At 71.4% G+C, this 57,671-nt stretch carries 49 protein-coding genes and 1 pseudogene (2 of these 50 running past the window's edge); 22 read left to right on the top strand and 28 right to left on the bottom strand.

What is annotated here, in order from left to right; genetic code table 11:
- Positions 1-737, bottom strand: partial view of an ArsR/SmtB family transcription factor gene (locus Pma05_RS12305; RefSeq protein ID WP_203857475.1) — the 5' portion only. Its footprint begins 331 nt before the window's first position; 737 of the gene's 1,068 nt are visible here — the first part of the coding sequence; its start codon is at positions 735-737; its stop codon lies off the left edge, out of view.
- A gap of 158 nt (positions 738-895) precedes the next feature.
- Between Pma05_RS12305 and Pma05_RS12310 the strand changes: the two genes are divergently transcribed.
- Both Pma05_RS12310 and Pma05_RS12315 read left to right on the top strand, forming a co-directional pair.
- Entirely contained in the window at positions 896-1,876 is a 981-nt protein-coding gene (locus Pma05_RS12310; protein WP_203857476.1) for an aldo/keto reductase, read from the top strand.
- 148 nt (positions 1,877-2,024) lie between these two features.
- Positions 2,025-2,915 carry an oxidoreductase gene (locus Pma05_RS12315; protein ID WP_203857477.1) on the top strand — a complete coding sequence of 297 codons (891 nt, stop codon included), beginning with the start codon at positions 2,025-2,027 and terminating at the stop codon, positions 2,913-2,915.
- Between the two features lie 205 nt (positions 2,916-3,120).
- Here the strand turns inward: Pma05_RS12315 and Pma05_RS12320 are convergent, their stop codons facing one another.
- Entirely contained in the window at positions 3,121-3,867 is a 747-nt protein-coding gene (locus Pma05_RS12320; protein ID WP_203857478.1) for a helix-turn-helix domain-containing protein, read from the bottom strand.
- 48 nt (positions 3,868-3,915) lie between these two features.
- Between Pma05_RS12320 and Pma05_RS12325 the strand changes: the two genes are divergently transcribed.
- The 3 genes from Pma05_RS12325 to Pma05_RS12335 all read left to right on the top strand — a co-directional run bounded on the left by Pma05_RS12325 (position 3,916) and on the right by Pma05_RS12335 (position 8,000).
- Positions 3,916-4,803 (top strand): oxidoreductase, encoded by an 888-nt coding sequence (locus Pma05_RS12325; protein WP_203857479.1) that lies wholly within the window; start codon positions 3,916-3,918, stop codon positions 4,801-4,803.
- 255 nt (positions 4,804-5,058) lie between these two features.
- Positions 5,059-6,993, top strand: coding sequence for a hypothetical protein (locus tag Pma05_RS12330; RefSeq protein ID WP_203857480.1), 1,935 nt, complete (start codon positions 5,059-5,061; stop codon positions 6,991-6,993).
- Between the two features lie 209 nt (positions 6,994-7,202).
- Positions 7,203-8,000 (top strand): TIGR02452 family protein, encoded by a 798-nt coding sequence (locus Pma05_RS12335; RefSeq protein WP_203857481.1) that lies wholly within the window; start codon positions 7,203-7,205, stop codon positions 7,998-8,000.
- A 34-nt stretch (positions 8,001-8,034) separates the two neighbouring features.
- Here Pma05_RS12335 and Pma05_RS12340 read toward each other — a convergent pair whose 3' ends face one another.
- The 7 genes from Pma05_RS12340 to Pma05_RS12370 all read right to left on the bottom strand — a co-directional run bounded on the left by Pma05_RS12340 (position 8,035) and on the right by Pma05_RS12370 (position 15,231).
- Entirely contained in the window at positions 8,035-8,718 is a 684-nt protein-coding gene (locus Pma05_RS12340; RefSeq protein WP_203857482.1) for an NAD-dependent epimerase/dehydratase family protein, read from the bottom strand.
- A 67-nt stretch (positions 8,719-8,785) separates the two neighbouring features.
- Entirely contained in the window at positions 8,786-9,823 is a 1,038-nt protein-coding gene (locus Pma05_RS12345; RefSeq protein WP_203857483.1) for an aldo/keto reductase family protein, read from the bottom strand.
- 73 nt (positions 9,824-9,896) lie between these two features.
- Positions 9,897-10,913, bottom strand: a complete 1,017-nt coding sequence (speB, locus tag Pma05_RS12350; RefSeq protein ID WP_203857484.1) for an agmatinase — start codon at positions 10,911-10,913, stop codon at positions 9,897-9,899.
- Positions 10,914-10,996: 83 nt separating this feature from the next.
- Positions 10,997-11,980, bottom strand: coding sequence for an ABC transporter permease (locus Pma05_RS12355; RefSeq protein WP_239312228.1), 984 nt, complete (start codon positions 11,978-11,980; stop codon positions 10,997-10,999).
- 2 nt (positions 11,981-11,982) lie between these two features.
- Positions 11,983-12,816 (bottom strand): ABC transporter permease, encoded by an 834-nt coding sequence (locus Pma05_RS12360; RefSeq protein WP_239312230.1) that lies wholly within the window; start codon positions 12,814-12,816, stop codon positions 11,983-11,985.
- Between the two features lie 20 nt (positions 12,817-12,836).
- Positions 12,837-14,030 (bottom strand): ABC transporter ATP-binding protein, encoded by a 1,194-nt coding sequence (locus Pma05_RS12365; protein ID WP_203857486.1) that lies wholly within the window; start codon positions 14,028-14,030, stop codon positions 12,837-12,839.
- 4 nt (positions 14,031-14,034) lie between these two features.
- Positions 14,035-15,231 (bottom strand): polyamine ABC transporter substrate-binding protein, encoded by a 1,197-nt coding sequence (locus tag Pma05_RS12370; protein WP_203857487.1) that lies wholly within the window; start codon positions 15,229-15,231, stop codon positions 14,035-14,037.
- Between the two features lie 152 nt (positions 15,232-15,383).
- Between Pma05_RS12370 and Pma05_RS12375 the strand changes: the two genes are divergently transcribed.
- Entirely contained in the window at positions 15,384-16,616 is a 1,233-nt protein-coding gene (locus tag Pma05_RS12375; protein WP_203857488.1) for a discoidin domain-containing protein, read from the top strand.
- Positions 16,617-16,687: 71 nt separating this feature from the next.
- On the opposite strand, the gene Pma05_RS12380 is transcribed toward Pma05_RS12375, so the two are convergent.
- Both Pma05_RS12380 and Pma05_RS12385 read right to left on the bottom strand, forming a co-directional pair.
- Complete coding sequence (locus tag Pma05_RS12380) at positions 16,688-16,876, bottom strand: DUF397 domain-containing protein (protein ID WP_203857489.1); 189 nt, start codon at positions 16,874-16,876, stop codon at positions 16,688-16,690.
- The gene (locus Pma05_RS12385; RefSeq protein WP_203857490.1) at positions 16,867-17,634 is read right to left on the bottom strand and encodes a helix-turn-helix domain-containing protein; all 768 of its coding nucleotides are present in this window, start codon (positions 17,632-17,634) and stop codon (positions 16,867-16,869) included. The genes Pma05_RS12380 and Pma05_RS12385 overlap by 10 nt, the downstream gene beginning before the upstream one ends.
- Positions 17,635-17,910: 276 nt before the next feature.
- On the opposite strand from Pma05_RS12385, the gene Pma05_RS12390 reads away from it, so the two are divergent.
- Positions 17,911-18,558 (top strand): CatB-related O-acetyltransferase, encoded by a 648-nt coding sequence (locus tag Pma05_RS12390; protein ID WP_203857491.1) that lies wholly within the window; start codon positions 17,911-17,913, stop codon positions 18,556-18,558.
- Positions 18,559-18,569: 11 nt separating this feature from the next.
- Here Pma05_RS12390 and Pma05_RS12395 read toward each other — a convergent pair whose 3' ends face one another.
- Together Pma05_RS12395 and Pma05_RS12400 are read right to left on the bottom strand one after the other, a co-directional pair.
- Positions 18,570-18,938: a DUF3499 domain-containing protein gene (locus tag Pma05_RS12395; protein ID WP_203857492.1), complete on the bottom strand. Its 369-nt coding sequence runs from the start codon at positions 18,936-18,938 to the stop codon at positions 18,570-18,572.
- A 75-nt stretch (positions 18,939-19,013) separates the two neighbouring features.
- On the bottom strand, positions 19,014-20,243 hold the full coding sequence (locus Pma05_RS12400; RefSeq protein WP_203857493.1) for an RNA-guided endonuclease InsQ/TnpB family protein: 1,230 nt from the start codon (positions 20,241-20,243) through the stop codon (positions 19,014-19,016).
- 34 nt (positions 20,244-20,277) lie between these two features.
- Between Pma05_RS12400 and Pma05_RS12405 the strand changes: the two genes are divergently transcribed.
- Both Pma05_RS12405 and Pma05_RS12410 read left to right on the top strand, forming a co-directional pair.
- Positions 20,278-20,448 (top strand): type II toxin-antitoxin system prevent-host-death family antitoxin, encoded by a 171-nt coding sequence (locus tag Pma05_RS12405; RefSeq protein WP_203857494.1) that lies wholly within the window; start codon positions 20,278-20,280, stop codon positions 20,446-20,448.
- 209 nt (positions 20,449-20,657) lie between these two features.
- Positions 20,658-21,107, top strand: coding sequence for a metallopeptidase family protein (locus tag Pma05_RS12410; protein ID WP_203857495.1), 450 nt, complete (start codon positions 20,658-20,660; stop codon positions 21,105-21,107).
- 117 nt (positions 21,108-21,224) lie between these two features.
- Here the strand turns inward: Pma05_RS12410 and Pma05_RS12415 are convergent, their stop codons facing one another.
- From Pma05_RS12415 to Pma05_RS12425, 3 genes are all read right to left on the bottom strand, one after another.
- Positions 21,225-21,482: a WhiB family transcriptional regulator gene (locus Pma05_RS12415; protein ID WP_101367926.1), complete on the bottom strand. Its 258-nt coding sequence runs from the start codon at positions 21,480-21,482 to the stop codon at positions 21,225-21,227.
- A 350-nt stretch (positions 21,483-21,832) separates the two neighbouring features.
- Positions 21,833-24,367, bottom strand: coding sequence for a bifunctional FO biosynthesis protein CofGH (locus tag Pma05_RS12420; protein WP_203857496.1), 2,535 nt, complete (start codon positions 24,365-24,367; stop codon positions 21,833-21,835).
- 79 nt (positions 24,368-24,446) lie between these two features.
- The gene (locus Pma05_RS12425) at positions 24,447-25,565 is read right to left on the bottom strand and encodes a hypothetical protein (RefSeq protein ID WP_203857497.1); all 1,119 of its coding nucleotides are present in this window, start codon (positions 25,563-25,565) and stop codon (positions 24,447-24,449) included.
- A 99-nt stretch (positions 25,566-25,664) separates the two neighbouring features.
- On the opposite strand from Pma05_RS12425, the gene cofD reads away from it, so the two are divergent.
- The gene (cofD, locus tag Pma05_RS12430; protein ID WP_203857498.1) at positions 25,665-26,627 is read left to right on the top strand and encodes a 2-phospho-L-lactate transferase; all 963 of its coding nucleotides are present in this window, start codon (positions 25,665-25,667) and stop codon (positions 26,625-26,627) included.
- Positions 26,628-26,646: 19 nt separating this feature from the next.
- Positions 26,647-27,816, top strand: coding sequence for a coenzyme F420-0:L-glutamate ligase (locus Pma05_RS12435; protein ID WP_203857499.1), 1,170 nt, complete (start codon positions 26,647-26,649; stop codon positions 27,814-27,816).
- A gap of 19 nt (positions 27,817-27,835) precedes the next feature.
- Here the strand turns inward: Pma05_RS12435 and Pma05_RS12440 are convergent, their stop codons facing one another.
- Both Pma05_RS12440 and Pma05_RS12445 read right to left on the bottom strand, forming a co-directional pair.
- A complete protein-coding gene (locus Pma05_RS12440; RefSeq protein ID WP_203857500.1) occupies positions 27,836-28,855 on the bottom strand; it encodes an ArsR/SmtB family transcription factor in 1,020 nt (339 codons plus the stop codon).
- Between the two features lie 360 nt (positions 28,856-29,215).
- Positions 29,216-30,274 carry a hypothetical protein gene (locus Pma05_RS12445; RefSeq protein WP_203857501.1) on the bottom strand — a complete coding sequence of 353 codons (1,059 nt, stop codon included), beginning with the start codon at positions 30,272-30,274 and terminating at the stop codon, positions 29,216-29,218.
- A gap of 37 nt (positions 30,275-30,311) precedes the next feature.
- Between Pma05_RS12445 and Pma05_RS12450 the strand changes: the two genes are divergently transcribed.
- Entirely contained in the window at positions 30,312-30,914 is a 603-nt protein-coding gene (locus Pma05_RS12450; RefSeq protein WP_203857502.1) for an NUDIX hydrolase, read from the top strand.
- A gap of 144 nt (positions 30,915-31,058) precedes the next feature.
- Here Pma05_RS12450 and Pma05_RS12455 read toward each other — a convergent pair whose 3' ends face one another.
- Together Pma05_RS12455 and Pma05_RS12460 are read right to left on the bottom strand one after the other, a co-directional pair.
- The gene (locus Pma05_RS12455) at positions 31,059-32,165 is read right to left on the bottom strand and encodes a mannose-1-phosphate guanylyltransferase (protein WP_203857503.1); all 1,107 of its coding nucleotides are present in this window, start codon (positions 32,163-32,165) and stop codon (positions 31,059-31,061) included.
- 61 nt (positions 32,166-32,226) lie between these two features.
- On the bottom strand, positions 32,227-33,402 hold the full coding sequence (locus tag Pma05_RS12460; protein ID WP_203857504.1) for a glycosyltransferase family 4 protein: 1,176 nt from the start codon (positions 33,400-33,402) through the stop codon (positions 32,227-32,229).
- A gap of 241 nt (positions 33,403-33,643) precedes the next feature.
- Here Pma05_RS12460 and Pma05_RS12465 point away from each other — a divergent pair, with 241 nt between their 5' ends.
- Positions 33,644-34,351, top strand: a complete 708-nt coding sequence (locus Pma05_RS12465; RefSeq protein WP_203857505.1) for a TIGR03089 family protein — start codon at positions 33,644-33,646, stop codon at positions 34,349-34,351.
- Between the two features lie 117 nt (positions 34,352-34,468).
- On the opposite strand, the pseudogene Pma05_RS12470 reads toward Pma05_RS12465, so the two are convergent.
- Together Pma05_RS12470 and Pma05_RS12475 are read right to left on the bottom strand one after the other, a co-directional pair.
- A pseudogene (locus Pma05_RS12470) lies at positions 34,469-36,484 on the bottom strand (acetoacetate--CoA ligase); the annotation flags it as partial.
- Positions 36,485-36,661: 177 nt separating this feature from the next.
- On the bottom strand, positions 36,662-37,201 hold the full coding sequence (locus Pma05_RS12475; protein ID WP_203857506.1) for an acyl-CoA thioesterase: 540 nt from the start codon (positions 37,199-37,201) through the stop codon (positions 36,662-36,664).
- Positions 37,202-37,357: 156 nt separating this feature from the next.
- On the opposite strand from Pma05_RS12475, the gene Pma05_RS12480 reads away from it, so the two are divergent.
- The 3 genes from Pma05_RS12480 (at position 37,358) to Pma05_RS12490 (ending at position 40,961) form a co-directional block, all read left to right on the top strand.
- Positions 37,358-38,020 carry a hypothetical protein gene (locus Pma05_RS12480; RefSeq protein ID WP_203857507.1) on the top strand — a complete coding sequence of 221 codons (663 nt, stop codon included), beginning with the start codon at positions 37,358-37,360 and terminating at the stop codon, positions 38,018-38,020.
- A gap of 108 nt (positions 38,021-38,128) precedes the next feature.
- Positions 38,129-39,079 carry a hypothetical protein gene (locus Pma05_RS12485; protein WP_203857508.1) on the top strand — a complete coding sequence of 317 codons (951 nt, stop codon included), beginning with the start codon at positions 38,129-38,131 and terminating at the stop codon, positions 39,077-39,079.
- 484 nt (positions 39,080-39,563) lie between these two features.
- Positions 39,564-40,961, top strand: coding sequence for an RICIN domain-containing protein (locus Pma05_RS12490; protein WP_203857509.1), 1,398 nt, complete (start codon positions 39,564-39,566; stop codon positions 40,959-40,961).
- A gap of 250 nt (positions 40,962-41,211) precedes the next feature.
- On the opposite strand, the gene Pma05_RS12495 is transcribed toward Pma05_RS12490, so the two are convergent.
- A complete protein-coding gene (locus Pma05_RS12495) occupies positions 41,212-41,982 on the bottom strand; it encodes a FadR/GntR family transcriptional regulator (protein WP_203857510.1) in 771 nt (256 codons plus the stop codon).
- 156 nt (positions 41,983-42,138) lie between these two features.
- Between Pma05_RS12495 and Pma05_RS12500 the strand changes: the two genes are divergently transcribed.
- The 4 genes from Pma05_RS12500 to Pma05_RS12515 are packed head-to-tail and all read left to right on the top strand — an operon-like array spanning position 42,139 to position 46,426.
- Positions 42,139-43,407, top strand: a complete 1,269-nt coding sequence (locus Pma05_RS12500; protein WP_203857511.1) for an ABC transporter substrate-binding protein — start codon at positions 42,139-42,141, stop codon at positions 43,405-43,407.
- 4 nt (positions 43,408-43,411) lie between these two features.
- Positions 43,412-44,386, top strand: coding sequence for a carbohydrate ABC transporter permease (locus Pma05_RS12505; protein ID WP_203857512.1), 975 nt, complete (start codon positions 43,412-43,414; stop codon positions 44,384-44,386).
- Entirely contained in the window at positions 44,386-45,213 is an 828-nt protein-coding gene (locus Pma05_RS12510; RefSeq protein WP_203857513.1) for a carbohydrate ABC transporter permease, read from the top strand. The genes Pma05_RS12505 and Pma05_RS12510 overlap by 1 nt, the downstream gene beginning before the upstream one ends.
- 1 nt (position 45,214) lies before the next feature.
- On the top strand, positions 45,215-46,426 hold the full coding sequence (locus Pma05_RS12515) for a mandelate racemase/muconate lactonizing enzyme family protein (protein ID WP_203857514.1): 1,212 nt from the start codon (positions 45,215-45,217) through the stop codon (positions 46,424-46,426).
- Positions 46,427-46,684: 258 nt separating this feature from the next.
- Here Pma05_RS12515 and Pma05_RS12520 read toward each other — a convergent pair whose 3' ends face one another.
- Positions 46,685-50,233 carry a ThuA domain-containing protein gene (locus Pma05_RS12520; protein WP_203857515.1) on the bottom strand — a complete coding sequence of 1,183 codons (3,549 nt, stop codon included), beginning with the start codon at positions 50,231-50,233 and terminating at the stop codon, positions 46,685-46,687.
- 412 nt (positions 50,234-50,645) lie between these two features.
- On the opposite strand from Pma05_RS12520, the gene Pma05_RS12525 reads away from it, so the two are divergent.
- Positions 50,646-50,810 carry a hypothetical protein gene (locus Pma05_RS12525; protein ID WP_203857579.1) on the top strand — a complete coding sequence of 55 codons (165 nt, stop codon included), beginning with the start codon at positions 50,646-50,648 and terminating at the stop codon, positions 50,808-50,810.
- 12 nt (positions 50,811-50,822) lie between these two features.
- Positions 50,823-53,210 (top strand): RICIN domain-containing protein, encoded by a 2,388-nt coding sequence (locus tag Pma05_RS12530; protein ID WP_203857516.1) that lies wholly within the window; start codon positions 50,823-50,825, stop codon positions 53,208-53,210.
- 165 nt (positions 53,211-53,375) lie between these two features.
- Here Pma05_RS12530 and Pma05_RS12535 read toward each other — a convergent pair whose 3' ends face one another.
- The 4 genes from Pma05_RS12535 to Pma05_RS12550 all read right to left on the bottom strand — a co-directional run.
- Positions 53,376-54,539 (bottom strand): acyl-CoA dehydrogenase family protein, encoded by a 1,164-nt coding sequence (locus Pma05_RS12535; RefSeq protein ID WP_203857517.1) that lies wholly within the window; start codon positions 54,537-54,539, stop codon positions 53,376-53,378.
- Positions 54,540-54,719: 180 nt separating this feature from the next.
- Entirely contained in the window at positions 54,720-55,679 is a 960-nt protein-coding gene (locus tag Pma05_RS12540) for a hypothetical protein (RefSeq protein WP_203857518.1), read from the bottom strand.
- Positions 55,676-56,032 carry a PadR family transcriptional regulator gene (locus Pma05_RS12545; protein ID WP_239312233.1) on the bottom strand — a complete coding sequence of 119 codons (357 nt, stop codon included), beginning with the start codon at positions 56,030-56,032 and terminating at the stop codon, positions 55,676-55,678. The genes Pma05_RS12540 and Pma05_RS12545 overlap by 4 nt, the downstream gene beginning before the upstream one ends.
- A 334-nt stretch (positions 56,033-56,366) precedes the next feature.
- A protein-coding gene (locus tag Pma05_RS12550; RefSeq protein ID WP_203857519.1) for a M14 family zinc carboxypeptidase crosses the window boundary here: on the bottom strand, positions 56,367-57,671 show its 3' end. Its footprint extends 1,497 nt past the window's final position; the window shows 1,305 of its 2,802 coding nt (coding positions 1,498-2,802); its start codon lies beyond the right edge, outside the window; it ends in the stop codon at positions 56,367-56,369.

The raw sequence follows: 57,671 nt of genomic DNA on the forward strand, positions 1-57,671 counted from the left end.
CGGGGCACCGGCGTCGCCCAGAGCCGGCCGTACCCCCGGGGCGGATACCAGAGCGCCCGACCGGTCGGCGTGTCGGTGACCGGGTAGACCATCGGGCCGGCGAACCCGGCCGGCAGCAGGGCCAGCGGGTGCCCGTCCAGGCTCCACCGCCGCTCCTTGGCCGAACCGAGCAGCAGCGCCGTACCGTCCCAGTCCAGTTTCGGGTGCAGGCCACGCAGCAGCGCCCGGGGGCCGCGCTCGGCGGCGGTCAGCGCCCGGTGCGCGATCTCACCCTCCGCGGCGGCCCGCAGCCGGGGCCAGACCGGCGCGATCGCCAACGCGAAGTACCGCCGGATCTCCCGGACCAGCTCGGTCAGCCCGCCGGCCGGGTCGGTGCCGAACCGGACGATCTCCGGCGGCGCCGGATGCCCCGCCCAGGCCCGGTGCACCTCCGCGGCGACCACGCCCGGTGGAGTCTCCGCGATCACCCGCAGCTCCTCGTCCAGGGTGGGACGGGCGCCGGCCGGTACCGGGGTGAGGAAGTCCGGCACCTGGCAGGTCGGCGCGGCGGCCAGCGCCCGGAGGGTACGCAGCGGGGCGTCGGCCAGCGCCGGCAGTACGCTGTCCCGCCAGCCGGCGTACATCCAGAATCTGGACGGCCGGTCGAGCACGAAGAGGCTGGTCACCACCTCGACCATCGGCGAGTGCGCGAACCTGAGCCGCACCAGGTCGGCCGGGGCGAACTCGATCCGGAGCATGCTGCCATTTAACCTCGCCCGACCTGGACAGCGCGCCGCCCGCGCCCCGGCCCTCACCTGTCGGCGGCAGAACGCGCAACGGGGAGGTCGACCAAGGTCAGATTCGAGCACGCTCGAACGGCTCCCGAGTACCCGGATCCGCGACCTACCGTCCGGGCATGGAATACACCCACCTCGGCCGGACCGGCCTGACCGTCAGCCGGGTCTGCCTCGGCACCATGAACTTCGGCTGGCAGCTCGACGAGGCGGAGAGCCACCTCGTCCTGGACCGGGCGTACGACGAGGGGATCAACTTCGTCGACACCGCCAACATGTACGGCCGGGAGGACGGCGACGGCCTCAGCGAGCAGTTCATCGGCCGGTGGTTCGGCAGGATCGGCCGGCGGGACCGGATCGTCCTCGCCACCAAGGTCTACGCCCCCATGAGCGACTGGCCCAACGACGGCGGTCTCTCCGCCCGGCACATCGTCGCCGCCTGCGACGCGTCGCTGCGCCGGCTCGGCACCGACTGGATCGACCTCTACCAGATGCACCACGTGCAGCGGGAGACGCCCTGGGAGGAGATCTGGCAGGCGATGGAGACCCTGGTGATCCAGGGCAAGATCCGGTACGTCGGCTCGTCCAACTTCGCCGGCTGGCACCTGGCCCGCGCCCAGGCCGCCGCCGACCGGCGGCACTTCCTCGGCCTCGTCTCCGAGCAGTGCAAGTACAACCTGCTCACCCGGCACGTCGAGCTGGAGGTGGTGCCGGCGGCGATCGACCTCGGCATCGGGATCCTGCCGTACTCCCCGCTGCACTTCGGCGCGCTCTCCGGGGCGATCCGCAAGATCCGGGACGGGGTTCCCGGCCGGACCGTGCTGCACGCCGCCGACCGGGTGGAGCCGCACCGGGCGGCCCTGACCGGGTACGAGAAGCTCTGTGCCGAGCTGGGCGAGGAGCCGACCACCGTCGCGCTGGCCTGGCTGCTGTCCCGCCCCGGCGTCACCGCCCCGATCGTCGGTCCGAGGTCGGCCGACCAGCTCGACCTGGCGCTGCGGGCGGTGGAGAGCACGCTCGACGCCAGCACCCTGGGCCGGCTGGACGAGCTGTTCCCGCCGGTCGGCTCCGGTGGCCCAGGCCCGGAGGCATGGGCCTGGTGAACCCGGCCGAACGGGTCCGGCGGATCAGCCGGACGGGTGGCGCCGGGCCGCTTTCCGGCGCCCGTGGCGGCGGGCGTAGCAGAGTCGAGCCCGGGAGGAGCCGTCGGGCGGCACCCCCGGACGACCCGCGCCGAAGGGAATCGACAGCATGGCCAAGACGTGGCTGATCACCGGCAGTTCCCGGGGCCTGGGCCGGGCGCTCAGCCAGGAGGTGCTGGACCGGGGCGACAACCTGCTCGCCACCGCCCGGCAGCCCGACCAGCTCGCCGACTTCGTCACCCGGTACGGCGACCAGGTGCGCCCGTACGCCCTCGACGTCACCGACCCGGCCGCCGCGCGGGCGGCGGTGCAGGCCGCGGTGGAGACCTTCGGCGGCCTGGACGTGGTGGCCAACAACGCCGGCTACGCCAACAGCGCGCCGATCGAGGAGACGCCGGAGGAGGACTTCCGGGCGCAGGTCGAGACGAACCTCTTCGGCGTCGTCAACGTCACCCGGGCGGCCCTGCCGATCCTGCGGGCCCGCCGCTCCGGGCACTTCCTCCAGTTCTCCTCGATCGGCGGACGGGTCGGCGGTACGCCGGGGCTGGGCGCGTACCAGACCGCGAAGTTCGCCGTCGAGGGCTTCTCCGAGGTGCTCTACAACGAGGTCAAGCCGTTCGGCATCCGGGTCACCATCGTCGAGCCCGGCGCCTTCCGTACCGACTGGGGCGGCTCGTCGATGGGGCTGGCCGAGGTGGGCGAGGACTACCAGCAGACCGTCGGGCGGCTGCACGCGCTGCGCCGGGACATGGACGGTCAGCAGGCCGGCGACCCGGAACGGGCCGCCCGGGTGATCGCCGACCTCGTCGGGCTCGCCGTACCGCCGCTGCGGCTGCTGCTCGGCTCCGACGCGCTGCGCCTCGCCGAGGAGTCGGCGCTGTTCCGTTCCCGGGAGGCCACCGCCTGGGCCGACGTCAGCCGGAGCACCGACTACGACAGCAGCACCGACTTCGCGAAGACGCCGGTCGCGGCGATGCTCGCACCACGCAGCCCGAACTGACGGCGCTCAGACCTGCCGTTTCGGCACCACCGGCCGACTCGGTGACCAGACCTTCCGCTGCGGCACCACCGGCGGGCCGACCCTCCGCTTCGGCGCCGCTGGCGGTCAGAGCTTCCGCTTCGGCCTCGCCAACGGTCTGACCTTCCGTTTCGGCACCACCGGCGGGCCGACCGGCAGTGCCCGGCTCCGGCGTCTGCGCCTCGGGTCAGCGGTTCAGGCCCAGGTTGCCGGCGCGCAGACCGGCCTGGAACCGGGACTCGGAACCCAGCTCACGCAGCAGCTCGGCCACCCGCCGCCGGTATGTCCGCAGCGGCATGCCGAGCCGCCGCGCCGCAGCCTCGTCGGTGAGCCCGGAGGCGAGGGCGCGCAGCACCGTCCGGCCGGTCGGGTCGAGCCGAGGGGCGTCCGCCCGCAACCAGCCGTCGACCTCGTCGGCCCCGTCCCAGGTGGCCTGGAACAGCGCGTACACGCCGTCGATCAGGGTCGGAAGGGTGGTCACGGTGAACTCGCGGTCCGCGCCGCGTACCGCACCGGCCAGGATCATGACCTTCCGGTCGATGACGATCGTCTCGTGCGGCAGCGGGGCCGCGCAGATGCGTACCCGGATTCCCGAGGCGACGGCGTTGGCCAGTTGGGCGCGCTGCTCGTCCACGACGAGCGCGGCGGGGGTGTAGAGCTTCCGCACGGTCAGGCCGGCCGGAACGTTGCGCCCGGCGACGCTGGCCACCCGCATCCGGGCGGTGGTCCGGGACCAGGTCTCCAGGTCGGTCGCGGCACAGACGAACTCGGTCCGGGCGCCCGCGAAGAGGTGCCCGGCCCGTCGGACCAGTTCGTCCTCCCCGCGTACGGTGATCACCCGCTCGTCCGCCACCCGACCAGTCTGGCCCGGACCGAGCAGCGCCGACAACCGGCTGGTGGCGGCGAACTTGCCGGGCGGCGGCGAACTGGCCACTTCCTGCCAGGGGTGGCTGCGGAGGCCGGCGCGGCAGAGGCTCGGGGCATGACGACGGACACACCCACCAGCGCCGACACCTTTCTGCTCGGCGGCGACCTGCGGATCAACCGGCTCGGGTTCGGTGCGATGCGGCTCGCCGCGAACAGCCTGCACGGCCCGCCCCGGGATCCGGCGACCGGCATCGCCGTGCTGCGCCGCGCGGTCGAGCTGGGCGTCGACCACATCGACACGGCCGGCTTCTACGGGCGCGGCACGGTGCACGCCCACGAGCTGATCCGGGAGGCGCTGGCGCCGTACCCGGCGGGCCTGGTGATCGCGACCAAGGTCGGCCCGCTGCGGGACGCCACCGGCATGCCCTCCGGCGAGGCGACCGCCGACCAGTTGCGCGGGCTGGTCGAGGAGGACCTGCGCCGGCTCGGGCTGGACCGGCTCGACCTGGTCTACCTCCGGGTGGGCGGCCTCGGCCCGGTCGGCGGTACGTCGATCGCCCGGCGCTTCGAGGCGCTGGCGGCGCTCCGCGCGGAGGGGCTGATCCGGCACCTCGGGGTCAGCAACGTCGATCCGGCGCAGTACGCCGAGGCGAGCGCCATCGCGCCGGTGGTGGCGGTGCAGAACCACTTCCACCTCCAGTACCGGGACGACACCGAGCTGCTGGCCAGGTGCGCGGAGACCGGCACCGGGTACGTGCCGTTCTTCCCGCTCGGCGGCGGCACCCGGCCGATCGACCCGGAGCGGTACCGCCGGGTCGCGGCCCGGCACGGCGCGACCCCGGCGCAGGTGGCCCTGGCCTGGCTGCTCGCCGTCTCACCGGTGCTGCTCGCCATCCCCGGCACCGGTTCGCCGGAGCACCTGGCCGAGAACATGGCCGCCGCCAACCTGCGCCTCACCGCACAGGACCTCACCGACCTCACCGAGTCGAACGTGACCGGGTAGAACATGACCGGGCAGAACCTGACCGGCTAGAACGTGACCGGGTGGAGGACCTCGTCGAGTAGAACCCCTCGCCGGGCGGGGACCTCGCCGGGCCCGGAGAAAACTGACGCCGACGGATGGCCTGCCATCCACAGGGGACGTACGCTCGGGCGACGCAAGTTCCACGACGAGCCCGCCGGGCTCGGGGACGGGCTCACCATCCGCCTCCCCGGGTCCGGCGCGGGCGTCGACCCCTCGGACGGCGGAAGGTCAGGAATGAGAACGAGACGCACCATCGCCATGGCAGCCGCCACGGCGATGCTCACCGTGCTGTCGCTGTCACTGGCACCGGCGAGCCAGGCCGCGACGGCGCGTTACCCCCACCTCAATCCCGGCGGCCAGCCCCGGCTGACCGAACGGGTACCGGTCAACGTGGTGTTCCTCGGCTACGAGTCGAACCAGGTGTCCCGGTCGGCCTACCAGGCGGAACTGCCGCGCGGCTACGAGCCGGTGGTCCGGTCCCGGCTCGCCTACGGCGTCCAGGAGAAGCTGGGCCTGCACTACACGTACGACTACCGGATCAGTTACGCCGACCGGCGCTACGAGGACCGGTTCTTCGGTGAACTCAAGCGGCTGTCCCGGCCGGCCCCGTTGACCTCGCTCCAGACGGAATACAACGCGCAGCAGCGCAACGTCCTCGACATCACCTCGAATCATCAGATCGACGCGCCGAGCGTCGAGCGGTGGTTGGCGAAGAACCCGCCGGCCGGGGTGGACACCCGGCGGAACACCATCTTCTTCATCAACTGGTACGGGCGGTCCGACTTCCGGTTCCACGTCTACACCAAGACCAACGAGCCGGACCCGGACACCGGATACAACTTCGGTGTCGAGCGGGACAGTCGCAAGCTCATCGCCTGGGGCGGTACCACGGCCAGGGACGAGGAGGACGGACTCGGCTCCACCCACCGGATCTGGTTCCACGACCTGTCGGCCGGCCCGGAGTCCTGGACCTCGAACTGGAACGTGGACGACCCGGACCTCGACGGCAACGGCGTCGAGGACTACCGGATGCCGCCGACCTGGGAATACACCGCCGGTGGCTACCGGGCGCCGGGCAAGCTCGCCGGTGACCTCGGCCTGATCACCCGGTACGTCGCGCTGAACCTGCTCTTCACCAGCTCGCCGCTCTATCCGGCGGAGCTGCCCACGGCCGAGCCGCCGCGCTCGATCAACCTGGACAGCAACGTCTACGAGGGCTGGCCGGGCGTGGACGCCTCGAAGACGTACGTCAAGCCGGACCTGCTCCTCTCCGAGCTGCGCGAACTGCGCTGGGGCAACCGGCTCGACTACGACAGCCAGGACCTGCCGTTCACCGGCGAGGCCGAGCGCTGCTACCGGCTGGCGGTCGAGGAGGACGTCTCCTGCTATCCGGAGACCGGCTTCCCCGGCTTCGCCAACTTCTATCTCCAGAACCAGAAGGAGCTGGCGCGTACCCAGGACGACCAGGGCCGGGTCGACTACGAGCTGCCGATGTTCAGCTACGCGGTACCGGAGGGCACCATCACCCCCGCCCTCGGGTTCGCCGACGACAACTACGTCGACGGCACCCAGACGTACGTCTTCGGGTTCATCTCGCCGGAGATCGTCGCGGCCGGGTACGGGCTGACCACGACGCTGATCCACGAGGTGGGGCACCACATCGGGATGAGCCACCCGCACGACGGCTACGACAGCACGTCCGGAGTGGACTACGGGCCGGCCGACGAGTTCTACTTCGTGAACGCCGGTGACCAGACCAACTCGATGATGAGCTACATCGACCTGAACTGGGACTTCAGCCAGTTCGACCACGACAACAGCGACCGGTTCCTGACGGCCGCGTACAACGAGGCGGCCAACCGGCTCGCTGCGGACGTACTCGACTCGCCCCGGTCGCACCGGGCCCGGGACGAGTTGGCGGCGGCGGACCGGCTACTCGGCAGGGCCAAGGCGGCGCTGGCCAACCACCAGTACGCCACCGCGCACGCCTACGCCGACCAGGCGTACGCCGAGGTGGTCGACGGCGCCCGCCAGGCGGGTGTACCGACCGACAAGGTTGCCACGCAGATGACGGCGGAGGCGAAGGCCGCCCGGACCAGTGTCGAGGCGGACCAACCGCACGAGTTCATCGACAGCCTCGACCCGGAGGGGCCGCGCAGCCAGCCCTGACGGACCGCCGCCCGCCGCCGGCGGGAGGGCGCGCCGGATTGTGGGCTGTTACTAGCCCTAGAGGGGTAGTAACAGCCCACAATTCGTTAGAGCCCGTCACAGCCGGCCCGGCGTGGTCCGGGGGTTGGGGTGGGCGGCGGGTGGGGCGGGCGGGGCGGCCGGGTGGAAACCCGGTCGTGGCGGTGTCGATGATCGAGCAGGATGGCGGGGTGAGTAGGCGGCTGAGGGCGATCGCCCAGGAGACGGTGGCGGTACTGGACCGGGGGTCCTACCGGACCGAGCAGGGCGGGCAGGTGGCCCTCGGCGACGAGCTGGCCCGGGCGGTGGCCGGCACCCGGCTGCTGCTGCCCGACGAACTCCTGCCCCCGCCGGAGCCGCTGGCCGACCCGCCCACCGTCGAGGTGACCGACGAATCCAGCCTGGCGGCGTGCCGGCGACTCGACGGCGACCGGGCCTGCCTGGTCTTCGCCTCGGCCCGCAACCCCGGCGGCGGTTTCCTGAACGGTGCCCAGGCCCAGGAGGAGAGCATCGCCCGCGCCTCGGGGCTCTATCCGTGTCTCCGGGCCGCCTGGGACTTCTACCTCGCACACCGGGCCGACCCGGACCTCGCCTACAGCGACCGGGTCGTCTACTCCCCGCAGGTGCCCGTGTTCCGGGACGACCGGGGCACCCCGCTGGCAACGCCGTACCCGATCTCGTTCCTGACCTCGGCGGCGCCCAACCTCTCCGCGATGCGGCGCAACCAGCCCGACCGGGTGGGTGACGTCCCGGCCATCCTGCGCCGGCGGGCCGGCCGGGTGCTGGCGGTTGCCGCCGGGTACGGGCACCGACAGCTCGTCCTCGGCGCCTGGGGCTGCGGCGTCTTCGGCAACGACCCGGCGACCGTGGCGACGGCGTTCGCCGAGGCGCTCCGGGAGAGCCCGTGGTTCGAGCGGGTGGTCTTCGCCGTACTGGACCGGGAGCGTGGCACACCGACCCTCGCCGCGTTCCAGAAGGTCTTCCGGTGACCGGCCCGGGCCAATACTCCCCCGCGCCCGCCAGCTAGCCCGGTGCGCCGCCCGGTCGGTCGCCGAAGGTGGTCAGGTCGCGGTTCTCCAGTACCCGTCGGGGATAGCCACGTTCGGCGACGCCGAGCATCGCCAATCCGAGCTGCTCGGTGGTGGTGACGGCACGCGGAAACGCCCGCCGCAGTGCCGGGGCGAGCGGCGCGATCGCCGCGTAGAGGACGCGGTACGTCCGGGTCTTCGACCGGATGCCGTGCAGCGGCTGGATGAAGCCGGGCCGGAAGGCGTACGCGTTCGGCAGCAGCCGGAGCAGCTCGTTCTCGGTCCGGCCCTTGACCCGGGCCCACATGGTGCGGCCCCGCTCGGTGCTGTCGGTGCCCTGCCCGGAGACGTAGACGAAGGTCAGCTCGGGACTGGCGTCCGCCAGGACCCGCGCGGCGGCCATCGTGACGTCGTGGGTGATCCGGGTGTAGTCGGCCTCGCTCATCCGGAACGAGGAGACCCCGAGGCAGAAGAAGCAGGCGTCGGCCCCGGCGAACTCCTCCGCCGCACCGGTGAAGTCGAGGAAGTCCGTCCAGACCAGCTCACGCAGTTTCGGGTCCCGCTGCCCGGTCGGGGCGCGGACGACCGCGAGCACGCTCTCGACCTGCGGGTCCCGCAGGCACTCCCGGAGCACGCCCTGCCCCACCATGCCGGTCGCACCGAACAGGATGACCTTCATGCCGTGCCTCTCCGGGCCGTCGGTTGTGCCGGGCCGCCGAGTGGCTTCGGCGGGCGCCGGTGCCAGGCTATCCGGCGGCGGGTACCGGGGCGGCCCAGTCGGGTTTGACCGCCATCATCTGGGCGGTCTTGGTCGCGTCGGTCTCGACCAGGTCGCCCAGCGTCTCGTCGATCCGGCGCATCAGCGCGTCGTCGAGGCGTACGCCGGCCGCCGCCGCGTTCTCGGTGACCTGCTCCGGCCGGGACGCCCCGATCAGCGCGGTACTGACGGCGGGTCGCCGCAGCGTCCAGGCGATGGCGAGTTGGGCCATCGACAGGCCGGCCTCGTCGGCGATCGGGCGCAGCTCCTGGACCTGCTGGAGCAGCCGGTCACCGAGTACCCGCCGGATGAACGTCGGCGCCCGGCCGCCGCTGGCCGCCCGGGAACCCTGCGGTGGCGCCTGGCCGGGCCGGTACTTGCCGGTCAGCACCCCCTGGGCGAGCGGCTGGAAGGCGATCTGGCCGATTCCCTCCGTCTCGCACAGCGGCACCACCTCGGGCTCGATCACCCGCCAGAGCATGTTGTATTGCGGCTGGTTGGCGACGATCCGGTTGCGCAGTCCGAGCTGGTCGGCGACGTCCAGGGCGGCCCGGATCTGCGCCGCCGTCCACTCCGAGACGCCTAGATAGCGCACTTTGCCCTGCCGGACCAGATCCTCGAAGGCGAGCAGCGTCTCCGCCAGCGGAGTCCGGTCGTCGAAGCGGTGCGCCTGGTAGAGGTCGACGTAGTCGGTGCCGAGCCGGCGCAGCGAGGCGTGGCAGGACTCCAGGACGTGCTTGCGGGACAGGCCCCGGTCGTTGGGGCCGTCGCCGGTGGGCAGGCAGACCTTGGTCGCGATCTCCAGCGACTCGCGGCGTACTCCGCGCAGCGCCTCGCCGAGCAGCTCCTCGGCGGCGCCCAGGGCGTAGACGTCGGCGGTGTCGAAGGTGGTGATCCCGGCGTCCAGCGCGGCCCGTACGCAGCTCAGCGCCGCTTCCCGCGCCACCAGCTCGCCGTGGGTGAGCCAGTTCCCGTAGGTGATCTCGCTGACCAGCAGGCCGCTGCGGCCGAGGTGACGGTGCTCCATGGCGGCCCAGCCTAACCAAGATCCGTAACTGTCGCCCGCCCGCTGTGTGCCTTACCACCACCTCCGCTCGGGCTCAGCGGCCGTCGAGCAGGGGTTGGCGGGGATCCCACGGCGGCAGCTCACCGGCAGTGTCCCGGCGTCGTCGGGCCATCGCCGACAGCGCCTCCAGCACCACCCGGTTGCCGAGATAGGCGGTCACCTCCGCCTGGTCGTACGGCGGCGCCACCTCGACCACGTCCACCCCGACCACCGGCAGTTCGTAGCAGCACCGCCGGACCGCGTCCAGCAGTTGCCGGGTGGTCAGCCCGCCCGGTTCCGGGGTGCCGGTGCCGGGCGCCATGCCCGGGTCGACCACGTCCACGTCGACCGAGAGGAAGACGCCGTCGCAGTCGTCCAGCGCGATCGCGTACGCCTCGGCGAGGCATTCGTCCAGCCCCCGGGCGACGATCTCGGTCATCTCGTACGACCGCATCTGCCCGGCGGCCATCCAGGCCAACGTCTCCGGCCCCGGCCAGTACCCGCGCAGTCCGATCTGGAGGAACCGGTCGGCCCGGACCGCTCCCGACTCGATCAGCCGACGCATCGGCTGGCCGTGCCCGTAGAGCGAGCCGTGCTCGATGGTGCCGGTGTCGGCGTGCGCGTCGAAGTGCACCATCGAGACCCGGCCGTAGCCGAGGTGCCGGGCCACCCCGGTCGCGTCCGGCAACGCGATCGAGTGGTCCCCGCCGAGTACCACCGGAACCGCGCCGGAGCGGACGACCGCGTACACGGCCTCCTCCAGCGCGCCGAGCGAGCGTACGGCGTCGCCGCCGAACATCTCGACGTCTCCGGCGTCGTAGACGGTCAGCTCGCGCAACGGGTCGACCCGGAGCGCCAGGGACGGGCGGGAGCCGTCGTGCGGCAGGTAGCACGCCTGCCGGATCGCCGACGGACCGAACCGGGTGCCGGGGCGGTGCGAGGTGCCGCCGTCGTACGGGGCACCGACGATGACGACGTTCGCGTCGGCGTACGTGTCGGGGTCGTTGAGGGTGCAGCGGGGAACGCCGAGGAAGGTGAGATCCGGCCCGTACATCGCTCCCGATCGCGTCATCCGGACAGTCTCGTTCATCGGACCCGCTCCCCGCTCGACCCGATCCCGCCGATCAGGGCCGCCGGCAGTCGGGTCCGTGACAGTCAGCGCCGGCCACGAGTGCTACGGCGACTGCGAGTGCTACGGCTGCTGCGAGTGCTACGCCGGCCGAGGCGGGACGCGGCCAGCATCAGCAGCGCGACCGCGAACATCGCGGTACCGACCACGTTCACCTGGGGCGGGATGCCGCGCTGGCTGGCGCCCCAGACGTACATCGGGAACGTGACGGTGGTGCCGGAGTTGAAGTTGGTGACGACGAAGTCGTCGAAGGAGAGCGAGAAGGCGAGCAGTGCGGCGGCGGCGATGCCGGGCAGCACCAGCGGCAGGGTGACTCGGCGGAACGCCTGCCACTCGCTGGCGTACAGGTCCATCGCCGCCTCCTCCAGCCGACCGTCCATTCCGGACAGGCGAGCCCGGACGGTCACCACCACGAACGAGACGCAGAACATCACGTGCGCGATCACCACGGTCCAGAAGCCCTGCGGGATGCCGGCGGCCACCAGCAGGGCGAGCAGCGAGGTGCCGAGTACCACCTCCGGGGTGGCGACCGGGGCCAGTACCAGCACGTTGACCGCCGCCCGTCCCCGGAACCGGTGCCGGACCAGCGCGAACGCCATCAGCGTGCCGAGTACGGTCGAGACCGCCGTGGCCACGAACCCCACCTGTACGCTGCGCAGCACCGCCGCGCACATACCCGGCCCGGCACACGGGTCCCGCCAGTTGTCCAGGGTGAACTCCGCGAAGTCGTACGACAGCCGGCTCGACGGCTGGTTGAACGACAGCCCGGCCACCACCGCCACCGGCAGCAGCAGATAACCGAGCACCAGCGCGGCGACCGCCAACACCCAGTGGTCGGCAACGAACCGCCCGAACCTGTCCGCGACGAACCGCCCGAACCTCTCCGCGACGAACCGCCCCAACCTGTCCGCGGCGAACCGCCCGAACCCGATAGCGACGAACCGCGCGAACGTGTCGGCGGCGAACCGCCCGAACCTGACGGCGGCGAACCGCCCGAACCGGCCGCCCACGGCTACCCTGCCTCCGCAGGCCCGGCCCGGCGCAGCCAGCCGATCACCAGCGCCAGGATCGCCACCATCAGCAGCACGGACAGGGCGGCGCCCTGCGGATAGTCCAGCCGGACCAGGAATGCCGCGTCGATCACGTTGCCGACCATGTATTCGTTGGGGGTGCCGAGGAGTTCGGCGTTGACGTAGTCGCCGGTGGCCGGGATGAAGGTGAGCAGCGTGCCGGCCACCACCCCGGGCATCGACAGCGGCAGGGTGACCCGCCGGAACACCTGGGCCGGTCGGGCGAAGAGGTCACCGGCCGCCTCCAGCAGTCGCGGGTCGAGTCGTTGGAGGCTGGCGTAGAGCGGCAGCACCATGAACGGCAGGTAGCAGTAGGTCAGGCTGGTGACCACCGCGGCCGGGGTGGCGAGCAGCCGTCCGTCCGGGGCGAGCAGGTGCAGGTCGCGCAGCAGGCCGACCACGGCGCCGCCGTCGGAGAGGACGGTCTTCCAGGCCAGCGTCCGGACCAGGAAGCTGGTGAACATCGGCGCCACCACGCAGACCAGCAGCAGGTACTGCCAGCGCCCGGCGCGCAGCGCGATCACGTACGCGAGCGGGTAGCCGAGTAGCAGCGCCAGCAGGGTCGCCAGCCCGGCATAGCCGAAGGAACGGCCGAGTTGTGCGCCGTACGCCGCCACCGCGTCCGGGTAGTTGCCGAACGACCAGGTCATCGCATAGCCGCTGGTCAGCGAGCCGGCCGGGTCGTAGAGGCTGGTCGCCGCGAGCTGCACCGCCGGGGCCAGGAAGAAGAGCACCAGCCAGAGCAGCCCGGGCAACAACAGGAGGTACGGCACCACCCGCCCACGCCCGGACCGGCTCACTCCCGCCCCGCCCGCACCGCCGCCGCCGCAGCAGCCGCAGCCGCAGCCGCATCGTCGTGCAGATCGTGGTGCAGACAGTGGTGCAGACAGTGGTGCGGATCGTGGTGCAGCAGGAAGGCGTGCCGGGGATGCCAGTGGGCCAGTACCGGGCTGCCGGCCGGGATCCGGGCCGATTCCCCGTCGGCGGCGGCGAAGACCGACAGCTCGACCCCGGCACCGGTCCGCACCGAGTATTCGGTGCTGACCCCGAAATAGCCGACATCGGTGACCGTGCCGTCCAGCCACTGGTGCCCGGCCGGCACCTGTTCCGCCGTACCGACCAGCCGCACCTTCTCCGGCCGTACCCCGAGCAGCACCGCACCCGAGTCGACCCGGGACCTGGCCGACGGCACCGAGAACCGCCGCCCGTACGCCTCGACCAGCAGGTCGTCCCCACTGCGCCCGTTCACCGTGCCGGCGAGCAGGTTGGACCGGCCCAGGAAGGTGGCCACGAAGGCGGTGGCCGGGAACTCGTACAGCTCGGCCGGGGTGCCGAGTTGCTCGACCCGGCCGGCGTTCATCACCGCCACCGTGTCGGCGAGGGTCATCGCCTCCTCCTGGTCGTGCGTGACGTGCACGAAGGTGCCGCCGACCTCGGTACGCAACCGCCGCAGTTCGCCCTGCATCCGGCGGCGCAGCGCCAGGTCGAGCGCGCCGAGTGGTTCGTCCAGCAGCAGTACCCGGGGCCGGTTGACCAGAGCCCGGGCCAGCGCCACCCGCTGCTGCTGCCCACCGGAGAGCTGCTCCGGTCGGTGCCGCTCGTACCCGTCGAGCTGCACCAGCGACAGCATCCGGCGCACCTGCCCGGCCACCTCCGGTACGCCCCGCCGCCGCAGTCCGAACGCGACGTTCTCGAAGACGTCCAGGTGTGGAAAGAGCGCGTAGCTCTGGAACACCGTGTTCACCGGCCGCCGGTACGGCCGCAGCCGGGTGATGTCCTCGTCGCCGAGCAGGATCCGGCCACCGGTCGGCTCGGTCAGCCCCGCCACCATCCGCAGGGTGGTGGTCTTGCCGCAGCCGGAGGGCCCGAGCAGTGCGAAGAAGGAGCCGGCCGGCACGGTCAGGTCGAGCCGGTCCACGACGGTGACAGCGCCGAACCGCTTGCTGAGCCCCACCAGCCGCAGCGCACCGGACGGCTCCTCCACGACCATCCCGTCAACCCCCGACGACCTGCTGGAACTTCGACTCGTACTCGCGTTCCCGGGTCTCGTCCAGGGCCATGAACACCTTCGACCGGGCCAGCAGCGCCGGATCGGGGAAGATCAGCGGGTTGGTGGCGAGCGCCGGGTCGAGCTTCTCCATCTCCGCCTGCGCGCCCTGCACCGGGCAGATGTAGTTCACGTACGCCGCGAGCTGGGCTGCCACCGCCGGCTCGTAGTAGTAGTCCATCAGCGCCTCGGCGTTGCCCCGGTGGGTGGCCCGGTTCGGCACCAGCATGTTGTCGGAGTAGAGCATCACGCCGGAGTCCGGGGCGACGAAGCGTACCCGCTGGTCCTCGGCGGCCAACTGGATGACGTCGCCGGACCAGGCGACGCAGGCCGCGATGTCGCCCCGGGCCAACTCGGCGGCGTAGTCGTTGCCGGTGAACCGGCGGATCTGCCCGCTCTCGACGGCCCGGCGCAGCTTCTCCAGCGCCTCGTCGAACTGGGCCGGGGTGAAGTTCGCCGGGTCGTGCCCACCGGCGGCCAGCAGCAGCCCCATGGTGTCCCGCATCTCGGCCAGCGCGGTCACCCGACCCTTCAGGTCCGGCCGGGTCAGCAGCTCCTCGACGGTACGCACCTCGCCGGTGACCCGGCCGTTGTAGGCCAGCCCGGCCAGCCCGGACTGCCACGGGATGGCGAGCACGTTGTCGGGGTCGTAGGAGCGGCCACGCAGCGAGGTCAGCAGGTTGCGTCCGACGTTCGGCAGCCGGCCAGCGTCGAGCCGCTGCACCCAGCCGAGGTCGATCACCCGGGCCGCCATCCAGTCGCTGAGCACGATGATGTCCCGGTCGATCGGCTGGCAGGCGGCGAGCTGGTTACGGATCTTGCCGAAGAACTCGTTGTTGTCGTTGATGTCCTCGGTGTAGCTGACCTGGATCCCGCTCCGCCGCTGGAACGCTTCCAGGGTGGGCCGCCTCGACTCGTCGCCCTCGGCCACGTCCAGATATTGCGGCCAGTTGGAGAAGACCAGCGTCTTCTCGGTGCCGGAGAGGTCCTCGCTGACACAGCTCGCCTCGGTCTGCCGGGCCCCCTTCGTGCCGCAGGCGCCGAGCAGGGAACCGGTGACCAGCAACGCCGCTGAGCCGGCCACACCGCGCAGCAGCGTACGCCGGGGCAGCCGTGGCGACAGGGGATGCGGGCGATCGCGCATGTACGGCTTCTCCGGGTTCGTGCCGAGGGGGCAGGGGCGTACGGGTCGACCCGCTGGCCGGAGGCGTCGCGGGAGATCCACTCAGACGCAGATCCTGACATGCGACCGTACGACGCCCCACGCGGGTGTGCGCTGATCTATACGATCCCGCCATGGACCCCTGCCGCCCCGCCCGGCCCCGTCGCCTGGCGTTGACCGCTGCCGCCCTGGCCGCCCTGCTCGTCGCGGGTTGCGCCACCACCAGCAACGTTCCGGGCGACGCCGAGGTGACCATCTCCGGGCGGCTGGCCCGAGCCGACGGCACACCCGCGGCCGGGGTGAGCGTCATGCTGCTCAAGGAACCCGACGCGGGCGAGGTCATCGGCGGCCTCCTGGCCACCGTCACGAGTCTTGGACTCCTCTGCCTCGCCGAGGCCGTGGACCTGTGCAAGGACGCCCGGAAGGTGCAGACCGACAGTACCGGCACCTACACGTTCCGGCTCACCGGCCGGGACACCCAGGGATCGTTCAACAGCGCGTCGACGATGGCGATCAGCGCCCGACTCCCGGGCGACGGCGATACCGCGACCGGGCCGGCACTCCAGACCCGATTCAAGGTCCATCGCACCGCCCTCACCGTTCCCCCGCTCACCTTCTGGGAGCCGGCGGACCTGGTCGTCCGGCCGGGCCACAGCAGGGTCAGCTTCGACTGGTCGGACCGTCCGGGCCCGAAGAACCGGAAACCCCCGAAGTACACGGTCACGGTAACCTCCGGCACCGAAGGCAACGACGTGGTGTGGGTCGCCGACGGCGTCAAGCCGGGCGGATCCTTGGACGCGCGGACGATCGGGGACCTACGCGGCCACCTCCACGTCACCACCACCCTCAAGACGAAAGACGACGGTACGGAGTTCACCACGCAGTACGACAGTCAGCGCGTCGGCGTGGTCGGAGCCCTCGAACCGCCCCAGTCCCGCAACGCGGGGTGCGCGGTCGCCGGCCGTGACGGCGAGCCCGAACCCCTCGAACCGTGTTCCCTGACCGACGGCGCGTACGGGCAGCGCTATCGCCTCCGGTCGTGCCTGGAAAGGGAGAGCTCTGGCGCCTCGCCGGGCCCTCGGGCAACCGAATCGGCGGAACCCTGCCGTGCCAACACCTTCGTGCAGATCGATCTTGGCACCCGTCGGCCGATCGCGGCGGTGTTCGCGCATGACCTGTCGGTTTCGAGCCCGGTCGTGATCGAGACGAGTGACGACGGAATCACCTGGTCACGACGGGCCGAGGCAGGCCAGCCGCAGTTCCTGGAGGTCACCATGCCACCCGGAATCGACGCCAGGTACCTCCGGCTCTCCCAAACGGACGGCAGAGGGGTGACCCAACTGAACGAACTCGCGATCTGGCCATAGCCAGCGCGGCGGACGGCCCGGAGGCAGCCCGGCGCCCCGGCGCCCGGCCGGAATTCGACCCCGGATGCTGGTCAGCGGTGCGTGGCCAGCCCGACGAACGCGCGCCACGCGTCCGGGCCGAAGCTCAGCGTGCCGCCATCGCGGTCCTTGCTGTCCCGCACCAGTACCCGGCCGGGCAGGTTGTCCGCCACCTCGACACAGTCGCCGCCGTTGTTGGTGCTCCGGATGGAGGTGCGCCACCGGGCGCCGGTCATCTCCATGTCTCCGCCACCTCCCTGATCAAGTCGATCGACGGTCGGCGGGGCAACGCCTCACCGGTGATGCTCTCCCACCGCTTTCCCAGGCTAGCAATGTCCGATCGGTCGTTGAGAATCTGGCCTCGAAGCTGGCCGTCCAGATAGGCCAGTTCCACTCCGTCGTCCAGTCGGGCCAACACGAATGACCCGGACAGCCCGGTGTGCCAGGGCACGTCCGCCGGAATCACCCGGACCTGCACGTAGGGCCCCTCGGCCATCTCTGCCAGGTGCGTCAACTGCTCCCGCATCACCACCCGATCGCCGAGCAGCCGGCGCAGCACCACTTCGTCCAGCACCGCGACGAACTGCGGCGGCCGGGGACCCGACAGGATCTCCTGCCGCTTGAGCCGGCTGGCCACGATCTGCTCCACCTCATCCGGCGCCAGAAGCCCACCCACCCGGAGCATCGCCCGCGCGTACCCCTCGGTCTGGAGCAGGCCCGGCACAGCTAACGGCTGATACGACCGCAGCGCGATGGCCTCCTTCTCGACCTCGGCCCACGGTCGGAACCACGGCATGTCCCGTCGCTTGTACGGGTCGGGCCACAGCTCGGCCGGCTCCCGGCCGAGGATGGCGGCCACCGCCACCCGGGTCCGGGTATGCGGGACACGGCCGGGCGAGAGCCACCGCCCGGCGGTCTTCGGGTCCACGCCCACCCGTTCGGCCAGGGACTCGGCGGTCTCCCCCGCCGTCGCCATCGCCAGCCTGAGCACCTCGTTCATCGCCGGGCCGCCTTTCGATAGGTCGGATCGTCCGCGCCAACATATCGACGATGCACATCGATGTCCGCCCGACACGGCCGGCCGCGCCAACAAAGGCAGTGAACTGCTCAAACTCGGTACACGAGCACCACATCGGCCCCGCACATCCGGACCTGACCCGCGCCCAAAAGGTCACTAGGACGTCCCGGGATGTCCCGATGCCTCACCGGCCGACCACCGCGCCCCGGCAGCGCAGGCTTTGCGATCATGGGTACGCCACCGAGGAGGCGATCCGTCATGCCGGGAGTTCCCGCCGACCCGACCGTGCTGCACCCGATGCCCGGGCAGCCCCGGGTGGTACTGCTCAAGCCACTCGTCACCTCCCCGTTGATCGAGGTCGGGGAGTTCACCTACTACGACGACCCGGACGACCCGACCGCGTTCGAGACCCGCAACGTGCTCTACCACTACGGGCCGGAGCGGCTGGTCATCGGCAAGTTCTGTGCGCTGGGCGAGGGCACCCGCTTCGTGATGAACGGCGCCAACCACCGGATGGACGGCCCGTCGACCTTCCCGTTCCCGATCATGGGTGGCTCCTGGGCCGAGCACTTCGACCTGATCACCGGCCTGCCCGCCCGGGGCGACACCGTGGTCGGCCACGACGTCTGGTTCGGCTACCAGGCGATGGTGATGCCAGGGGTACGGATCGGCAGCGGCGCGATCGTCGCCTCCGGCTCGGTGGTCGTCGACGACGTACCCGACTACGGCATCGTCGGCGGCAACCCGGCCCGACTGATCCGCCGCCGGTACGCCGACGAGGACATCGCCCGCCTGCTGGCGCTGGCCTGGTGGGACTGGCCGCTGGAGCACATCACCGCACACGTCCGCACGATCATGGCCGGCAGCGTGGCCGAACTGGCGGCCGTCGCACCCGGAACCCGGTAGCCCCGATTGGGTCAGTGGCTGGGCGGGATGACCCGGAGGTGGCCCCGGCGTCCGGTCTGGTGGCCGGGGCGCTGGTCGGCCTCGATCTCGTCCGGGCGCGGCGGCGCGGGGCGGGCCGCCTCGCGGACCGCCTCGGCGAGCGCCACCAGGTCGTCGGTGGTCGGCGGCGGCGGCTCGAACTCGCCCTCGTGCCGCACCACGTCCCAGCCCCGAGGTGCGGTCAGGCTCCGGGCGTGCGGCTCGCAGAGGTCGTAGGTGTGCGGCTCGGCAAAGGCCGCCAGCGGGCCCACCACGGCTGTGGACTCGTTGTAGACATAGGTCAGCGTGGCTACGGCCTGTCGGGGGCAGCCGTTGCGGGAGCAACGCCGTGGTGACCTCACGGCGGCACGGTATCTCCATTACCGGCTCCGCCACAAAGCTTGGGCATGCGACACGCCGTTGACATCCTCTCCGCCCTAAAGGATGGAGATTCCCTCCACGCTGCGTGTGGACCGCGCGGCGTCCGGGTGGGTTCCCGCTTCCCTGCGCGCCGCCGGGACGAGTCCTGGTCTTACGTGCGCTCCACGGGCGTTGAGGTCCGCCTGTCCAGCGGCCCTGACGTTCTTCGCGGCGTTCACGTCCCGGTCGTGGGTGGCCCCGCAGGGGCAGTCCCACGACCGGACGTTGAGCGCCATCTTCTCGTTGAGCCGGCCACACGCCGAGCACATGCGGGTGGACGGGAAGAACCGATCCACCCGAGCGAAGGTCCGTCCGTACCGGTCGGCCTTGTACTCCAGCATGGCGGTGAAACTGGCCCACCCGGCATCGTGCACGGACTTCGCCAGCCTGGTCCGGCCGAGACCGACCACACACAGGTCCTCGACGTACACCGCTTGGTTCTCGCGGATGATCGCCGTGGACAGTTTGTGCTGCCAGTCCCGCCGGGTATCGGCCACCTGGGCGTGCGCCCGTGCGACCTTGACGACGGCCTTCCTGCGGTTCTGACTCCCACGTTGCTTGCGCGAGAGGGCCTGTTGCAGCCGCTTGAGCTTGCGGGCAGCGCGGCGCAGAAACCTCGGTGCCGCGACCTTCGTACCGTCCGAGAGCACCGCGAAGTGAGTCAGCCCCAGGTCGATACCCACCGCCGTGTCCAACTCGGGCAGCGGCACGTCGGTGGTCCGCACAACGAACGACGCGAAGTACCGCCCGGCCGCGTCCCGAATGATCGCCACGGACGACGGGTCGGACGGCAGCACCCGTGACCAGCACACCTGAAGGTCGCCGATCTTCGGCAACCTGAGTTTGCCGTTGTCGAGAACCTTGAACCAGGCGTTCCTGGTAAAGCGGATGGCCTGCCGGTTGTCCTTGCGCGACCGAAACCGGGGCGGGGCCAGCTTGCGGCCCTTGCGCCTGCCGCTGACCGAGTCGAAGAAGTTGCGGTAGGCGATGCTCAGGTCGGCCAGGGCCTGCTGCAACACCACCGCCGACACCTCGCCCAGCCACGCCCGCTCGGGCGTCTGCTTGGCTTCGGTGATCAGCCGCCGGGACAGCTCGGCATCACAGATGTACTTCTCTCCCGCCTCCCGAGCCCGTTGACGCAGGCGCAGCCCGTCGTTGAACACCACCCGCGCACACCCGAACGCCCGGGCCAGCTCGACCTGCTGGCCGGGCGTCGGATACACCCGGTAGTTGTAACGGAGCCGCACGGTCGCGAGTGTACACGGGGGTAGCCTCGGGGCTATGAGCGACACGACAGAGATCAGCGTCCGCGAACTACGCAAAGCCCTGGCTGACACCCTGAACGGCGTGACGGTCCGAGGCCGGATCGTCTACGTGACCAACAACGGCCGCCGGATCGCCGCCATCGTTCCGGTCCCCGCGGCTGAACAGATCGAGCAGGCGCGAGGTTAGGCACTGCTCGGGCCTCGGCAGCCCTCGCAGCACGGGCCTTCACCCCCGCCCTGAACTGAACGGCGGAGCACTGGCGCGGATTTCGGTAGGGGTGATCACATTCCGGGCGCCCCGTTACGACACGGCCGAATCCCCGAGCCGATCTTGACCGGACCAGGTCTACCCTGTCGTCGTGGGCGGTCGTCCACGACGAGTGAAGCGGGGTGCGAATGACCAGTCCGGAGAATCGCCGGCCGGGTTCCGGGCGCCGGTCGCACCGGGATCGGCACGGGCGCGGGCTGCGCGGCCGGCTCGTTCCGGCCACCGTCCCGCTGGCCCGGACCAAATCGGAGATCTTCGACGACCTGGTCCTGGACACCGTGGAGACCCTGGAGCGGCGGTTCGCCAAGGAGCTGGCCGGGGTCGAGTTCGCGGTCGAGGACGTACCGCCGGACCTGAACGTCTACGACTCGGACGTACTCGAGGACGGCGAGGTGCCGCTGGCCCGGCTGCTGCCCGGGCGCCCCGGACGGCAGGAGGTGCCGCCCCGGATCGTGCTCTACCGCCGCCCCCTGGAGTTCCGCGCGATAGACCGCGAGGATCTCGCCGACCTGGTGCACGACGTGATCATCGAGCAGGTCGCGAACCTGCTCGGCATCGATCCCGACGAACTGGCCTGAGTCCCCGATCCCCCGACGGGCGGCCCAGGCGTCCCGTCCCCCGACGGGCGGCCCGTGCGTCGATCCCGACGGGAGCTGGCCTGACCCGGGCGGCCCCCACCACCCGGGCGCGGCCGCTCAGGCGACGCGACGCTTCAACTTGCGCCGTTCGCGTTCGGACAACCCGCCCCAGATCCCGAACCGTTCGTCGTGCCCGAGTGCGTATTCCAGGCACTCGGCCTTGACCTCACACCGGGAGCAGATCCGCTTCGCCTCGCGGGTCGAGCCGCCCTTCTCGGGAAAGAACGCCTCCGGATCGGTCTGCGAGCAGAGCGCCCGCTCTTGCCACTCCGGAGCGTTTCCGAGCAGGTCGGCCACCTCGAGTCGGCCGTCCATCCAGTTGCCTCCTTATCGCGCACCGGCGCGGCAGCCGGCGCAACCCCCCACGCGGAAGGCGTGTTTGCCCGTCCGGTAGCGATTTGATGCGCTCCGTACGAACGACCCCACTGAAATTACACGTGTGTTATACGTGCGTCGTCAAGCCGAACCTGCTAAGTGGAGCCACCCCTACCGCGTGCCCGGACGACCTGTGGAGTCATCGGGTCTCGCAACACCTGCCCTATCGATTCAGACCCGGTGCTGGTAACGCCCGCACGGCGAGTTGCGTCGGATATCCGGCGTGGCGCGGCCGGCGCGCCCACGAGGAACCGTCCCGCCGAGCGGTCGGCGGGGTCGGTCGGCAGGGGTCAGCCGGCGTACCCGTAGACGGTCGTGCGGGGCCGGGCCCGCCGGCCGGCGGCGGCGGCGATCCGTTCGAGCTGGGCGACGGTACGTGCCGAGCCGTGGTCCGAGCCGGCCATCCGGGAGATCGTCTCCTCCATCAGCGTGCCGCCGAGATCGTTGCAGCCGCTGCGGAGCAGTTCGGCGGTACCGGCGTCGCCGAGCTTGACCCAGGAGCACTGGATGTTGGCGATCCGGCCGTGCAACAGCAGCCGGGCCATGGCGTGCACCACGCGATTCTCCCGCCAGGTGGGACCGGGGCGGGCGATGCCGGCGAGATAGATCGGCGCGTTGGTGTGTACGAACGGCAGCGCCACGAACTCGGTGAACCCACCGGTCCGGTCCTGCACCCCGGCCAGTACCCGGAAGTGGCCGAGCCACTGGCGGGGGTGGTCGACGTGGCCGTACATCATCGTGGAGCTGGACCGGATGCCCAGCTCGTGCGCGGTGCTGACCACCTCGACCCAGGTGGCGGCCGGCAGTTTGCCCTTGGTGAGCACCCAGCGCACCTCGTCGTCAAGGATCTCGGCGGCGGTGCCCGGAATGGTGTCCAGCCCCGCGTCCCGCAACTCGGTCAGCCACTCCCGGATCGACACGCCGGCCTTGGCGGCCCCGGTGACGATCTCCATCGGCGAGTACGCGTGCACGTGCATGCCCGGCACCCGGGCCTTGATCGCCCGCACCAGATCGGCGTACGTGCTGACCGGCATCTTCGGGTCGATGCCACCCTGCATGCAGACCTCGGTGGCGCCGGCCGCCCACGCCTGCTCGGCCCGGTCGGCCACCTGCTCGACCGAGAGCCGGTACGCGTCGGCGTCCCGCTCCCGCTGCGCGAAGGCGCAGAACCGGCAGCCCACGTAGCAGACGTTGGAGAAGTTGATGTTGCGGTTCACCACGTACGTCACGTCGTCGCCGACGGCATCCCGGCGTACGTCGTCGGCGATCCGGCACAGCTCGTCCAGGGCCGCCCCGTCAGCGGCGAACAGGGCCAGTGCCGCCGCCTCGTGCCGGGGCTCCAGCAGCGCGGCCGGATCGTCGGCGGCCAGCCGCAGCCCGGCCCGGAGGTCGGGATCGCCCGCCCCGGCCGCCCCGGAAGCGGCGGATGCCCCGGGGGCGGGGGTGGGGATCCGGGCGCCGACCTCGGCCCAGTCGCCGTAGACGGAGTCGAAGTCGCCGCGCCGGTCACCGGTCCGGCCGGTGGTGTCGATCGTGGCGTGCAGGTCGGTACGCCCGCCCGGTACGAAGGCGTCGTCCGGCTCCTGCCAGGGGCGGCCGACCGGCCGGGCCGACTCGACCGCCAGCCCGGTCGCCGGGTCGGCCAGCGCGGCGACGTGCGCGGCGAGCCGGGGATCCAGCCACGGGTCGGCCCGCCGGACGTACTCGGGGTAGATCGTCAACCGCTCCCGCAGGGTGAACCCGGCCGCGGCGGTACGCGCGGCCAACTCGTCCAGGTGTGGCCAGGGGCGCTCCGGGTTGACGTGGTCCGGGGTCACCGGCGACACGCCGCCCCAGTCGTCGATGCCGGCCCGCAACAGCAGGTCGTACTCCCCCTCGATCAGGTTCGGCGGAGCCTGGATGCGAGCACCCGGCCCGAGCAGGATCCGGGCCACCGCCACGGTCGCGGCCAGCTCGTGCAGCTCGGCGTCGGGCATGCCCCGCATCGCGGTGTCCGGCTTGGCCCGGAAGTTCTGCACGATGACTTCCTGGATGTGGCCGTACTCCCGGGCACTGCGCCGGATGGCGAAGATGGACTCGACCCGTTCGGCAGGCGTCTCGCCGATCCCGATCAGGATGCCGGTGGTGAACGGTACGGCGACCCGCCCGGCGTCGGCCAGCACCCGCAGCCGGACCGCCGGCTCCTTGTCCGGCGAGCCGTAGTGCGGGCCGCCGGGCTCGGACCAGAGCCGGGTGGCGGTGGTCTCCAGCATCATCCCCATGCTCGGCGCCACCGGCTTGAGCCGTTGCAGCTCGGCCCAGGAGAGCACGCCCGGGTTGAGGTGCGGCAGCAGGCCGGTCTCCTCCAGTACCGCGATCGCGCACGCCCGGACGTAGTCCAGAGTCGAGTCGAAGCCCCGCTCGGTCAGCCACTGTCGGGCCTGCGGCCAGCGCTCCTCCGGCCGGTCGCCGAGGGTGAACAGGGCCTCCTTGCAGCCCTGCGCGGCACCGGCCGCCGCGATCGCCAGCACCTCGTCCCGGTCCAGAAAGGCGGCCGGCAGCCGGTGCGGCACGGTGGCGAAGGTGCAGTAGTGGCAGCGGTCCCGGCAGAGCCGGGTCAGCGGGATGAAGACCTTCTTGGAGAAGGTGACCACGCCCGGCCGGCCCGCGTCGGTCAGCCCGGCGTCCCGGATCCGGCCGGCGACCGCGAGCAGTTCGTCGAGGTGCTCGCCGCGCGCGGCGAGCAGCGCGGTCGCCTCGTCCGGGTCGAGAGCCCGGCCGTCGTCCGCCCGACGCAGCGCCCGGCGCAGACTCGCGACAGTCGGTTGGTCAGTCCCATCAGCCACTCGTGCAGCCTAGGCGCAACCCCAGCCGGACCGGCGTGGCACCTGTCACACCCTCTGTCGAACCGGCGGGCCCACGGGCTCAGCGCGGCTGGGTCGGGTCGTCGTCCCGGTCCGCCGACGGTGGCTGGGCGCCGGCCGACGGCTGCTGGCTGGCCGGGTTGATCCGCTGGGTACGGTCGGCCACCGGCGGTCGCTGCGGAATCACCTGGGTCCGCCCGGTCTCCTCCTCGTCCGACTCCGGCGACGTCGTGTCCGGCGGGGACGTCGTGTCTGGCGGGGACGTCGTGCCCGACGGGGTGGCGCCGACCGACGGCACCGGCCCGACCGAGGGCGCCGCACCGACCGACGGGGCGGCCGACTCAGCGCGCGGTGCCGGCGGTGTAGCGGCCGGCGGTGCGGAGGCGGGTGCCGGCGGAGCGGAGGACGGGGCGGGCGGGGCCGACGCCGGGGCCGGTGGGGCGGACGACGGCACCGGCGGGGCGTACCCGGGCTGGCCGTAACCGGTGGGCGGGGCGTAGTCGGTCGGCTGGCCGTAGACCACGGGCTGGCCGTAGAGGTGCGGCTCCGGCTGACCGGCCGGCGGATAGCCCTGGTACGGCGCACCCGGCTGCCCGTACGTGGTCGGCTGGCCGTACGTGCCCGGTTGGCCGTAGGCGCCCGGCTGGCCGTACGGCTGGGGCTGGCCGTAGAGGCCGGGCTGCGGCTTCGGCTTCGGCACGTGGTAGAGCGCTAGCCACACCCGCAGCACCAGGAAGGCCACCGCCAGCAGGATCACGTACGCCCCGACGAAGACCAGCGTCCGGGTGAACGCCTGCCGGAACTGTGTCTCGGCCAGCAGCCCGAAGACCCCGGCGAGCAGGGTGATCCCGCCGAACAGCACCGAGACGGCGTACTCGACGAGCGCCACCAGGGTGATCACCCGGGCCTGCCCGACCACCGGCTGGAGGTGGGTGGCGAGCAGCACCGCGAGCAACGGCAGCGCGACCTGCTCCAGGCCCACGAACGCGTAGAAGGAACCCAGCGAGCGGTCGCCGAAGTCGGAGTTCTCCCAGCCGCCGAAGAACAACTCGATCAGCCCGCTGAACATGAAGAGGGCGTTGGCACCGACGAGCACCAGCGCGATCAGCTCGCGCAGCGGCTTGGTTGTCGAACTGGCCTGCGGCGCATCGCTCGGCGCGGGCCCGGGCTGGCTGGTCAACTCTCCCCCTGAAGGCAGTGACGGACTCCTGCGTCGCCTGAGCCTAGTCGGCCGGCCCGCCCGCCGCCTGTCCAGAGCTGATGGGCGAGGATGGAGGCCATGCACATCGTGGTATTGACCGGGGGCATCGGTGGCGCCCGCTTCCTGACCGGCGTACGCGCGTACGCCGGTCAGGTCGGTGCCGAGGTGACCGCGGTGGTGAACGTCGGCGACGACGTCGTCCTGCACGGCCTGCGGATCTGCCCGGACCTGGACAGCGTGATGTACACCCTCGGCGGCGGGGCGGACCGGGAACGGGGCTGGGGCCGGGCCGGCGAGACCTGGACCGTCAAGGAGGAGTTGGCCGCGTACGGCGCGGAGCCGACCTGGTTCGGCCTCGGTGACCGGGACGTGGCGACCCACCTGGTCCGGACCACCATGCTGAACGCCGGCTACCCTCTCTCGGCGGTCACCGAGGCGCTCTGCGCCCGCTGGCAGCCCGGGGTACGCCTGCTGCCCGCCACCGACGACCGCCTGGAGACCCACGTCGTGGTACGCGACCCCGACAGTGACGCCCCGGACGCCCAGCGGGCGATCCACTTCCAGGAGTGGTGGGTACGCCACCGGGGCAAGCTGCCCACCGACCGGTTCGTCTTCGTGGGCGCCGAGGCGGCAAAGCCGGCGGCCGGGGTACTCGACGCGCTGGCCGGAGCGGACGTGGTGCTGCTCGCCCCGAGCAACCCGGTGGTGAGCGTCGCGCCGGTGCTCGCCGTACCGGAGCTGCGGGACGCGCTCGTCGCCGGCCCGGCACCCGTGATCGGAGTGTCGCCGATCATCGGCGGCGCCCCGGTACGCGGGATGGCCGACCGCTGCCTGGCGGTACTCGGGGTGCCCTGCACCGCGGCCGGGGTGGGTGGGCTCTACGGCGCCCGGTCGGCCGGTGGCATCCTGGATGCCTGGCTGGTGGACAGCACCGACGCCGGGACCGAGGTCGAGGGGGTGACCGTGCGGGCGGCCCCGCTCTGGATGACCGACGAGTCGGCGACCGCGACCATGGTCCGGACCGCCGTGGAAATGGGATGAGAACCGCCGTGGAGCTGGGATGAGACTTGAGGTGCTGCCGGTGCTCGGCATCGGCGACGTCACCGAGGGCGACGACCTGTCGGCGCTGATCGCGACCGCCGCGCCCTGGCTGCGGGACGGCGACGTACTGGTGGTGACCAGCAAGATCGTCTCCAAGGCGGAGGGCCGGCTGGTCGAGGTGCCAATCGACGGGCCGGAGCGGGAGGCGGCCCGGGCGGAGGTACTGGCCGGCGAGACCGCCCGCCCGGTGGCCCGGCGCGGTTCGACCCGGATCGTCCAGACCCACCACGGTTTCGTGATGGCCTCGGCCGGGATCGACGCCTCCAATGTGGACCGCTCACGGCTGGTCCTGCTGCCGAAGGATCCGGACGCCTCCGCCCGGGCCCTGCGGGCCGCGATCCGGGAGCGGCACGGCGCCGACGTGGCGGTGATCATCTCGGACACCATGGGCCGGCCGTGGCGCAACGGCCTCACCGACGTCGCGCTGGGGGTCGCCGGGATGCCGGCGGTCCGCGACCACCGGGGCGAGGTCGACCCGTACGGCAACAAGCTCAACATCACCCAGATGGCCGTGGTCGACGAGTTGGCCGGCGCGGGCGAGCTGGTCAAGGGCAAGTGTGACCAGGTACCGGTCGCGGTGGTCCGTGGTTATCTCGGTGCCGCCGGTCCGGACGACGGGCTCGGCGCGGCGGCGCTCGTCCGGAACGCCGAGCACGACCTGTTCGCCCTCGGCACCGCCGAGGCGCGGGCCGACGGGCTGCGCGCCGCCGCCACTCTCGCCGAGTCGACGGCCGGCGGGCCGGTCCCGCCCGTGGTCCCGGCGGTGCTGGACGGCACCGACGCCGGGCTGGACAGCGCGGTGGTGGACCGGGCACTGCGCATGGTGGCCGGGGTCGTCGCGCCCGGCACGGTGTGGACGCTGGTCACCGACGATCGACGGGTACGCGACCGGCTCGGCGAGTCGGCTCCGCCGCAGGGGTACGGGACCGCCGCGCTGCTCGACTGCGCGCCCCCCGGCCCGGCCGACGGCGATCCCGGTGTGCTGATCCGGTTCGGTGCCGACCTGCACCGGCTGCGGGCCGCGCTGGCCGCCGAGGGCCTCGGCTCCGCCGTACTGCCGGCGCCCTCCGGCGTGCTCGGGGCGACCCTGCTGCTCAGCTACCCACCGGGCCCCGCCGCCGGGCTCTGACCTGCCCCGGGCCGGCCGCTCAACCGGTCAGCACAGCCCGGCCCAGCGGGGTCAGGCTGTGCAGCACGGTGTTGCGGTCGCGGTGGCTGACCAGCAGCCCGGCGTTGCGCAGCACGGTGGTGTGCTGGCTCGCCGCCGCCGCCGAGATGTGCAGCCGGCGGGCCACCTCGCCGGTCGAGCAGCCGTCACCGACCACCTCCAGTACCCGGGCCCGGGTCTTGCCGATCAGCGCGCCCAGCGACGCTCGGCTCTCCTCCCCACCGGTCGCCGGCACCGGACCGGCGCCCTCGCCCGGTGCCGGCGTCAGCCCGCCCAACCGGTCGACCGGATAGACCAGTACCGGCGGCAGCTCGGGGTCGAGCAGGGTCACCGGCATCCGGGCACAGAAGAACGACGGCACCAGCAGCAGCCCGCGCCCGTCGAGGTGCAACTCCCGGTCGGCCGGATAGTCCGGCACCTCCAGTACCCCGGAATCCCAGCGCATCGCCGGACGCAGGCTGGCCAGCAGCCCTTCGGTACCGCCGTCGAGCAGGGCCCGTGCCCGCCGCGCCCGGTCCGCCTCCACGGCCGCCTGGATCCGGTCCCAGTACGGCTCGATCGCGGTCGCCTGGTAGATCCGCATCGAGTCGGTGAGGTGCTCCAGCACCTCGACGTCGCCCCGGGCCAGTGCGCTGGCGGAACTGGGCAGCGGCAGCGGGCTCTCCCCGGCCAGTACGTTCAGGTCGCGCTCCAGCGAGCTGACCGGAGTGGAGCGTACGGCGTCCAGCCCCGCCGGCAGGCCGTACATGCTGTGGTAGGGGGTCAGGAAGTCGGGGAAGTAGCCGCGGGGCGGATTGAGGGCGAGCAGCAGCCGCAACTGCCCCGGTACGGTGTCCCGGCGGAGCCCGCCGAAGACGCCCCGCCGCCAGCCCGCCATCATCGGGTCCCGACTGCGCCCCTGCAACAGGTGCAGGCTGAGGACCAGCTCCCAGACCTGGTCCGCGGCAGGGGCGACCCGGGTCCGGGCGATGTCCTCGCTGGAGAAGAAGATCCGCAGCATGGCGCGCACTCCCCGAATCGCCGGATGGGGGTTGCCCGGCAACCAGTCGCACTCTACCGGGCGCGATCTATCAGCGTCTTTCAGCGTGAACTGAAAGACCTCGACGGCCGGCGGAGCCAGCGGGCATGCTCACTAGGCCGATATCGGGGTCACCGACGTCCTGGACGTCGGGTGGCCCTGCGGCATGCCGGGGGCAGGGGGAGGAACGCGGCACCCGGACGGTCGCCACGAGGGTTCGCGGACGGTTGTCCGCGAAAGGTGCTGTCCGGGTTGTCGCCTTCCATGCCGCTCCACCAGATGCTTCCGTGCCGCCCCATCAGATGAGCGTGCCGAGGCGGCTCACTGTGACGTAGTGGCGGCTCAGCTCTGCCGGCCAGGCGCGATCAGCAGCGCGACCCGGTGGTCCTCGTCGGTCACGTAGTAGTGGGCACCGTCCAGTTCGGTCAGTCCCTCGACGTTGTGCAGCGGGGCGAGGTCCGCGACCAGTTCACCGGCGACCATCGGCCCGGCCGGCTCGGCCGGCCAGCGGAACCGCACGTGCCGGCTGGTCACGTCGCCGCCGGTCGGGTGGTCGTCGAGCAGCACCGAGCGTTTGCCCAGCGCGTCGATCGAGCCGACCACCGCGTCGTATCCGCCGTCGTCCCGGGCCGACAGCGCCCGGAAGCCGGTCAGCTCGCCGGGCCGGGTCACCCCGGTCAACGCGTACGCCCCGACGACCCGGGGCCAGCTCCGCCGGTCGAACATCCCGGCCACGTCCGCCAACTCCACGAAGATCGGCTCGCCCCGCCCGGTCACCGGGAACCGCAGCCCGAGCAGCACGGTGCCGGCCGGGGTGAACGCCGCCGCCTCCACGTTGACCGGCAGGTCGTCGTCGGTGAGCCGGTCGACCCAGCCCTTCGCCCGGGCGGTGCCCCGGGCCCGGGTCGCCGCGATGAAGAGGTGCCGCACCTGCTGTCCCGCCGGAAGTACGCCGATCCCGGCGGCCAGCAGGGCGTCGTTCACCGCCCGGTGCAGCCGGAACTGGTTGCGTACCACGTGCAGCCGGGGCAGTACGGCGGCGGCCTCGGCCTCCCGGAACCGGGCCACGAAGGCGCGGCGGGGGCGCAACGGCCCACGCTTGGAGCCGAAGTGCGAGCCGAAGACGTAGATCCAGCCGTCGTGCCGGGCCAGCGCCTCGCCGTCCTCGGTCCGGCCGTTCTCGGCACCGGCGTCCATCGGCACGTGCGCGGTCAGCCAGTTCCCGTCGTACCGCTCGACCAGCAGGGCGAGGCAGTGCTCGACCGGCCCCTCGTCGAGTACGGTCCAGAACGCCCGTCGGGCGCCGTACGCGGCGAGCACCTCGGGCGCGCGTACCGGCAGCAGATCACTCGCCTCGTTGCCGGCGACCGCCAGTTCGACCGTACGCGAAAGGCACGTCATACCGATCATGATATGAGCCCCTGACTAGGGTGACCCTGTGCCCGAAGCCCTGTACGCCGACACCGTGGCCCTGCTCACCGCCTGGCAGCCGCCCACCGCCGAGGCGGCGGACGCGCTGGACCGGACCCTGCGACTGCTCGACGACGGTGGTCCGGCGGCGCTGACCCGGGCGCACCGGGCCGGCCACGTCACCGCCAGCGCCCTGGTGCTGGACGCCACCGGCAGCCGGGTCCTGCTCTGCCTGCACGGCCGGTTCCGCCGCTGGGTGCAGCTCGGCGGGCACTGCGAACCCGACGACCGGACGCTGGCCGGGGCGGCACTGCGGGAGGCGACCGAGGAGTCCGGGATCACCGGGCTGTGGCTCGACCCGACCCCGATCGACCTGGACATCCACCAGGTCTCCTGCCAGGGCGGCTCGCTGCACCACGACGTACGCTTCGCCGCGGTCGCCCCGGCCGGCGCGGTCGAACGGGTCAGCGCGGAGTCGGTGGAACTCGGCTGGTTTCCGCCGGACGCGCTCCCCGAGCCGCTGGCCGGCGCCACCGCCCAACTGGTGGCACCGGCACTCGCGGTCTTCGCCCGGAACGGGAGGACCGGGCCAGGCCCCGCACCCGCCCCGGTCACCGGGATCACCCGGTAGCCGGCGCTCGGGCCGGCGCTGGGGCAGATCGCCCAACCCGGGTCATGGTTACCCGAGCCGAGCGGCCGGATGAACTCACCGGGTGCGCCCAGCTCACCCGGCACAGCGCGGGCTCCGCGGCGCGCTAGAGGGATCCGGGGCGCGCTAGAGGTAGGGGTGTGCCTCCTCCGCCTCCAGCGCGGCGACGATCTCCTTGACCTCCTGGGCTCGGGACCGGTCACAGACGAAGAGCGCGTCCGGCATGTCGACCACCACGGCGTCCTGGACCCCGAGGGTCACCACCAGCCGGTCGGACTGGGTCACCACGACGGTACGCGCGGTGTCCCGGAGCATGACCCGGCCGGCCGGGGGCGTGCCGTCGGGTCCCTCCCGGAGTACCACGTTGCCCGCGTCGTCGCCGGTCAGCGCCTCGCCGAGAGTGTGGAAGTCGCCGACGTCGTTCCACCGGAAGTCGGCCGGCACGGTGGCGACCAGGCCACGCTCGGCCGCCCCCTCCATCACCGCGAAGTCCACCGAGATCTTCGTCAGCTCCGGCCAGATCCGGTCGAGTACCGCCGCCTGCTCGGGAGTGCCCCAGGCCGCGGCGATCTCGGTCAGCCCGGCGTACAGCTCCGGCTGCTGCCGGGCCAGCTCGCCGAGGAAGACGTCGACCCGCCAGACGAACATCGAGGCGTTCCAGTAGAAACGGCCGGACTCGACGTACTTGACCGCGAGGTCGTACTCCGGCTTCTCCTTGAACCGGACGACCTGCCGGGCCGGGCCGTCGCCGATCGACTCACCCGACTCCAGATAGCCGTAGCCGGTCTCCGGGTGGGTCGGCGTGATGCCGACCGCGACCATCAGCCCGTCCTGGGCGGTCGAGATCGCCGCGCCGAGCACCTCCAGGAAGCGGGTCTGGTCGCCGACCACGTGGTCGGCGGAGAAGGCGCCCATCACCGCGTCCGGATCACGCCGGGCGATGATCGCCGCCGCCAGCCCGATCGCCGCGCAGGAGTCCCGGCGGGAGGGCTCGACCAGGACGTTCTCCTCCGGTACGTCGGGCAGTTGCCGGGCCACCGCGACCGCGTGCGCGGCACCGGTGACCACGTACGTGCTCTCCGGGGCGGAGAGCGGGCGCACCCGGCGTACGGTCGCCTGGAGCAGCGACTCGTCGGAGCCGGTCAGTGGGAGGAGGAATTTGGGGCGGCCGGCGCGCGAGAGTGGCCACAATCGGGTGCCACTGCCGCCGGCCGGAATCACGGCGTAGAACATCGCCACATCATGCCCGAGACGTCAGGGGCGGGACGCACACACCGTCTGATAACACCCGAATTCAGCCCGGTACCGTCACGCCCGCTACCGCCCGGGCCCGGGCCCGGCCCCAGGCCGCCAGGTGCACCTCGGCGCTGGACTCCCAGGTGAACTCCTTGGCCCGGTCGAAGCCCGCCTTGGCCAGCGAGAGCCGCCGCGCCTCGTCGTCGAGCAGCGCGCCGAGGTCGGTCGCGATCTGCTGCGGATCCTCGCTGGTGTACGCCACCGCGTCGCCGCCCACCTCGGGCAACGACAGTCGCGGCGTGGTGAGTACCGGAGCGGCGCAGGCCATCGCCTCCAGGATCGGCAGCCCGAAGCCCTCGCCGTACGACGGATAGGCGGCGACCAGCGCACCGCCGAGGAAGCCCGGCAGGTCGGCGTAGCGCAGGTAGCCGGGGCGGAGCAGCCGCAGGTGCGCCGGTACGTCGGAGACGGCCTGGTCGATGTCGTCGTCGTGCCCCTGACCGCCGGCAACCACCAGGGCCGGCGGCTCCGACCGGTCCTTGACCGCGAGCACCCAGCCCCGGATCAGGTTCGGCACGTTCTTGCGCGGCTCCTTGGCGCCGAGGAACGCCACGTAACTGTGCCCGCCGAGGCCGAGCCTGGCGCGTACCCGGGCCTTCTCCTCGTCGCTCGGCGCGTGGAACGCCGCCTGGTCGACCCCGTGGTAGGCCACGTCGATCCGGGTCGGGTCGGCGTCCAGCAGCCGGATCAGCTCGTCCCGGGTCGCCTTGCTCGGCACGATCACCCGGTCGGCCCGGCGCAGCGAGGTCTTGATGGCGCTGCGGAAGAAGGTCCGCCGCGACTTGTCGTAGTGCTCCGGCTCGGTGAAGAAGGTCGCGTCGTGCACCGTGACCGTCACCGGACAGCCGGCCCGGAGCGGGCAGGTGTAGAACGGCGAGTGCAGCACCTGCGCGCCGACCTGCTGGGCCAGCATCGGGAGCCCGGTCTGCTCCCAGGCCAGCCGCGCGGGCCGGTGCGCCACCGCCGCCGGTGCCGGGATCACCTCGGCCGCCGGCAGCATCCGCGAGTATCGCTCGACGTCGGTCCGCAGCCCGACCACGGCCAGCTCCAGGCCCGGCCCGATCACCTTGCCCAGCGCGCCGAGCAGGCCGTCGACGTATCTACCAACGCCGCCCCGGTCGGCGGGGACGCTGGTGGCGTCAATGAGCACTCGGGGCGGGCGACCGGCGGTCACTGGGCAACTCCTCGGCTGGGTGTGATGTGGGGAACAACACTTACTCCAAGCCTACGCCGCGCCGACCCGGACGCGTCGACTGCGACCCGTCGGGCAACTGTCTTTCCGGTGACTCGGACAGGTACGCGACGAGGCCGTCACGACGGGTGTCGGTACGCCCCGCCGCCGGCCCCGGAGATCGTCAACAGGCCGGCCCGGAGATCGCCGTCAGCGGCCGTCCGGGTCGGTATCGTCGCGGGCGATGACCGAGAACATTTCCGGGCTCTTCGCCGCCGCGATCGCCGCCGACCCGACCCGACCGTTGCTGACCTGGTACGACGACACGACCGGGGACCGGACCGAACTCTCCGGGGCGACCCTGGCCAACTGGGTGGCGAAGACCGCCAACCTGCTGGTCGACTCGGCCGGACTGGCTCCGGGCGATCCCGTCGGGGTGTTGCTGCCGCCGCACTGGCAGACCGCCGCCGTGCTGCTCGGCTGCTGGTCGACCGGGTCGGCCGTGGCCGGTGCCCGACCTGGCGAGTCGGCCGCGCAGCCGGTCGAGGTGCTCTTCGCCTCGGTCGACCGGGTCGGTGAGGCGACGGCCTGGCCAGCCGGTGACCGGTACGCCCTCGCGCTCGCCCCGCTCGCCGCCCCGGTCCGGGACCTGCCGTCCGGCTGGGCCGACTACGTGATCGAGGTACGCGGGCACGGCGACCACTTCACGCCGTACCCGGCCGCCGGGCCGCAGGACCCGGTACTCGCCGACCTGGCGGCCCAGCGCGCCACGGAGTTGGGCATCGGGGCCGGCGACCGGGTGCTGGTCAACGCGGTCCGCCACCCCGACCCGGTGGACTGGCTGCTCGCCCCGCTGGCCGCCGGGGCCAGCACGGTGCTCTGCGGAAACCTCGACCCGGCCCGGCTCGCGGACCGGGCGACGGCAGAGAAGGTCACGGTTCAGCTGACGTAACCGACGTCACATCGCTCCGGTCGACGCCGCCCCGGTCGACGCCGTCCCCGCCGGCCGCTCGGCGGCCCGCTCCGACTCCTCCGGGGCGGCCCCGGCCTGCCGCTCAGGCCCGCCTTGCCGCTCGGTGCCGGTCTGGCGCTCGGCGGTCCGCTGCTGGGCGAAGTGTGCGAAGGCGACCAGCGACTCCGGGTTGGCCAGCGCGCCGGTGGCGGCGGCCGAGTCCATCGCCGCCCCGGTGAGGATCTTCTTCACCGGCACCTCCAGCTTCTTCGCCGAGAGCGTCTTCGGCACCGCCCCCACCTGGTGGACCTCGTCCGGCACGTGTCGGGGCGACAGCCCGGTACGCAGCTCCCGGTTGATCCGCGCGGTCAGCTCCGGCCCCAGATCCAACCCCTCGGCGAGTACGACGAAGAGCAGCAGTTCGCCCGCGCCGCCCTCGTCGTCCTCCAGGTGCACCACCAGCGAGTCGGTCACCTCCGGCAGTCCCTCCACCACGGAGTAGAACTCGGCGGTGCCGAGGCGTACGCCGCCCCGGTTGAGGGTGGCGTCCGAGCGGCCGGTGATCACACAACTGCCCCGCTCGGTGACGGTGATCCAGTCCCCGTGCCGCCACACCCCGGGATAGACGTCGAAGTACGCCTCCCGGTAGCGGCGGCCGTCCGGGTCGTTCCAGAACCCGACCGGCATGCTCGGCATCGGTGCCGTGATCACCAACTCGCCGAGCTGGTCGATCACCGGTGTGCCGTCGGCCGACCGGGCCTCCACCCGGGCGCCGAGGCAGCGGCAGGTGATCTCACCGGCGACGACCGGCAGCAGCGGCACGCCGCCGACGAAACCGGTGCAGACGTCGGTGCCGCCGGAGATCGAGTCGAGCCGCAGGTCGGCGCCGACGGAGTCGTACACCCAGCGGAAGCCCTCGGCCGGCAGCGGCGCACCGGTCGAACCGACCCCGCGCACGGCGGAGAGGTCGAACAGGTCGGCCGGGCGCAGCTCGGCCTTACGGCAGGCCAGCAGGAAGGGTGCCGAGGTGCCGAAGTAGCTGGTCCCGGTCTCGGCGGCGAGCCGCCACAGCGTGCCCAGGTCCGGCTCGGCCGGCCGGCCCGGCTCGGCCCGGACCGCCGGGTTGCCGTCGAAGAGCACGATCGCGGCGCCCACCGCCGGGCCGGAGACCAGGAAGTTCCACATCATCCAGCCGGTGGTGGTGAACCAGAAGAACCGGTCCCCCGGGCCGAGGTCGTGGTGCAGCGCCAGCATCTTCAGGTGTTCGAGCAGGATGCCGCCGTGCCCGTGCACGATCGGCTTCGGCAGCCCGGTGGTGCCGGACGAATAGAGCACGTAGAGCGGGTGGTCGAAGGGCACCGCCGCGAAGGAGAGCGGCTCGTCGGTCTCGGCCGCCAGCGCCGCCCAGCTCAGCGCCGCGTCCGGCGGCGCGGCGTCCGGCTCCAGATAGGGCAGCACCACCGTGTGTACGAGCGACGGCAGCGCGGAACGGATCGTCGCCAGTTCGGCGCGGCGGTCGACGGGCTTGTCGCCGTACCGGTAGCCGTCGACCGCCACCAGCACGGTCGGGGCGATCTGCCGCCAGCGGTCGAGCACGCTGCGGGTGCCGAACTCGGGGGCGCAGGAGGAGAAGACCGCCCCGAGACTGGCGGTGGCGAGCATCAGCACGAACGTCTCGGGGATGTTCGGGGCGTACGCCGCCACCCGGTCGCCGGGGCCGACGCCCAGCCGGACCAGTCCGGCCCGGACCCGGCGTACCTGCTCGCGCAGCTCGGCGGCGGTGAGGGTGACCGGGGCGCGGGTCTGGCTGTGCGCGATCACCACCGGCTCGTCGTCGGCCAGCCCGGGCATCCGGAGTACGTGCTCGGCGTAGTTGAGGGTGGCGCCGGGGAACCAGCGGGTGCCGGGCATGGAGGTGTCAACCACCGTCGCGGTCGGCTCGGTGTGGGGCTGGACCTCGAAGTAGTCCCAGATCGAGCGCCAGAAGCCGTCGAGATCAGTGACCGACCAGCGCCAGAGCGCGGCGTAGTCGTCGAAGTCGAGGCCCCGGTGCCGGCTCAGCCAGCGCAGGTAGTCGCCGATCCGGGACCGGTCGCGGTCGGCCGGTGGCGGCGTCCAGAGCACCTCGCCCACCATGGTCCTGCTCCCTCCCTACGGCCAGCACGCCGGTGTGCTGGGGCCCGGTCGCCATACTGCCGTACCCCGACCCGCAATTCTCCGCCCGGAGGCCGGTGCCGGTACGCGTGCCCGGCCCACATGTCCGGCCCTCGGATCATGTGGGCCGCGCCAGGGAGGTTGGTGCCCGAGGGCTCAGCCGGCGACGGCCGTGTCGGCGGTGCCCCGATGTGCCTGGATCGCCTTGCGCTTGGCCAGCCGGTGCGCCCGGCGGATCTCCGCCTCGCGGAACCGGCGCTCGTCCACCGGGGTCTCCGGCAACACCGGGCGGACCGGGCGCGGGTTGCCGGCCACGTCCACCCCGACGAAGACCAGGTAGGCGGTGGCCACCACGATCGGGTCGTCCTCGGCGCTGTCCCAGCGCTCGGCGACCACCCGGACCCCGACCTCCATCGAGGTCTGCCCGGTCCAGTTGACCTGGGCGTGCGCGTGTACCAGGTCACCGACCCGGACCGGCTCGGCGAAGACGATCTCGTCGATCGCGGCGGTCACCGCCGTACCGCCGGAGTGCCGGGCCGCCGACGCCCCGGCCACGTCGTCGACGAACTTCATCAGCACGCCGCCGTGCACGGTGCCGTAGAGGTTGACGTCGACCGCCGTCATGATCCGGCTCAGCGTGACCCGCGAGTACGAGGTCGGCTTGCCGGCCGGCGGTGGCGAGAACTGCTCGGTCATGCCGGCAACGGTACGGCGGCATGCCGTGCCACCGCCCCCGCCGGTGACGCCGGTTACCCGGATCACCCCGGTCACCCCACGGTGACAGTCAGCAAGATCGATCCAGACGCGCCAGTGCAGGCTGCTCAACGCCGTCCGAGGCGGTACGGTGCGCGGATGCGACATCTCTGGAGCTTCCTCGCCGGAGTGGTGGCGGCGCCACTGACCTGGGCCCTGATCGCGCTCGGTCAGGACGGGTCCGCCCGCACCGTCACCCGCTGGGTGGAAGTCGGTACCTTCAACACGGCCAACCTGATCCAGGGGGCCGTCTACCTCGGAGTCGCGGGCATCCTGCTCGGCCTGCTCGGCACGCTGCGGCTCTCCCCGGCCGGTCCACTCGTCGCCGGCCTGCTGCTGGTCGCCCCGTACGCCGGGCTGTTCGTCGACCCCTTCACCGTGCGCGACGCGGTGCCGGCGAACTGGAAGCTCTTCGGCGACCCGCTGCTGTTGGTGCAGGCGCTGGACAACGGCACGACGTTCCTGATCGGCGTGCTGCTGCTGATGGCCACCTTCAGCATCCAGCGCTGGCGTCGTTGGCCCCGCCCGGTCGCCGCCGGCCCCGCGCCGACGTCGTCCGACGTGGAGGAGCCGACCCCGACCGACTGGTCCCTGCTGAACAACCCGCCGGAGGCCGACATCAAACCGCCGACCCTGGGTTACCCGGAGCCGGACACCGAACCGCTGCCGCCGCTGCCGCGCCGCGACGCCGGCTCGCCGTGGTCGGCTCCGCCCCGGTCCGCGACGACGCGCGACGACGCGGCCGACAGCACGACAAGTTGACCGTGCCGGGGCGGGTCGTTCGGTCGACCCGCCCCGGACCGACACGCCGAGGCCGGCATTGCCCGGTCCGGGTACGGTGCCGGGAGGCACCCGGCTGGGGAGGTTGCAGTGCGACACCTTGGATCACTGGTATTCGGGCTGGTCAGCGCGCCGATCATCTGGGTGCTGGCCGGGATCGGGTTGGTCAGGTTCAACGGTGGGATCAGCCGGGACGAGATCGGGGACACGCTCCTCGGGTTCGTCGTCATCGTGGTCGTCGCCGGGCTGCTCGCCGCGCTGCTGCTGCCCCGGTGGTCCCCGCTCGGCCCGGCCGCCGCCGGTCTGCTCTTCATGGCCATGGCGCTGTGGTCCGTCTTCAGCTTCGGGTCGATGACCGACGTGCTGCCGCGCTCCTTCCTCGGCGTCGAGTTCGCGCTCACCGCACCCTCCGGAGCGCTCTCCGCGCTGCTCGCCGTGCTGCTCGGCGCCACCCTGTTCATACCGCACCGCTGGCGCTCGCCCCGCGCGGCGGCGGCCGGCTTCCCCGGCGGCGCCGGCCAGCCCGGTCTTCCGGGGTACCCGCCGACCGGCCAGTTCCCGCCCGGTGGCCAGGCGCCGGGCCAGTTCCCGCCCGGCGCCCCGGTACCGCCCGGTGGGCCCGGTGCGGCCAGCCAGTTCCCGCCCGGCGGGCCCGGCGCACCGGGAGCCCCGCATCCGCCGAACTACGGCCCGTCGACCGCACCGAACTACGCCCAGTCCGCCCCGCCGAACTTCGGCCCCGCCGTGCCGCCGACCTACGGTCCCGGCACGCCGCAGTATCCGGCCCCGCCGTACAACGCCCCGGCCGGCGGGGCACCGCACCACGGCCCGCCGATCTCCAGCCCGCCGGTGCCGAGCGCGCCGCCGATGCCGCCCACCTTCAGCCCGCTGACGCCGCCGGCTCCGGCACCCCGGCCCGGCGAACCCAGCGGTCGCGCAACCAGCCAGTTCGGCGGACGCTCGGACGAGACCACGCAGTTCACCGGAGGACCGGACGACGACGGCATGGACGGGGCGACCCGCCGCCTCGGCGACCGCTGATCCACCTCGGCGACCGCTGACGCCGACCCTCCACCTGAGGCCGGCCCACCTCGGCGACCGCTGACGCCGACCCTCCACCTGAGGCCGGCCCACCTCGGCGAGCGCTGAGGCTTACCCCCGGTACCCCGCGCGGAGGAGCGCGTCCGGGGAATCGGACTGCTGCCCACCGCCATTGATGCTGCCCTCGATCGCCATCGTCGGATGCCGGGCCGCATCGATGCAAATCGTTTGACGTATGACGTTGTTAGCGCTAACTTCTCCCCGTGGGCCGAAGGCTGCCGGGAGCCTGACCGAAGCAACGCCGGGGTCTGCGCAGGCTGTTCGACGTTCGCCGGCCCTCGGGCAGGGGCCGGAACGCGAGTGGTGACCGCGCGGCCGTGCTCACACACCAACCTGAGGTGCTGACGCCACCACCAGACGCCGGCACACGGCAGGCCGTCCGCGTCCGTCCTGATCGCGGGTGGCCCGATCGAAGGAGCGGATCATGAAGGCCATCGGTGAGGCACCACCCGCCTCCGGGCACAGACGTGGTTGGCGGGCAGGCTTGGCGGCGATGGCGGCGACAGTCCTCGCGGCTGGCGCCCTCGGCGTACTGCACGCGACACCCGCCTCGGCGGCCACCGTGGACACCAACGCCTGGTACGTGCTGGTGAACCGCAACAGCGGCAAGGCCCTGGACCTGTACGGCCTGGCCACCAACGACGGTGCGCGGATCAGCCAGTGGACCCGCAACGACGGGGCGAACCAACAGTGGCAGTTCGTCGACTCCGGCGACGGCTACTACCGGCTGAAGTCCCGGCACTCCGGCAAGGTCCTCGACATCTCCAACTGGTCGACCGCGGACGGCGCCGCCGTCAACCAGTGGGCCGACCACAACGGAGCCAACCAGCAGTTCCGACTGGCCGACTCGGACGGCGGCCACGTCCGGCTGGTGAACCGGAACAGCAACAAGGTGGTGGAGGTGCAGGGCGCCTCGACGGCCGACGGCGCGAACGTCGTGCAATACTCCGACCTCAACGGCACCAACCAGCAGTGGCAGCTGGTCCGGCTCGGGGGCGGCGGACCGACCGACCCGCCGCCGACCGGTGGAAGCGCCGGATGCGGCAAGTCACCGACGCTGCGCAACGGCACGCACTCGATCCAGAGCAACGGCAAGGCCCGCAGCTTCATCCTGCGGATGCCCAACAACTACAACAACAGCACCCCGTACCGGCTGATCTTCGCCTTCCACTGGCGGGGCGGCACCGCCAACGAGATCGACTCGGGCGGCACCAGTGGCCAGTCCTGGTCCTACTACGGCCAGTGGGAGCAGTCGGGCAACAACAGCGCGATCCTGGTGGCGCCGCAGGGTTTCGGCAACGGCTGGGCCAACTCCGGCGGTGAGGACGTCGTCTTCGTCGACGACATGATCAGCCGCATCGAGAACGACCTCTGCGTCAACCCGGGCCGGCGCTTCGCCACCGGTTTCAGCTGGGGCGGCGGCATGAGCTACGCCCTCGCCTGCGCGCGGGCCACGGTCTTCCGGGCGGTCGCGGTGATCGCCGGTGCGCAGATCAGCGGGTGCAGCGGCGGGACACAACCCATCGCGTACTTCGGACTGCACGGCATCTCGGACAACGTCCTGAACATCTCCCAGGGCCGGAGCCTGCGGGACACGTTCGTCCGGAACAACGGGTGCACCGCGCAGAACCCGCCCGAGCCGGCGGCGGGCAGCCGGACGCATCGCACCACCGCCTACTCTGGCTGCCGGGCGGGGTACCCGGTGCAGTGGGCCGCGTTCGACAACGGTCACATGCCCGGCCCGGTCGACGGGACCTACTCGGAGAGCGGCGTCACGACCTGGACCAAGGGTGAGATCTGGCGGTTCTTCTCGCAGTTCTAGGGACGCGCCTTCCCGCGGTTTGTCGGGACAGGCTTCTCGACGGTTGTCGGGACAGGGCAGCGGCCACGGCCCCGGGGCACCGCGGGTCGTGGCTCTGCTCCCGCCCTGTCCAGCAGGTACTCCGGCCCCGACGGCACGACGCCGACCGGACGAGGCGGGCTCGCGGCGGAAGTGGGCCCTCCGCGACCGGGAGCCCGCTCCGGCATCGGGCCGCGGGGCCGGGCCTGCCTGCCTGCCGCCCGGGGTCGGATCACCGTTGCAGGCGTGCCGGACTGCCCGATCCGTCACGGCGCACCAGCCACGCCTCGGTGATGTGCGCGAACATCGCCTCGGCGGCGCCGTCCGGGTCCTGCGCGGCGATCCGGTCGTAGATGCGCCGGTGCCCCTCGTTGGACGCCACGCACAGCGCCCGTTCGGTCCGGCCCATGTACCGGGCGGTGTTGACAACCTGGCTCTCCAGCGACCGTACGACGCCGCGGGCGATCCGGTTCCCTGACGCCTGCATGACCGTGTCGTGGAAGGCGCGGTCGTGGTCGTGGTAGGCGACGTGGTCGTCCACCATCTCGTCCATCCGGTCCACCAGGTCGCGCAGTCGTTGCAGGGTCTCCGGGTCGGCCAGCCGGGCGGCCACGTTCGCCATGTCCGACTCCAGCACCCGCCGGGTCACGACGAGATCGTCGAGGATCGCCAGGGTGTCGTCCTGGGCGATGGTCGCGCCGAGGACCAGTTCGTCGAGCATGTCCCACATCGACGGCGGGGTGACCGTCGTACCGCTGCCCTGCCGGACCTGCACCAGCCCCTTCTCCTGGAGGATCTTCACGGCCTCCCGGACGACGGTCCGGCTGACCGAGAAGGTCTCGCAGAGGATCGGCTCGGGCGGCAGCGGCGTGCCGGACGGGTGCTGCCCACCGACGATCCGCTCCACCAGTTCCGCGGTCACCGCCCTGGCCAGGTTGGCCGGTCGCCGCGACCACGCCGGGCGTGCCGGAGCGCCCGGATCCGCTTCCCGCGATGTCGTCATGTCCCCTCCGGGGTGCCGTCGCACGTATGGATACGACGGCGTGTTCAGTGTACGGCCCGACTATTGACGTCAGACGTCATACGAGTTACCTTCGCCGCAATCTAGCAACACCCCGGGCCGCCCGGTCGGCCACTCCCCATGAAGGTGAGCAGCGCGATGAAGCAGCGAGCAGTCTGGTCAGCCATCCTCGTTGCGGGATTGGCGATGGCCGGCTGCGGAAGCGCCACAGGATCCGGTTCCTCGTCCTCGGACTCCGGGGACAAACTGGTGGTCTGGGACTGGAAATCCGGTGAACCCGCAGCCGCAACCTATATCGAGAAGGCGAAGGTCGACTTCGCCAAGAAGCACCCCGACGTCACCGTCGAGTTCGTGGCGCAGCCGTTCGACCAGTACTACACCCTGCTGGGTGCGGCCATCCAGGCCGGCAAGGGGCCGGACGTCGTCCTCTTCAACGGCGGCGGCCAGATCCGCGACCGGGTGAGCGCACTCCTGCCCCTGGACGAGTACGTGGCCGAGGACCGGCAACGACTGGCCGGCTGGGAGGCGTTCACCGCCGCCGACAAGACCTACGCCAGCCCGGTCACGCTGCAGGGGCACCCGATCTACTACAACAAGTCGCTCTACGAGAAGGCCGGACTCGACCCGGCGAACCCGGCCGGTACGTGGAACGAGTTCGTCGCCAACTGCGCCACCATCACCAGCAGGACCGGCGCCAGGTGCTTCGCCCTCGGCAACAAGGAGGGCTACGGCATCCAGTTCTGGCTCTCGGGACTGGCCTCGGGCGTCCTCACCACCGCCGAGTACGACGCCTGGATCGCCGGCAAGCGCGACTGGAACTCGCCGAACGTCAAGCGGATCTTCCAGCTCTGGAAGGAGGCCGGCGACAGCAAACTGAACAACGACGGAGCCAACTCGACCGCGATGTTCAACGACTCCTTCGCGCTCTTCCAGTCCGGCAAGGCCGCCCACGTCATCGGGCTGATGTCGGACGTGGGGCACTGGAAGGACTTCAACGAGTTCCTGACGCCGGAGAAGCTCGGCGTGATGGGCGCACCGGTGGTCACCCCCGGCACCACCCCGAGCCTGCCGTACGACGGCGGCATCGGGTACGGCGTCACGAAGTGGACGAAGGACCCGAGGGTGGCCGCCGACCTGGTGCGCTCACTGACCTCGACCGAGGCCCTGAAGGCGTTCTTCGCCGATGCCGGCGCCATCGCCGCCGACACCACGATCGACGCGACCCAGGCCGGCCCCGCCGTCGGGACCATGATCTCGGAGTTGAAGTCCGGCAGGCCGGCGCTGCACGTCGCGCTCTCCTCGGAGGCGCTGGACCTGATGGGACGACTCTCCCAGCAGCTCCTGAGCGGCTCGGTCACCGTCGACGAGGTCGCCAAGCAGATGGCCGCGGTCGACAAGGCGGGGTGATCAGGTGTCGATCCGAGAGACCGTGTCGTCGGTCCGCCCGGCTCCGGCCGGGCGGACCGGCGAGGCTGCCCGAGGCACGCTCGGCGGCCGTACCCGGCCGCGGCGGCGTTCCCGCAGCCTGACCGCCGAGCGCCTGGCGCCGTACGTGCTGGTGGCGCCGGCCGTCCTGATCATCGTGGTACTGCGGCTCTGGCCGCTGCTGCTCGGGGTCAACTTCTCCTTCACCGGTGACGGCGACCGCAACGGCACGGCGGTCGGCCTCGACAACTACCTCCGCCTGCTTGACGACCCGCTGTTCCGGCAGGCGCTGCGGAACGTGGGACTGCTCGTGCTGCTGCTGCCGGTGGCGGTGGCCATTCCGGGCCTGCTCGCGACGTTCATCTTCCTGCGCGTCCCCGGGCACCGGCTCTACCGCAGCGTCTACTTCTTCCCGGCCGTACTCTCCCCGGTCATCGTCGGCGCGATCTTCAACCTCCTGCTCGCGTTCGACGGCCCGGCCAACACACTGCTCGGCTCGGTCGGCCTCGGTCCGGTGGACTGGCTCGGCGACCCGGACGTCGCGATGTTCGTCGTGGTCGGCGTACACGTCTGGGCGACCTTCGGGATGGCCCTGGTGATCTTCCTGGCCGGCTTCGCGACCCTGGACGCCGCGTTGCTCGACGCCGCCCGGGTCGACGGCGCGACACTGCCGCAGACCATCTGGCACGTAATCGTCCCCGGTCTGACCCGCACCATCCAGTTCGTCTTCGTGACCACGATGATCGGGATGCTGACCTCCATGTTCGGCCTGCTCTACGTCATGACCAGCGGTGGACCGGAGGGCTCCACCTATCTGCCGGAGTACTACATCTGGATCCAGCAGGGTCAGATGAACCGTCCGGCCCTGGCGTCGGCCGCGTCGACGGTGCTCTTCGTGATCATGCTGGCCGTGGGCCTGCTCCAGATCAGGCTGCTCCGGCGGGCCGGGAGGGTGGACTGATGTCCCGGATCGGCTGGGGCCGGTGGTTCGTCGCGATCCCGATGGCCCTGCTCGCGCTGGCCACGGTCTACCCCCTGGTGTTCACCGCCAACGTCGCGATGAAGACCCGGCGGGAGTACATCCTGGACCGCTTCTCGCTGACCGGCGCGCTGCGCTGGGAGAACGTCGTCACCGCGTGGACCAGCGTCGGCATGGGCCGGTACTTCGTCAACTCGCTCGTCGTGGTGACGTCCTCGGTGCTGCTGTTGCTGCTGTTCGGCTCGATGGCCGGCTTCGCGCTGAGCCAGCTGCGGTTCCGCGGATCGTCGGCGCTCTTCCTGTGCTGTCTCGCCGGGCTCTTCGTCCCGTTCCAGGTGATCATGGTGCCGCTCGCCAGGATCATGGCGGACAGCGGCCTGCTCGACACGTACCCCGGGCTGGTCCTCGTGTACGTGGCGCAGTTCCTCCCCTTCACGGTGTTCCTGATGACGAGCTACTACAAGGCCATCCCGGTGGAGATCATCGACGCGGCCCGGATCGACGGCAACAGCGTGTACGGGGTCTACCGGCGGATCATGCTGCCGCTGGGCACCCCGGCCCTGCTGTCGGTCGGCATCCTCAACGCGCTGTTCTGCTGGAATGACGTCCTGATGGCGCTGGTGGTCATGCCCTCGGCCGAGCACCGCACCCTGATGGTCGGGGTGACCTCGCTGCGCGGGCAGTACTCCGACGACATCCCGAGCTTCGCCGCCGGGGTCATGATCGCCGCCATCCCCGTCCTGCTGGTCTACCTCTTCCTCCAGCGCCAGATCGCCGACGGTGTCGCCGCCGGTTCCACGAAGGGCTGACATGCGGATCACCGGGTACCGGACCCTCAGCACCGTCCAGGAATGGGGGCGGCCCGTCGGCGACGCCAACGGGGTCTACCCGGACGGCGTCACCTCGCTGCCGATCGTCGTCGTCGAGACCGACGAGGGGATCACCGGGGTGGGCTTCGGGCCGCACGTCGAGATCGAGCGGATCTTCGCGGCCGTGGAGGGCGAGGATCCCCGTGCCGTGACGGCGCTCTACGACCGGATGCTGCGGCAGACCTTCAAGGCCGGCCACGCGGGGCAGGTCTTCGGCACCATCGGTGCGATCGACACTGCCCTATGGGATATCAAGGCCAAGGCGGCCGGGGAGCCGCTCTGGCGGCTGCTGGGCGGACGCGATCGGCGGGTCCCGGCGTACGCCTCCGGCCTGGACATCGGGTTGACCGACGACGAACTCGTCGCGGAATACCAGGTCTACGCCCGGCACGGGCTGCGGGCCGCCAAGCTCAAGGGTGGCCTCGACATCGACCGGGACCGGGACCGCCTGTGCCTGGTCCGAGACGTGCTGGCCGAGGCAGCCCCCGGGCAGCGGCCGGGGCTGATGCTCGACGTCAACGAGGCGTGGACCCGCAAGCAGGCCGTCCGGCACGTCGGCGAACTGGAGCGCGTCCTGGATCTCATCTGGATCGAGGAGCCGGTCCGGCGCTGGGACGCCGACGGCCTGGCCGCGGTCAGCCGGGGGGTCCGCGCCTCGGTGGCCACCGGGGAGAACCTCACCGGGCTCGAACAGTACCGCCCGCTGATCGCGGCGGGGGCCGTGGACGTCGTCCAGACGTCCGCTGTCTGGGGAATCACCCACTTCCTCCGGGTGGCCGCCCTCGCACACGCCCACGACCTGCCGGTCAGCCCGATCGGCAACAGTCCGGCCGGGCTGCTGCACGCCGCCACCTCGGTGCCGAACCACCTGGTCAGCGAATTGCAGGACCTGCACCGCCCGATCGGGGTCGCCATCGACCTGCACGTCGAGGACGGCGCCTTCGTCCTCGGCGACTCGCCCGGCCTCGGTGTACGGGTCGACGAGGATGCGATCGGGCGGTCGACCCGTACGCCAGGAGGCGGGACCGCGGAGAGCCCGAACGTCCGGCCGGAACGGGCCGGGCGGCGGCTGCTGGCCGGGGCCGACGGCGCCCGCCCGCTGCTCCCGGTCGGCGTCGGCACCACCGCCAACCACCGGCGGCGCGGTCCCTGACCCGCCGCCGGCTCTCCGCACCGCGACCGTGTCGGCGGCCCGTGGCAACGGACAACCGAACACCGGGACGGAGGCCGGGGAGCGGCCGGCGCTGGCTGAGCCCCCGCCCGCACGGCATCCCCCGCCCGTACGGCATCCCGGCCCGCACGGCATCCCGGCCCGGTCCGGCCACCGGCGGCACAGACCCGGTCGGGACCGGCTCGCCCGGAGCCTGGTCCCGACCGGGCCGTCACCGGCCTACGCGTCGAGCCGAACGCGTCAGGCCACGGTGAACCGCCACTGCTGGTTGGTACCGCTGTGACAGCTCCACTGCAACAGCCGGGCCCCGTCGGCGGTGCCGCCGCCGTCGACGTCCACGCAGAGCCCGCTGGGCACGCTCTTGACCGTGTACACCCCGGAGGTTCCGGTGGCGGTGACGGTGAACTTCTGCCGGTCAGTGTTGTTGCAGGTGGCCTGCTGGAGGTAGGCACCCTGCGTGGTGGAGCCGCCGGTCACCTCGGCGCACTTGCCGCTGTGCCCGGCCTTCAGGTAGACCGCGCCGGCTCCGGCGTCGACGGCCTGCCACTTCTGGTTGTTGCCGCCGGTGGCCGCCCACTGGTGGATCTGGGCGCCGTCGGCGGTGGAGACGCCACTGACGTCCATCAGCTTCCCGCTGTGCTGCGCGGTGATCGTCCAGGTCTGGCCCGCCACGCCACCACCGGTGGTGGGTACCCCGACTCCGTTGCCGCCGAAGGTGTGCGAGTCGAGGTCGAACCAGTTGTTGGCGGTGCCCTTGAAGACCAGGTAGAGGGTGTGTGACCCGGCCACCGACGCCACGCTCACCGGCGGGGTGGACTGGTAGTTGTCCCAGCCACCGGTGCTCGGCACCGGGGTGGTGGCCAGCAGCGTGCCGGTCGGTGAACCGGCCCGCAACTCGATCGTGCCGCCACCGGACGGCGACGACAGCCGGTAGCTGACGTTCGTGATGCCCGACAGGCTCATCGGGGTGAACGCCACCCAGTCGTTGTTGGAGATGTCGCCGACCCGCTTGCCGCTCTCCGCACCGGCCTGGTCGACGACCCGCGTGCCGGACTGGCTGCTGTAGTACTCGGCCTGCTTGTGTTTCGGTTGCAGGATCGCCTGCGCACGGCCAGTGAGCGGGGCCGCGCCACCGGCACCACCGTTGTCGGTGTAGTGCGCGTTCAGCACGTAGAACAGGTTGGCGCCGTCCGGATGACCGCCGAGCAGGTCGGTGGAGATCGTGCCGGAACAGCCGGGGTACTCGGTGGTCTCGTGCGCGTGGTCGTCGTGGCCGAGGGCCGGGTTGAGGACCACGTCGGCGCAGTCGACTGGGTCGCCGCCCGGGTCCGAGACGGTGATCTGGTATGGCACCCGGTCGCCGAAGGTGAGCATGCCGCCGTTGGCCGGGGTAGTGATGGTGACCACCGGGGCGGTGTTGCCGACCGTGATCTGTACGTTGGCGAAGCCGCTCTTGCCGCCGCCGTCGGTGACCTTCAACTGGGCCGTGTAGTTGCCGTTGGCGGTGTAGACGTGCGACGGGTTGGCTGCGGTCGAGGTGGTGCCGTCGCCGAAGGTCCACTGGTAGCGCAGCGTGTCGCCGGGGTCGGGATCGGCCGTACCGGCACTGCTGAACTGGACAGTGAGCGGGGCGTTGCCGCTGGTGGGCGTACCGGTGGCCTTGGCGATCGGCGACCGCCCGCCCTGGATGTAGTCGATCCGGTAGAGCCCGGAGTCGCTGTTGCCGCCGCCGAAGTTGGTGCCCCACTCCAGCAGGTAGAGCGAGCCGTCCCGGCCGAACTCCATGTCCATTGGCTTGTTGAAGTTGCCGGCCGGCAGGAACGGGTTGGTCCGGGTGACCGTGGTGGCGGAGTCGAAGTGCACCTCCTTGACGTAGTTGCGCGCCCACTCGTAGAAGAAGTGCACGCCGTCGTAGTACGGCGGGAACTTCGTCGCGGACGGGTTCGCCGGGTCGTACCGGTAGACCGGCCCGCCCATCGGCGCGGAGCCGCCGGAGCCGAGTTCCGGGAAGGTCGGCGAGGTGCCGTAGCCGTACCAGATCTGGGGTGTGACGACCGGCCGCAGGCTGGTCAGGCCGGTGTTGTTCGGCGAGTTGTTGACCGGCGCGGCGCAGTTGAACTTCGCGCCGACCACACCGGTGTCCGGGTTGTACGGCGCGTACGGCTGGTTGTCGCCGTGGCAGAACGGCCAGCCGTAGTTGCCCGGGGACTTGATGACGTTGAGTTCGACGAGTCCCTCGGGACCCCGGTTGGTGGTCGGCGGGTTCCGGTCGGGCCCGTAGTCGGCCAGGTAGACCCAGCCGTTCGCCGGGTCGATGGAGAAGCGGAACGGGTTGCGGAAGCCCATCGCGTAGATCTCGGGCCGGGTCTGCGCGGTGCCCTGCGGATAGAGGTTGCCGGTCGGGACGGTGTAGCCGCCGCTGGCCGAGGGCTTGATCCGCAGCAGCTTGCCGCGCAGGTCGTTGGTGTTGCCGGCGGTCCGGGCGGCGTCGAGGTTCGCCTTGCCGGAACGCCAGTCGAGCGGGGCGTAGCCCTGCCAGTTGGGGTCGAGGTTCGGCGGGGTGTCGTCACCGGTGCCGATGTAGAGGTTTCCGTCCGGACCGAACTCGATGTACCCGCCGGTGTGGCCGGGCTCGGGGAACGTCCGGTCGCGGTACGCCGGGATGTCGATGATCCGGACCTCGCTGGAGAGGTTGAGGGTGTCGCCGGTGAGGGTGTACCGGGAGACCCGGTTGACGTCGGTCGAGCTGCTGGCCGGTGAGTGGTAGAGGTACACGTACCCGTTGCTGGCGAAGTCGGGGTCGAGCGCCATCCCGGTGAGGCCGTCCTCGCCGCCGGTATAGACGCTGAGCGTGCCGGCCGTGACGGTGAGGTTGGTCGACGGCTTGAAGATCTTCAGTTGGCCGGCCCGCTGCACGTAGAGCACGCGACCGTCGGGGGCCACCGCCAGGGCCATCGGGTCGACGGTGTTGTCGTCGAGGGTGCGCTTCTCGAAGTTGCCCCAGACGGTGCCGCCGCAGTCGCCGGGCTCGTTGCCGGCGGCCCACCTGACCCCGCCGAGGACGTGGTTGCGGAAGTTGGTCTCGCTGTAGGACTCGATGGCGTGCCCCATCGCGGTGGCCCAGACCCGCCCACCGGCGGCGTTGCGGCACCAGGAGATCGGGTGGTCCGGGCCCATCGCCCGGGAGCCGGGGTTGTAGGTGCGCTCGTCGGCGGTGACCAGGACGTGTACGTCGCCGCGCGGGTTGCGGTCGAAGTTGTACCACTCCTCGCTGCGGTTCCAGCGGTCCGGCAGGCTGGCCGTCGACGGGTGCTTCTTGTCGGCGACGATGGCGGTGCCGGGCAGTACGCCGGGTGAGTGCTCCGGCATGTGTGCTCCGGCGTTCACCGTCTGGTCCCACCACGGGTACTCGCCCTCGATGCCCATGTCCGTGGCGTTGTGTACGGCGACGATGCCCTTGCCGCTGGCGAGGAAGCCCTCCACCGCCTGCCGCTGCGCGGCCGAGGTCCAGACCATGCCCGAGGTCTGGAACATGATGAGGACGTCGAAGGTGGCCAGGTTGGCCGAGGTGAAGACGTTCGAGTCCTCGCTCTGTACCAGTTCGAAGTTGTTCGCCGCCGCCTGCTGCTGGAACATCGAGATCCCCGCGGGGATCGAGTCGTGCCGGTAGCCGGTGGTCTTGGTGAACAGCAGGGCCCGGAAGGCGGGGGCCGCCGACGCCGGCGGGACGAGTGCGAGTGCCAGCAGCAGGCCGGCCAGCACTCCGGTGATCAGTGTCTTGCGACGCATGCCGTCTCTCTTTCGCAGGGGCGGGCGGGGTGCGACCACGGGCCGGCCGCGGGCCGCGGCATGCCAGGTCGTGCCTGGACGCCGGGAGCGCGGGTTCGCCCGGTCGGTCGTCGTGCCGTCCGCCGCGACGGCAGTCAGCGCCGCAGGACGTCACACAGCGTTACTTGGACTGCCGTGTGTCCGTCCCGTGGTCCGTGAGGTCAGGATGACCAGCACATCAACGTATGTCAATATTTTCTCGCAACGATTGATCTGATGTTCCAGCCCAGACAGTCAACATCTCCGCCCGGCCACGTTCGACGTCCGACTTTGGGCGCGGCGAGGTCCACCGGCCGAACAGCAGAACGAGGATTGCATGGACGGATGTGAACATCTATCTTCATACGTGTTACGTCTTATGAATGTCAAGAAAGTGATCCGAGCTTTGCCGACGATCGCCACCGCCGCCCCGATCTGGCGCCCGCTCGCCGTCACGCAGGACCGGCTCGCCCTGGACGGTCTGGACCAGCTCCGGAAGCTCCTCGGTGCGCCGTCCACCCCAACCGACCACACCCATCACCACACCACCCTCAGGTAAGGAGACCGTCCCGTGTCCGTACCGTCATCTGCCGCCGGCCGGAGGCGGGTGCTGGCCGGAGCTGTCGCGGCGGCGCTGGCCACCGTGGCCGCCGTCGCCGCCGCACCCTCCCCCGCGTCAGCGGCCACCACCACGCTCTACGCGTCCCCCTCCGGCAGCGGCACCAGTTGCTCGGCCACCCAGCCCTGCTCGCTGACCGGAGCGCAGACCGCGGTGCGCGCGCTCACCGCCGCGATGTCCGGCGACGTCGTCGTGCAGCTCGCCGACGGGGTGTACCGGCTCTCCGCGCCGCTGCGGTTCACCGCGGCCGACTCCGGCAACAACGGCTACCGGGTGGTGTGGCAGGCCGCCCCCTCGGCCCGGCCGGTGATCAGCGGCTCCCGGGCGGTCACCGGCTGGTCCCAGGTCGACGCCGGCCGCAACATCTGGCGGGCCAACGTCGGCGCCGGCACCGAGAGCCGGCAGCTCTACGTCGACGGCGCCATCGCCACCCGGGCCCGTACCCAGGTCAACCGGGCCGACTTCACCCCGTCCAGCACCGGGATGAGGTTCACCAACAGCGCACTCAACTACCTGAACAACCTGGCCCAGCAGAGCCGGATCGAGATGGAGAGCGTCGGCTCCTTCACCGACCGCTACTCCCCGGTGCAGAGCATCAGCGGGAACCTCATCACGATGCAGCAGCCGGCCTGGAACAACAACAACTTCGGGTACGACACCTTCACCAGCCCGCACCGGGCCGGCCCGCTCTACCTGACCAACGCCTACGAGTTCCTGGACGCTGCCGGCGAGTGGTATCTCAACCGGACGACCGGTGACCTGTTCTACATCCCGCCGGCCGGGCAGAACATCAACAACCTCAGCATCGAACTGCCGACGTTGCAGTCCCTGGTGAACCTCGGCGGGACGTACGACGCCCCGGCGCACCACCTCACGTTCAGCGGGATCACCTTCACCGGTACGAGCTGGCTCGGCCCGAGCAGCAACCAGGGCTACGTCGACCAGCAGACCGGCGCCTACATCGCCGGGAACTGGAGCTGGCCCGCCTTCACCTCCTGCCACAACGGCTGCCCGCAGTTCGAGGCCGCCCGGCCGAACTGGTTCCAGTCGCCGGCCGCGGTGCAGATCTCCGCCGCCAACAACATCACCGTCACCGACTCCCGGTTCTTCAACCTCGGGCAGACCGCGATCGGCATCGGCAACGACGCCAACGCGCACGCCAGCGGGGTGGGCCTGGGCGCCAGCAACATCACGGTGGACCGCTCCGAGATCGCGCGTGCCTCGGCCGGCGGCATCGTGGTCGGTGGCGTCCGCGCCGACGCCCACCACCCGAGCGACCAGCGGATGACCAACCGGGACATCACAATCAGCAACAACCGCATCCACGACATCGGCGTGGAGCACCGGGGCATCGTCTCGGTGCTGACCACCTACGTCAACACCGCCACCATCTCGCACAACGAGGTCTACAACATGCCGTACACCGGCATGTCCATGGGGTACGGCTGGGGCGCCAACGACGCCGGTGGCAGCAACCACTACGCCGACCGTGGCCTGTACAACTACCAGCCGCGCTACTCCACCCCCACCACGGCGTCGAACAACCGGCTCGTCGGCAACTACGTGCACGACGTGATGCAGCAGATGAACGACGGCGGCTGCATCTACACGCTGTCGGCGAACCAGGGCGGGCTGATCAGCGACAACCACTGCCTGCGGACCAACGGCTACTTCGGGATCTACTTCGACGAGGGCTCGCGGTACTGGACCGCCCGGAACAACGTCTTCTCGAACACCGGCACCTGGGCCACCGCCAACTACTGGTTCGCCGAGAACATGGGCAACTTCACCGTCACCAACAACTGGTCGACCAACAACAGCACCAACGTGACCAACGGCGACCGGAGCAACGTGGTCAACAACAACGTCACGGTGACCAACGGCAACTGGCCGGCCGGCGCCCAGGCCGTGATGACCGCCGCCGGGCCACAGAGCGGCGGCAACGGCCAGCAGAACGTGCGGATCGTCGGGGCCCAGTCCGGGCGCTGCCTGGAGATCGGCGGATCGAGTACCGCCAACGGCACCCAGGCACAGCTCTGGGACTGCGGCAGCGGCACCAACCAGCGATGGACGCACACCGCCAGCGGTCAGCTCATGGTGTACGGCAACAAGTGCCTGGACGCCAACGGGCAGGGCACCGCCAACGGCACCCTGGCGATCATCTGGGACTGCAACGGGCAGGCCAACCAGCGGTGGAACGTCAACGCGAACGGCACCATCACCGGCGTACAGTCCGGGCTCTGCCTCGACGCCAGCGGCAACGGGACCGCGAACGGCACCAAGGTGCACCTCTGGGCGTGCCACGGCGGCACCAACCAGCAGTGGAGCCTGGGTAGCTGACACAGACGGGGAGGTGGGGCCGAAACGCCGGCCGGCCCCGCCTCCCACCACACCGCGCCCGGCCGGTCCCAGACCGTGAGGTCGGGTATCCGGCCGCCGTCGACCTCCGGACCGATCAGCGTTGCGCGGCCGTGGCGTGGTGGCTGTCCCGCGCCCGGAACGGCGTCAGTCCTTGAGGAGTTGCCGTGCCATCACGATCCGCTGGACCTGGTTGGTGCCCTCGTAGATCTGGGTGATCTTGGCGTCCCGCATCATCCGCTCGACCGGGTAGTCCCGGGTGTAGCCGTACCCGCCGAGGAGCTGGACCGCGTCGGTGGTGATCTCCATGGCGGCGTCCGAGGCGAAGCACTTCGCGGCGGCACCGAAGTAGGTCAGGTCGGCGTCGCCGCGCTCCGACTTCCCGGCCGCCGCGTACGTCAACTGCCGGGCCGCCTCCAGCTTCATCCCCATGTCGGCGAGCATGAACTGTACGCCCTGGAACTCGGCGACCGCCTTGCCGAACTGCCGCCGCTGCCGGACGTACCCCCTGGCGTAGTCCAGCGCGCCCTGGGCGATCCCGAGCGCCTGGGCGGCGATGGTGACCCGGGTGTGGTCCAGGGTCTTCATGGCGGTGCCGAAGCCGGTCCCCGGGTCGCCGATCATGCGGTCCGCCGGGATCCGCACGTTGTCGAGGTAGACCTCCCGGGTCGGCGAGCCCTTGATGCCGAGCTTCTTCTCCGGCGCCCCGAAGCTGATCCCCGGATCCGACTTCTCCACGACGAAGGCGGAGATGCCGCGCGAGCGGGCCGCCGGATCGGTCACCGCGAACACGGTGTAGTACTCGGAGACCCCGGCGTTGGTGATCCACCGCTTGACACCGTTGAGCACGTAGTGGTCGCCGTCGGGTACCGCCCGGGTGAGCATCGAGGCGGCGTCGCTTCCCGCCTCCGGCTCGGAGAGGCAGTACGAGAACATCGCCTCGCCCCGGGCCACCGGCGGCAGGTAGCGCCGCTTCAACTCGTCCGAGGCGGCCAGCAACAGTGGCATGGTGCCGAGCTTGTTCACGGCCGGGATCAGCGAGGAGGCGGCACAGGCCCGGGCCACCTCCTCGATCACGATCGCGGTGGCCAACGCGTCGGCGCCGGCTCCGCCGTACTCCTCGGGGATGTGCGGGGCGTGGAAGTCAGCGGCCTTCAGGGCTTCGTACGACGCCTTCGGGAACTCGCCGGTCTCGTCCGCCTCAGCGGCGTTCGGCGCGACCTTGGCGTCGCAGACCTCCCGGACCGCCTCCCGGACCGCCTCGTGCTCCTCCGGCAGCAGGTATGCGTCGAACGACGGCTCACTGGTCACGGCGGCCCTCCCCGGCACTCGTCCCCGGTGGCACCACGCCCCGGACATCCGAACAATACCCGCCAGTAACCACGCCCCGACAGCCCTCCCCGGCCTCGCCGTCGCCCCGGCCAGGGCGCTGGGGCGGCGACCGGCGGTCACCTCGGCGCGGCGACGACCTGCGGAAGGGAGCGCACCGACCTACAAGGCGACTTGCCGGCGAGTAGCCATCCTGCTGATCGTGAGCGTGACCGCGAGCATTCCGACCATCGCCGCGAGAAGTAGGGTCTGGTTGCCGACCGCCCAAGCGTCCTGCTTCCAACCCATCAGTTCATGGGCCAGGACACCGAGGATTGGCACCAGGAGAAGCGTGCTCGCGACGACGGATAGCCGCACATCAAACGCCGCCCCCACGATGGCTGCCGTGAGCCAGGCGACCACAATGACCGCCTGGCCAAATCCGCCGTCCCATCCATTGAGCGGATTAGGTGTCACCATCGCCACAACCACCGCTGCCACGACAAGCCAGATCCATGGTCGCCTGACCCGTGGTTGACGCGCTCCGAGCAACGGAAGCATCGTCAGTGCGGCCAACACGCATGCCCACGTCGGGAAGTCCAAGGCTAGGTAGAGAACCGCCTCGAGCCTCGACGGCCCGCTTGCCGTAACTCCCGTCCATTGTTCTACGTACAACTGGTTGTGGGCTACGGGGTACCAGTGGTCAGCGATGAAAGCGCTGACGGTTACGGCGAGTGCGACGCGGTAGCGAGCCCAAGCCGCGGCGGCCAGTGCCAGAAGCCATAGCGCGGGCGTGACCAGGTCACCGGAAACCACAGCGGCGGAGGAAGTGCCAGGCAGCAGCAGCCATAGGCGCCATATGACGGGCATGGCCGTGAGGCAGATGCCGCACACGAGGAGGGACAGCGCGGTCAATCGCAGCGCGGAGTATCGCAATGCTGACCGGGAACCGAGTCGGTCCACACCGGTGCGGGCCCGCAGGCCTCCCGTCAGGAGTGCCAGGGACTCCCGAAGGTTCGGGTGTCCGCGGTCCGTCTCGCCCGCAGCCAGCAGCGTCTCCAGCATCTCGTCGGCCCGGTACTGCCGATAGGCCCGCGGGTACGCGCGCAGCAGCCACCGATAGCGGCGCTCCAGGCCGGTCATGCCAGCGCCGTCCGCGCCGTCGCGACCATCGATCCGACGGGACGGTCTCGAACGACCCGAGCCGCAGCGGCCATCCGCGCCGCCTCCTCATGCAGTGCGGACAACCCGTGCCCGGTCAGCTCATACGTGCGGCGGGCACGGCCGTTGACCACCGCCTCCTCGGCCACTCGCACCATCTCCTCGCCGGTGAGCCGGTCCAACGCGGCGTACAGGGTGCCAGTTGTCAAACGCACCCGCCCGCCGGACAGTTCCTGTGCCTGCTTGACGATGGCGTAGCCGTGCAGCGGAGCGTCCTGTAACGCGGCGAGGATGAAGTACGTGGGTTCGCGCATCGGCACGAAAGACCTAGTCATGCCATCAACATAAGCAGATGATCGACGTATTGGTCAAGGACCGGGCCATCGCGGGTCTCTGTGGCATCCCGATCTGTCGCCCGATCGGGCGACACGACGCGTGACGGGCGTGCGGTGGCGTCAACGCACTGGTCGTGCCGTCCACCGTGATCGCGCAGTCCGATGCGCAGGTGCGGGTCGGCACGCTGGGCAAGCAGTGGAGGGTGGGAGTGCACTCCCACCCTCCACTGAATCTTTCAACCTCCCCTTGCGATCAGTTGAGCCGCAAGGTCAGAGGCGGTGCGTGAGCGCCGCGCGGTTCATGTTGAAAGGATCCACTGTGCACCGCTGCCGGCTAGCCGACGACGGAACGCAGCGGAATGCCCGCCGCGCGGATCTCGCGGACCAGTTCACGCAGGAACGGGTGCTCGTCCGAGGTCAGACCCTCCGGGTTGGGGATGGTCAGGTACGCCGTGCCGTCCGCCGTGCCGATCCGGGCGTCACCGGTGTACCGGGCCACGATCGCCCGGGTCCGGTCCAGGTCGCTGGCGGCGACCCGGATGGAGATCGGCCGCCACTCACCGCCCAGGTTCTCCGCTGCCGGCGCCGCCGCTGCCGAGGCCCGGGCCGGCGGTACGGCCGGAGCCGTCGCCCGGGCACCCGGCGACGCCGCAGCCGCCGGAGCGGACGACGGCGCCAGCAGCGCGTTGGCGACCAGGTGCAACCCGCTCTCGTTGTACGCCCGGAACAGCGGGTTGAACGCGAACAGCACCGCCCGGCCGGCCCCGGTCGGCTCGTCGACCAGCGCCACCGTGCCCTTGAGCGCGTCCGCGTGCTCGGTGAAGCCGTTGAGCCAGAACCGCCCGTCGGGCGGGTACGTCAACACGTTCTTACCCGTGGTGCTGGGCGACAGGATCGAGTCGTTGTTGTTGAACTCGAAGTCCTCGGCCGGCCGGCCCAGCCCGACCGGGCTGCTCCGGTCCACGTCGACCCGCAGGTGCGAGCCGATCACCGTGTACTCCTCCGGCTTCCGCAGCTCGGCCGTGGAGGTCAGCCCGGCCGCCCGGGCCATCCGGGTGCCCTGGTTGCGCAGCCCGACGTAGGTGCCGCCGGCCGCCACCCAGGCCCGCAGGTTGGCCTGGCCGGCGGCGGTGAGGCCACCGGTGGCGTTGCTGCCGTCCGGCACCAGCAGGACGGTCCGGCCGGTGAAGGCGGCGGTGTTGTCGTTGATGTCCGCCGTACCGACCGGCTTGAGGTCGAGCCCCCACTGGTTGCCGAGCACGTACCTCGCCTCGCCGTGCGAACCGGAGGTGGTGGAGATGCCGGTGCCGGCGTACAGGCCGACGTCGGGCCGGGTCAGCCGGGTGCCGGTGGCGCCGCCCCGGCTCGCGGTCAGGGTCACCCCGAGGGAGCGGGCGAGCTGCTCACGGGAGCCGGTCAGGCTGGCCGCCGGCAGCGTCACGACGCCGCTGCGCTGGTCGCGCCGCAGCTCGACGCCCGCACCGAGCAGCTTGAAGGTCAGCTCGGCCGCCGCCGCCGAATCCAGCGGGTACGCGTACGAGCCGTTCCTCGACGCGTCCGCGTCCCGCCCGCCGTCGATGCCCCGGACCCGTTCCGCCTTCGGCGAGAGCTTGTCACCGGTGTAGACCGTCTGCACGCC

The sequence above is a fragment of the Plantactinospora mayteni genome (assembly GCF_016862935.1).
Classification (GTDB): Bacteria; Actinomycetota; Actinomycetes; order Mycobacteriales; family Micromonosporaceae; genus Plantactinospora; species Plantactinospora mayteni.

Coding starts and splice junctions, on each gene's coding strand:
- Pma05_RS12405 (WP_203857494.1), top strand. CDS start 20,278: ATGAGCGACACGACAGAGATCAGCGTCCGCGAACTACGCAAAGCCCTG.
- Pma05_RS12370 (WP_203857487.1), bottom strand. CDS start 15,231: ATGCGCGATCGCCCGCATCCCCTGTCGCCACGGCTGCCCCGGCGTACG.
- Pma05_RS12520 (WP_203857515.1), bottom strand. CDS start 50,233: ATGCGTCGCAAGACACTGATCACCGGAGTGCTGGCCGGCCTGCTGCTG.
- Pma05_RS12435 (WP_203857499.1), top strand. CDS start 26,647: ATGAGACTTGAGGTGCTGCCGGTGCTCGGCATCGGCGACGTCACCGAG.
- Pma05_RS12390 (WP_203857491.1), top strand. CDS start 17,911: ATGCCGGGAGTTCCCGCCGACCCGACCGTGCTGCACCCGATGCCCGGG.
- Pma05_RS12510 (WP_203857513.1), top strand. CDS start 44,386: ATGTCCCGGATCGGCTGGGGCCGGTGGTTCGTCGCGATCCCGATGGCC.
- Pma05_RS12415 (WP_101367926.1), bottom strand. CDS start 21,482: ATGGACGGCCGACTCGAGGTGGCCGACCTGCTCGGAAACGCTCCGGAG.
- Pma05_RS12490 (WP_203857509.1), top strand. CDS start 39,564: ATGAAGGCCATCGGTGAGGCACCACCCGCCTCCGGGCACAGACGTGGT.
- Pma05_RS12455 (WP_203857503.1), bottom strand. CDS start 32,165: ATGTTCTACGCCGTGATTCCGGCCGGCGGCAGTGGCACCCGATTGTGG.
- Pma05_RS12340 (WP_203857482.1), bottom strand. CDS start 8,718: ATGAAGGTCATCCTGTTCGGTGCGACCGGCATGGTGGGGCAGGGCGTG.
- cofD (WP_203857498.1), top strand. CDS start 25,665: ATGCACATCGTGGTATTGACCGGGGGCATCGGTGGCGCCCGCTTCCTG.
- Pma05_RS12345 (WP_203857483.1), bottom strand. CDS start 9,823: ATGGAGCACCGTCACCTCGGCCGCAGCGGCCTGCTGGTCAGCGAGATC.
- Pma05_RS12385 (WP_203857490.1), bottom strand. CDS start 17,634: ATGAACGAGGTGCTCAGGCTGGCGATGGCGACGGCGGGGGAGACCGCC.
- Pma05_RS12475 (WP_203857506.1), bottom strand. CDS start 37,201: ATGACCGAGCAGTTCTCGCCACCGCCGGCCGGCAAGCCGACCTCGTAC.
- Pma05_RS12500 (WP_203857511.1), top strand. CDS start 42,139: ATGAAGCAGCGAGCAGTCTGGTCAGCCATCCTCGTTGCGGGATTGGCG.
- Pma05_RS12540 (WP_203857518.1), bottom strand. CDS start 55,679: ATGACCGGCCTGGAGCGCCGCTATCGGTGGCTGCTGCGCGCGTACCCG.
- speB (WP_203857484.1), bottom strand. CDS start 10,913: ATGACGCGATCGGGAGCGATGTACGGGCCGGATCTCACCTTCCTCGGC.
- Pma05_RS12545 (WP_239312233.1), bottom strand. CDS start 56,032: ATGACTAGGTCTTTCGTGCCGATGCGCGAACCCACGTACTTCATCCTC.
- Pma05_RS12365 (WP_203857486.1), bottom strand. CDS start 14,030: ATGGTCGTGGAGGAGCCGTCCGGTGCGCTGCGGCTGGTGGGGCTCAGC.
- Pma05_RS12410 (WP_203857495.1), top strand. CDS start 20,658: ATGACCAGTCCGGAGAATCGCCGGCCGGGTTCCGGGCGCCGGTCGCAC.
- Pma05_RS12495 (WP_203857510.1), bottom strand. CDS start 41,982: ATGACGACATCGCGGGAAGCGGATCCGGGCGCTCCGGCACGCCCGGCG.
- Pma05_RS12515 (WP_203857514.1), top strand. CDS start 45,215: ATGCGGATCACCGGGTACCGGACCCTCAGCACCGTCCAGGAATGGGGG.
- Pma05_RS12375 (WP_203857488.1), top strand. CDS start 15,384: ATGGACCCCTGCCGCCCCGCCCGGCCCCGTCGCCTGGCGTTGACCGCT.
- Pma05_RS12315 (WP_203857477.1), top strand. CDS start 2,025: ATGGCCAAGACGTGGCTGATCACCGGCAGTTCCCGGGGCCTGGGCCGG.
- Pma05_RS12440 (WP_203857500.1), bottom strand. CDS start 28,855: ATGCTGCGGATCTTCTTCTCCAGCGAGGACATCGCCCGGACCCGGGTC.
- Pma05_RS12380 (WP_203857489.1), bottom strand. CDS start 16,876: ATGGAGATGACCGGCGCCCGGTGGCGCACCTCCATCCGGAGCACCAAC.
- Pma05_RS12465 (WP_203857505.1), top strand. CDS start 33,644: ATGACCGAGAACATTTCCGGGCTCTTCGCCGCCGCGATCGCCGCCGAC.
- Pma05_RS12325 (WP_203857479.1), top strand. CDS start 3,916: ATGACGACGGACACACCCACCAGCGCCGACACCTTTCTGCTCGGCGGC.
- Pma05_RS12480 (WP_203857507.1), top strand. CDS start 37,358: ATGCGACATCTCTGGAGCTTCCTCGCCGGAGTGGTGGCGGCGCCACTG.
- Pma05_RS12445 (WP_203857501.1), bottom strand. CDS start 30,274: ATGACGTGCCTTTCGCGTACGGTCGAACTGGCGGTCGCCGGCAACGAG.
- Pma05_RS12310 (WP_203857476.1), top strand. CDS start 896: ATGGAATACACCCACCTCGGCCGGACCGGCCTGACCGTCAGCCGGGTC.
- Pma05_RS12330 (WP_203857480.1), top strand. CDS start 5,059: ATGAGAACGAGACGCACCATCGCCATGGCAGCCGCCACGGCGATGCTC.